Origin of the sequence: Nonomuraea sp. NPDC049504, from assembly GCF_040676845.1 — a bacterium.
Classification (GTDB): domain Bacteria; phylum Actinomycetota; class Actinomycetes; order Streptosporangiales; family Streptosporangiaceae; genus Nonomuraea; species Nonomuraea salmonea.
The window spans coordinates 275251-332479 of the sequence record NZ_JBFAPT010000005.1 but is presented as its reverse complement, the minus strand read 5'-3'; the positions used below and the strand labels follow the sequence as shown (position 1 = coordinate 332479).

Here is a 57229-nt window from a genome sequence, read left to right as displayed (position 1 = left end):
AGCCGGAACTTCGGGGGTCAGTCCTCGGTTTCTCGCATTGCTCGGGCTGCCTCCGGGGCCATCGTGCCGATGATGCGCTCCAGGTCGTCGATCGTGGCGAACTCCACGACGATGCGGCCCTTTCGCCGTCCCAGGTCCACCTTCACCTTGGTTTCGAAGTGGTCCGAGAGGCGGTCGGCGAGGTGGGTGAGGCCGGGGGCGGTGGGCTTGACGGGCTGGCGTTCGCGGGGTGCCTTCTTGGCCGCCTTGGCGCTGCCCATGGCGACGATCTCTTCCACCGCTCGTACCGACAGCAGTTCGGCCACGATCCGCTTGGCGAGCTGGATCTGCTCCTCTGCGTTGTCGAGGCCGAGGAGCGCCCGCGCGTGTCCGGCGCTGATCGTCCCGGCGGCGACCTTCAGCTGGACGTCAGGAGGGAGGTTCAGCAGACGCAGGGTGTTGGTGATGTGGGAGCGGGAGCGACCGACCTTCTGTGCCAGCTGTTCGTGCGTCGCCTGGAAGTCGTCAAGAAGTTGCTGGTACGCCGCCGCTTCTTCAAGGGCGTTCAGCTGTTCACGCTGGAGGTTCTCGATCAGCGCGTCCCGCAAAAGGTCGGTGTCCTGGGTGTTGCGCACGATGGCGGGCACCGGGTCCAGGCCGACCTGCTTGCACGCCCGCCAGCGCCGCTCCCCCATGATCAGCTCATACTGGCCACCGCCGATCGAGCGCACCACGATCGGTTGCAGCAACCCGACCTCACGGATGGACGCCGCCAGCTCCTCCAGGCGCTCCTCATCGAAGATCTCACGCGGCTGCCGGGGGTTGGGGACGATCGCCTTGAGCGCGACCTCCTTGAAGTACGCTCCGGCGATCGGCTTGGGACCCATCTCCTCCGTTGACCCGTTGGCCGGGGCCGGCGCCGCCCCCGTGCCGTCAACGATGGGACCGGTCGGGATGAGCGCCCCGAGTCCCTTGCCCAATCCCCGCCGCTGCTGGCTCACTGCGTCTCCTCATCCACCCGGTCGATTCCGGTCACTCCAGGAGAGGTTACCGTTGCGGGCCCGACCGAGTGCCCCCTCGCCACACACCGTCCGGTTGGATTTACACCGACACGGTCACAAACCTGCCCAACCCGTGACTGGACCCCACCCCACCCCTGTTTCGCCCTCCCCCCACCCACCTCCGTTCGGCCTGCGAGGGCGTCGCCACCAAAACCCCCTTGCCCAAGAGCCAGAACGCGCCGCAACGGCGTCACGGAAAACGACCGAAAAAGCGCCGTCGGAAGGCAGGAACATCGGGAGGTGAGGAGGCGGGCCAAGGAAGTTGGAGGACGCGCCCAGAGGACGCAATCCGGCCGTCCGGTCCCGGGCACACGAACCTGGGGCACGCTTCAAAGGCCACGACCTCAGAGGCGCGATCCCGGGAGCGCGGCTCCAGGGACGCGGTCCCGGGGGCACGATCCCGGGGGCGTGCTCCCCGGGGACGCGGTCCTGGGGCACGATCCCGAGGGCACGGTCCTGGGGCACGACCCCGAGGGCACGACCCCGAGGGCACGGTCCTGGGGGCACAGTCCTGGGGGCACGATCCCGGGGGCGTGCTCCCCCGGGGCGCGGTCCGGGCGCGCGGTCCTGGGGGCGCGATCCCGGGGGCACGGACTTGGGGATCCGATTCTGAGGGTGCGGCACGGTCTGGAACGGCGCTCCGGAGACGCGCCTTGCCGGCTCACTCAAGCGGACTGCATTGGGGCTCGGCTCGGGGCATGCCTTGTGTGGCGTGGCGTGGCGTCCGGTTCAACCGTGTCGTCCAGTCGAAACTGGGCGTGCGGATGAGTGACAGTGGCACTGGGCGGCCAGCCGCAACCGCTGTCACAGAATGCGCCTGGGGTACCGCCACGCGGCGCGCAAGCCGCCCTCACGCGATGGCCAGTGCGGGCAGATGCACGTTGGGCAGGAAGTTGACTGGCGCGGTCCGCGGCCAGGCGGGCGGGCGGGCGTTGGTGGTTACGCGGCTGTTGGTGGCTAGCGGTCGTCCGTGGTCAGCCGACTGCGGGCGGCCAGGCGGAGGTTGGTGGCTAGGCGGTCATCAGTAGTCAGCTGGCCGTAGGCGGCCCCGCGATCATCGGTAGGCAGGCGGCTGTCTGTGACCGGGCAGCTGTTGGTGCCTAGGCGTCCGGTGAGTGGCTAGCCGGCCGTGGACGATCAGGCGTCCGGTGAGTGGCTAGCCAGCCGGGGACGGCTAGGCGTCCGGTGAGTGGCTAGCCGGCCGTAGACGGCCAGGCAGCCGGTCAGTAGTTGGCCGGCCGGGGCGGCCAGACGGCCGTCCGTGGCCGAGCAGCCGGTGGCGCCCAGGCGGCTGCCAGTGGCTGACCGACCGTAGGCGGCTAGGTGGCCGTCAGCGGCTAGCCGACCCTAAGCGGGCGGCCGTCGGTGGTTGGCCGGCCCTAAGCGGCCGAGCGGCCGTCGGTGGCTGGCCGACTATCAGTGGCCGGCTGGCTGTTGGTGGCCGGGTGACCTTCGGTGGTTAACCAGCCGTCGGTCGCCGGGCGGCCGTCGGTAGTTGCGGTGGTTGGCCGACCGTTGGTAGCCGAGCGACCGTTGATGGCCGGTGGCCGGATGGCCGTTGGTGGTTAGTCGACCGATAGTGGCCGGGTGATCGTTGGTGGTCAGGAGACTGTGGCGCGGTGGGCTATCTCGCGGGCTGCGTCCATGTACGCCATCGCGCCGCTCGACCCCGGGTCGTACGTCATCACCGACTGCCCATAGCTGGGCGCCTCCGACAGGCGCACGCTGCGCGGGATGACCGTGTTCAGCACCGTGTCGCCGAAGTGCGCACGCACCTCATCGGCCACCTGGGACGCGAGGCGGGTGCGGCCGTCGTACATGGTGAGCACGATCGTCGAGAGTCGTAGCGTCGGGTTCAGGTGGGCCTTGATCAGGTCGACGTTGCGGAGCAGCTGCCCGAGCCCTTCCAGCGCGTAGTACTCACACTGGATCGGGATCATCACCTCGTCGGCCGCCACGAGCGCGTTGACGGTGAGCAGGCCGAGCGACGGCGGGCAGTCGATGACGATGTAGTCGAAGTTCACCGCCTCGTACGCCGCCAACGCCCGCCGCAACCGCGCCTCCCTGGCCACCAGGGACACCAGCTCGATCTCCGCACCGGCCAGGTCGATGGTGGCGGGAGCGCAATAGAGGTTGGGCATGTCGGGCACCTGCTTGACGATGTCAGCCATCGGCAGGTCGTCCACGAGCACCTGGTAAACGTCAGGCACATCGCCGCGATGCTCGGTCGCCAGCGCGGTGGACGCGTTGCCCTGCGGGTCAAGGTCGACCACGAGGACGCGCTGGCCGTGCATCGACAGCGCGGCGGCGATGTTGACCGACGTGGTCGTCTTGCCAACGCCGCCCTTCTGGTTCGCCACGGCGATCACTCGGGTCTGGGACGGGCGCGGCCAGGTGCCGTCGCCGTCGCCGGAGGTCTCGCCGGTCTGGGCGGCCGTCTGGGTTGCAGATGTTTCACGTGAAACCACTGAGCTGAGCGCCTCTCGTACCAACGGCGAATCACCGGGGTTCAGGGGGGTCTGGGTCACGATGGCCATCCTTTCAACCAGTGGTGTGCCGGTGCCGGGAATTTGCTGTCGCGACACGCCCATTTCGGGCCAGCCAACCCCGGTTGGACTCTCGGACGAACGGCTGTCCGGCCAGCCAAGACCACTTGACGCGACTGGCACAACCGTCACCTCCTTCGTCGCCGCCTGGCTCGCTCCGGCGCGCGACCCGCTACCACCCGAACCAATGTTGCAGGCGGCTCGACCTTACCGCGCCCGACGGTGACAAGCTCGGCCGTTCGGGCCCCGCTGGCGCGCAATTGCTCCTGCGCCTCGGCCAGCTCGCCCGCCGCCCGCTCCCCCTTCATGGCAATGAGCTCGCCGCCCTCGCGCAGCAGCGGCATGGCCCAGGTCAGCAGCCGGTCGAGCGGCGCCACCGCGCGGGCGCTGGCCACGTCGAACTCGCGCTTGCCCGCCAGCTCCTCCGCCCGGCCGCGCAGCACCTCGACGTTGTCGAGCTTGAGCGCCTGCACGCACTCCTCAAGGAATACGGTACGGCGCAGCAACGGCTCCAGCAGCGTCACCGTGATGTCCTGCCGGACGATGGCGAGCACCAGCCCGGGCAGGCCGGCGCCGGAGCCGATGTCGACCAGCCGCACGTCCGGCGGCACGGCCTCGGCCACGACAGCGCAGTTGAGCAGGTGGCGATCCCAGATCCTGGGCACCTCCCGCGGGCCCAGCAGCCCGCGGACGACACCGGGACCCGCCAGCAGGTCCGCGAACGTGTTGGCGCGATCCCAGGCCTCCCCCGCGAAGACGTCCCGCGCTATCTCCGGCGGCTCCGGAAGCTCATCGCTCACTGGTTGGTGGCCTTTCTGGGGCTCGTGGCCCGCGTGATCGGGGTGATGGTCGCCGGGCGCGATCAGGCTGCGGCGACAGGGTCCGGTCTCCACCCAAGGCTACGGGGTGAGATCACAAGGGAAGCCTAGCGGGCCTTGGTGAAGGTGGCCTGTGAGCACGCCGTCAGTGCAACGTTGCGTGGGCAAGTAAAGCGTGACATGTCGGTATACGGGGTCGATCCATGTGGGTGACTGGTCGCCGTACAGGCCGTACAGGCCATACAGGAGGAAGGGGTGAATGTGCACCGGCCGTCCCTCGCGCAGGACGGAGGGCACTGGCCGGGCGCGTCCGCTGCGAGCGAGCCTCGATCGGGCCGCTCGGAGAAGGTCCCAACAGCCGGCCGATCCGACAGTTTCCGGAGCAGGCACAAAGGCCGGCCCGAAAGGACCGGCCGGGGCGCAAAAGCCAGGGCGCAACGGCTCAGTCCTGAAGGACCGGCCGGATGGATGTCGGCCCCTCGGAGAAGTCCCGCCGTCCAGGTCGAAAGAGACTGGACGGCCGGTTCGACGACTCAGAAGAGGGCGGTGCGGAAGGACCGGCCGGATGGATGTCGGCGCCTCGGAGAAGTCCCGCCGACCGGTTGGAAGAGACCTGGTTGGCCGGTCCTCCGGCTACCGGAGCAGCGGCCGGGACCACGAAGGCCGGTCCCGAAGGACCGGCCGGATGGATGTCGGCGGGCCGGAGAGGTCCGGCCGGCCGACCGGGAGAGACCTGGACGGCCGGTCCGACATGGTCGGTACGGCCGGTGAGACGGGGACATGTCGCCCGGCCACAGCGCCGCCGGCGCCCGGCAGCGAGGGTCTCAGGCGGGGAGGACCACCACGTAGCGGTTGGGCTCCTCGCCCTCCGACTCGCTGCGCAGCCCCGCGGCCGCTACCGCGTCGTGCACGATCTTGCGCTCGAACGGCGTCATCGGCTGCAGCGACTTCGGCTCGCCCCGATCCTTGACCTGGTCGGCGATCTCGGTGCCGAGCTTGGTCAGCTCGGCCCGCCGCCGCTCGCGGTAGCCGGCGACGTCGAGCATCAGCCGCGAGCGCTCGCCCGTCTGCCGGTGCACGGCGAGGCGGGTCAGTTCCTGGAGCGCCTCGAGCACCTCTCCCTCGGGCCCCACCAGCTCGGTGCTCTTGAGCCCGACGACGGAGACGAGCGCGCGGTCGCCCTCGACGTCCATGTCGATGTCGCCGTCGATGTCGGCGATGTCGAGAAGGCCCTCGACGTAGTCGGCAGCGATCTCGCCCTCCTGCTCCAGCGCAGTGAGATCAGGAGCCTTCTCCTGCTCGGCCTCGGTCATGGCCGGCCTCTCCTTCGTGTTCAAGACTTCTTGCTGCCGGTGCGCTTGCTGCGGGGTTGCCTGCTGGGCTGCTGCCTGATGATCTTAGGCTCCGGAGGGGGCGGAGGGGCCTGTTCTTCCGGAGTGGTCTTGCGGAGTTTCGCGATCAGGCCGGGCTTGGGCTGCACCGGGACGGGGTTGCCCTTGGCGTCGTACTCCGGCATGGGGTGCCGGCTGTAGAACCAGTGCTGCTGACCGAGGGTCCACACGTTGGTGGTGACCCAGTAGAGGATCAGACCGAGCGGGAAGTTCAGGCTGAAGAAGGCGAACAGCGGCGAGATGTACATCAGGATCTTCTGCTGCTGCGCCATGGGGTTGTCCGGCATCTGGGCCATGGAGCGGGTGACGCTCTGCCGGACGGTGAGGAACGTGGTCAGCGAGCTGACCGCGACGAAGAAGCCGATGACGATCTTCTCGCTGATGGCGGGCGCCTCGAAGAACGTCGCCGGCAGCGGCGCGCCGATGATGAGGGCCTGCTTGGCGCTGTCGACCAGCTCCTGCGTCATGCCGAACTTGGCCTCGTCGGCCGCGATCGCGCGGAGCACGGTGAACATGGAGATGAAGATGGGGAACTGCGCCACGATCGGCAGACAGCCGCCCAGGGGGTTGGCCCCCGCCCCCTGGTAGAGCGCCATGACCTCCTGGTTCATGCGCTGCTTGTCGTTCTTGTAGCGCTTGCGGAGCTCCTGGACTTTCGGCGCCAGCTCCTGCATCTTTCGCGACGATCGCATCTGCTTGAGGAACAGCGGGAAGATCAGGATCCTCATGAAGATGGTCAGCGTGATGATGGTCAGCGCCCAGGTCAGACCGCTGTTGGGATCGAGAACCGTGCTGTACGCGGTATGGATCCAGGTGATGACTTGGGCGACGGCTGTATACAGCCAATTGAGCCAGGACAGCTCCACCGAGCTATCTCCCTTGCGTTTCGTGGGACGGGACCGGGCGTGGGGGCACCGGGTCTATACCTCCGGGATGAAATGGATGGCACCGCCCGATGCGCCGGACAGTCAGCCATATGCCGCGCAGTGCTCCATGTACGGCAATCGCTTCGAGCCCGTATGCGCTGCACGAGGGGTAGAACCGGCAGCGTGGACCGAGCAGTGGGCTGATGAACGCCCGATAGAACCGGATGGGGAGGATCAGCGCCCGAGCAGCGAGGCTCGGCGCCGCCACTCCTTGCGGTTGCTCCGTCATTTCCGTCCACCCGTCGAGGACTCGCGCCGCCTGAGACAACGTTCCAGCGCGAGGTCGAGTTCGGCGGCCAGTTGCTCGAATCGCGCGGACGCGGCCGGTGGATTGGCGCGTACCACAAGCAGGCTACCTCGCGGCAGCCGGTGGAGTCGGTCCCGCATCAGGTGTCGGAGCCGTCGTTTGACCTTGTTCCGGGTCACCGCGCCACCGACGGCCTTACTCACCACGAAACCCACCAGGGGTGGCTCTTCCCCAGAAGTGGTGAAATGCACCACCAAAGTGGGGCGACCGGCGCGCTTTCCGCGCCTGACCGCCGCCTCGAACTCCTCCCCGCGTCGCATGCGGGATTGACGGGACAGCACCGTATACGTCTAACGCCCGCCGGCGTGATCCGCCGGCGGGCTGTCGTCGCGCGGGACGGTCAGGCCGACAGCTTCTCGCGGCCCTTACGGCGGCGAGCAGCGAGGATGGCGCGACCGGCCCGGGTGCGCATCCGCAGCCGGAAGCCGTGGGTCTTCGCGCGGCGACGGTTGTTCGGCTGGAAAGTACGCTTGCTCACGGGTGGGCTCCAGGCTTGATGGTGCGCCGCAGGGGCGCCTAACACACATGGATGGCCTGCCAAGGAAGCGAGGGCACGCGAAATAGCCGTCGCGTGACAAGCCGACCGTCGTACGTTACGGGTCAACGCACCCACAGGTCAAACCGGACGCGTTATCCACTGATCCACAGGCCACTTTTCCACACCGGCCCCACGTCCACAGTTTGTGCACTCAGGTGCCACTAGGCTGTGGACAACGTCTTGAACACAGCTGTGCACAAAGCTACTGTCAGCCCTTCCGGGCCGCTCAAGCCCTGTGGACAGCCTGTGGATCTCCTGTGGAGGGCGTAGCGGAACGCCCGCAGGCCGCGTGTGGACGAAGGGGTCACCGATCATCGTGAGCGGCCGCGGCATGTGGATATCCGATCGCGGGGGGCCGCGAATGAGAGGAGGGGGAACCGCATCGTGAACGGTGTCGACCTCGGCACGGTATGGGCGAGGGCCTTGGGCAACTTCCTCAACGAGAACGTGCCCATCCAGCAGCGTACGTGGCTGTCCATGGTGCGCCCGATCGCGCTGGCCAACGACACGATCGTGCTCGGCGTCCCCAACGACTTCCTCAAGGACCTCATCGAGGGCAAGCTGCGCCCGCTGGTGGCCCACGCGCTGTCGCAGGAGCTCGGCAGGACCATGCGGCTGGCCGTGATGATCGACACCACGGCGCCGGAACAGCCCGCTGGCGACGCTCATCAACAGCCTGTGACTCAGAGTTATCCCCAGGGTGTGGAGAGTCAGCTGCGTTATGCACAACCCGCGCAGCCGCAGCACAACCAGCCTTCCGAGCCTCCGCAGTTCTATTCTCCACAGCCCGAGCAGCAGCAGATATCCACCGACTATCCACAGCAGGGCTTCGATTTTGAACAGGCGCCGTCGTACACACCGCCTGTGGAGAAGTCGCCCGAGCCGGCCCAGAATCGGTGGGAGGCGAAGAGCAGCAAACCTAGCGAACCGGCCAGGCTCAATCAGAAGTACACATTCGAGACATTCGTCATCGGGGCCAGCAACCGTTTCGCCCACGCCGCGGCAGTGGCGGTCGCCGAGTCCCCCGCGAAGGCGTACAACCCGCTGTTCATCTATGGGGATTCCGGGCTCGGCAAGACGCACCTGCTGCACGCGATCGGCCATTACGCCCAGAGCCTGTACGACGGCGCCCGTGTCAGATACGTGAGCTCCGAGGAGTTCACCAACGACTTCATCAACAGCATCCGCGACCACAAGGCCGACGGGTTCCGCGGCCGCTACCGCGCGATCGACATCCTGCTCGTGGACGACATCCAGTTCCTGGAGGGCAAGGAACAGACGCAGGAGGAGTTCTTCCACACCTTCAACACCCTGCACAACGCCAACAAGCAGATCGTCATCTCCAGCGACCGGGCGCCCAAGCAGCTCATCACGCTGGAGGACCGGCTGCGCAACCGGTTCGAGTGGGGCCTGATCACCGACGTCCAGCCGCCCGAGCTGGAGACGCGCATCGCCATCCTCAGGAAGAAGGCCATCCAGGAGGGCCTGGCCGCGCCGCCCGAGGTGCTCGAGTACATCGCCAGCCGCATCTCCACCAACATCCGTGAGCTGGAGGGCGCGCTGATCAGGGTCACCGCGTTCGCCAGCCTCAACAGGCAGGGTGTGGACCTGCAGCTGGCCGAGGTCGTGCTGAAGGACCTCATCACCTCGGAGTCCGACACCGAGATCACGATCGCGGCGATCATGAATCAGACCGCCCAGTACTTCGGCATCAGCATCGACGACCTGTGCGGCACGTCGCGCAGCCGCGCGCTCGTCAACGCCCGGCAGATCGCCATGTATCTCGCCCGCGAGCTGACCGAGCTGTCGCTGCCGAAGATCGGCCAGCAGTTCGGCGGCCGGGACCACACGACCGTGATGCACGCCGAGCGCAAGATCCGGTCGCTGATCGCCGAGCGCAGGTCGATGTACAACCAGGTCAACGAGCTGACAATGCGGATCAAGCAGACACAGCGCGGATCGTGAAGTCGTACACAGCCTGTGGAAAACACTGTGGACCAGCGGAAACGCAAAATCGGGGCGGTCGTTCGCCCCACAATGCTGGGAAAAATCCGTCCACAACGGCTGGGGACAGTGCTGGGGACATCCTGGGGAGAACTTGGGGACTACCAGTGGACAACGTGTGGACAGACTGTGAACAGTCGATCTGGGGCTCCAGAAGGGCCCCTTTTACCCCGTGGATAACCTGTGGAAACCTCGTGGATAACCCCCGATCTTCCGTGGATGACGGGACCATGATCTGGGGACGGCCTGTGGGCGAAGTTTCGTCATCCCCAGGCGCGCGAGTTCTCCCCAGGCGTCACCCACACCCTCGGTGGATAAAAACAGGGGCGCTGACCAGCAAGGACGCCGGTTGTCCCCAGTTTCCACAGCCCCTAGTGTGATGACCTCTTCTCTCTCTAACTAGAAACTCAAAGACCCATAGAGGGGTTCTCCCGGAGCGCGAGGCCGGGAGGGTGGATCCTTGAGATCCTTGAATCAACGACGAACCCAGGAGGCTGATCACCGTGATGTTCCGAATCGAGCGAGACGTCCTCGCTGAGGCGGTGGCATGGACGGCGCGCAGTCTCCCGGCGCGCCCGTCGGTGCCCGTGCTCGCCGGCATGCGCCTGGAGGTCACGGAGGAACAGCGGCTCAAGCTGTCCGGCTTCGACTACGAGGTCTCGGCGGAGGTCACGCTCGAACTGCACACCGGCGAGCCGGGCGTCGTCCTGGTCTCGGGCAAGCTGCTCGCCGAGATCACCCGCGCGCTTCCCGCACAGCCTGTGGACTTCGTGGTGGACGGTGCCAAGGCCGTCGTCACGTGCGGCAGCGCCCGCTTCACCCTGCTGACCATGCCTGTGGAGGACTACCCGTCGCTCCCCGCCATGCCGCCGGCCGCCGGCCGGGTGGGCAGCGACGTGTTCGCCTCCGCCGTCGGCCAGGTCGCCGTCGCCGCCGGCCGCGACGACACGCTGCCGATGCTCACGGGCGTGCGCATGGAGATCGAGGGCGACACGGTGACCCTCGCCGCGACCGACCGCTACCGCCTCGCCGTCCGCGAGCTGAAGTGGCAGCCTGGCCAGCCCGACTTCTCGGCGATCGCGATGATCCCCGGCAAGACGCTGGCCGACACCGCCAAGGCGCTCGGCGCGACAGGCGCCGAGGTGGAGATCGCGCTCAGCTCCGCCGGAGGCACGGGCGAGGGCATGATCGGGTTCTCCAGCGCCGGCCGCCGTACGACGACGCGCCTGCTCGACCCCGAGTTCCCCAAGTACCGCTCGCTGCTGCCGACCGAGTTCTCCGCCCGCGCGGACTTGTCCACAGGCCCGTTCGTCGAGGCCGTCAAGCGCGTCGCGCTGGTCGCCGAGCGCAACACGCCGGTGCGGCTGGCGTTCAGGAGCGGCGAGGTCGTGCTGGAGGCGGGCAGCGGCGACGAGGCGCAGGCCGTCGAGGCGCTGCCGGTCGATTACGAGGGCGAGGAGATGAACATCGCCTTCAACCACCAGTTCCTGCTGGAGGGCCTGGGCGCCATCGACTCCGACGTGGCGCGGCTGCAGATGACCACGTCCACGAAGCCCGCTATCCTCACCGGTGGCAAGCCTGTGGAGGACGGCGCCGTCACGGACTACCGTTACTTGATCATGCCTATCCGGCTGTCAGGCTGAATCGGCCGTCAGGGATGATGGAAGCCTGACAAGGGGGTAGACAACATGCAGATCGGCATGGTCGGACTGGGCAAGATGGGCGGCAACATGGCCGAGCGGCTGCGCCGCGGCGGTCATGACGTGATCGGCTACGACCGCGACCCGGCGATCAGCGACGTGGCCAGCCTCAAGGAGCTGGTCGAGCGCCTGGAGGCGCCGCGCGCCGTGTGGGTCATGGTGCCCGCGGGCAAGCCCACCCAGACCACCGTCGACGACCTCGGTGAGCTGCTCGACGTGGGTGACATCGTCGTCGACGGCGGCAACAGCCACTACGTCGACGACCAGAAGCACGCGCGCGAGCTGTCGACCAAGGGCATCGGCTTCGTCGACTGCGGCGTCAGCGGCGGCGTGTGGGGCCTGCAGAACGGCTACGCGCTGATGTGCGGCGGCGACAAGGCCCACGTCGACCGGCTGATGCCGATCTTCGAAGCGCTCAAGCCCGAGGGCGAGGACGGCTTCGTGCACGCCGGCGACGTCGGCGCGGGCCACTTCGCGAAGATGGTCCACAACGGCATCGAATACGGCATGATGCAGGCCTTCGCGGAGGGCTGGGAGCTGCTGGAGGCATCCGACGTCGTCAAGGACGTCAAGGGCTCCTTCGCCAGCTGGCGCACCGGCACGGTCATCCGTTCCTGGCTGCTCGACCTGCTGGTGCGCGCGCTCGACGACGACGAGCACCTCGAGCAGCTGCGCGGTTATGCACAGGACTCCGGCGAGGGCCGGTGGACGGTGCAGGCGGCCGTCGACCACGCCGTCCCGATGCCGGTCATCACCGCCGCGCTCTACGCCAGGTTCGCCTCGCGCCAGGACGACTCGCCCGCGATGAAGGTCGTGGCGGCGCTGCGCAACCAGTTCGGCGGCCACGCGATCACCTCGGCCGAGGGCAGCACCGGCAAGGGGGCCGACTCCCCCGGCGCCGACGTCACGCCGCCGCGCGAGAGCGATCGCTAACGGTTTTCCACAGGCTGCATGCCGGTGACCCTGGTGGCGGGCGAGGCGCACTAACCTTCGTGGGGTGCATGTCGCCCACCTCTCGCTGACCGACTTCCGGTCCTACGCGTCCGTGGAGCTCGGCCTGGAGCCGGGCGTCACGGCGTTCGTCGGGCCCAACGGCCAGGGCAAGACCAACCTGGTCGAGGCGCTCGGCTACGTCGCGACGCACTCCAGCCACCGGGTGGCGAGCGACGCGCCGCTCGTCCGCAAGGGCGCCACGCGGGCGATCGTGCGCTGCGCGATCCAGCGTGACGACCGGCGGGCGCTGATCGAGCTGGAGATCAACCCCGGGCGGGCCAACCGCGCGCGGCTCAACCGCTCGCCCGTCTCCAGGGCCCGCGACGTCGTGGGCCTGCTGCGCACGGTGCTGTTCGCGCCTGAGGACCTCGCGCTGTCCAAGGGCGACCCGTCAGAGCGCCGCCGCTTCCTCGACGACCTGCTGGTGGCCAGGGCCCCCAGGTTCGCGGGCGTGCGCGCCGACTACGACCGGGTGCTGAAGCAGCGCGGCGCGCTGCTGCGCACCGCCGCGCAGGCCCGCAGAGGCTCCAGGAGCGCCCGGCGGCAGGAGAGTGACGCCGGGTTCTCAGCGGCGGGCGCCGGCGACGTCCTGAGCACTCTGGAGGTCTGGGACGCCCATCTGGCGCGGCACGGGGCGGAGCTGTTGCGGGCGCGGCTGGAGCTGATCGAGGCGCTGCGGCCGCTGGTGGCGAACGCGTACGCGACGCTGGCGCCGTCGAGCGCTCCCGCGACGCTCGCCTACCGCAGCACGTTGTCCACAGGTGGGGACGAAGAAGGGGCTCCCGGTGACCCGGAAGCCCCCGCTGAGCGGGGATCTTTCGATACACAGACGTTATCCACAGACTTGGGGAAAACCCTTGAAGAACGTCTGCGCGAGCGGCTATTGGAGGTCCGCCAGTCCGAGCTCGAACGCGGTGTCACGCTCGTCGGTCCCCACCGCGACGACCTGATACTCGGGCTCGGCGACCTGCCCGCGCGCGGTTACGCCAGCCACGGCGAGTCGTGGTCGTTCGCGCTGGCGCTCAGGCTCGCGGCGTACGACCTGCTGCGGGCCGACGGCGGCGACCCTGTGCTGATCCTCGACGACGTCTTCGCCGAGCTCGACAGCCAGCGCAGGCGCCGCCTGGCCGAGATCGTGGCGCCGGCCGAGCAGGTGCTCATCACCGCGGCGGTGCCGGACGACGTGCCGTCCGAGCTGTCCGGCGGCCGATACGACGTCGCAGAGGGGAGTGTCACCCGTGTCCGCTGACGAGAGTCGCGGCGAGAACGCCACGGCCAGGGGCGTGGCGATGGCCCGCGAGAAGCTCGCCCAGGCCAAGGCCGACGCGGCCAAGCGCGGCCAGCTCCCCCGGCGCGAGCCCAGGCGCAAGGCGAAGGGCCCGCGCAGGGAGGCCGGCGATCCGCAGCTTTTCGGACGCGCGATCGCCGACCTGCTCGCCGACCGCGGCTGGGAGCGCCCCGCCGCGGTCGGGGCGGTGTTCGGCCGCTGGCCCGAGATCGTGGGCCCTGACCTGGCCGCTCACACCAAGCCGGAGTCGTTCGACGACGGCGAGGTGCTCATCCTGGCCGACTCCACGGCCTGGGCGACGCAGGTGCGGCTGCTCGCGCGCACGCTCGTACGCAGGCTCAACGAGGAGCTGGGCGACGGCACGGTCACGAAGGTCAAGGTCAGAGGCCCGCAGAACGCCCCTCGTCCATCAGGTGGATTGCGGGTGACCGGAAGCAGGGGTCCGGGCGACACCTATGGCTGAGCCCGCCGTCGGGCGCGCGTTCTCCCCTTCGCCGTACGTCGCCGGGAGCGGCCAGAAAGCCACAGACGCGATAAGCCCCCTTTCCGGAGGGGGGATGCTTGCCTGGGGGCAAAACGAGCTAGCGGGCATCACAGGCGCGTTCATTGCCACCTTGGCCCTCCGGAAGCGGTAGAATGAAAAAGGATTCCGGACACGTCCGCTTGCGTGTCACCCCGGCAGCAAGCCGACTCCCCTGGGTGACCGCGCATCGGGGCACTCACGACGGTGACGGGCACGGCAGGGGCAGCTTCACGAGATGACGGCCTCCCCCGCCGCGTGTCCGCGGCAGGAGGATTTCGCAGTTGTCCTACGACGCTAGCTCAATCACCGTACTCGAGGGGCTTGAGGCGGTCCGCAAGCGCCCGGGTATGTATATCGGCTCCACCGGTGAGCGCGGCCTCCACCACCTCGTCCAAGAGATCGTGGACAACGCGGTGGACGAGGCCCTGGCAGGTTACGCCACCAGGATCGACATCACGCTGCTCGCCGACAACGGCGTCCGCGTGGTCGACGACGGGCGCGGCATCCCCACGGGCATCCACCCGGTGGAGAAGATCTCCGCGGTCGAGCTCGTGCTGACCACGCTGCACGCGGGCGGCAAGTTCGACAGCCAGTCGTACGCGGTCTCCGGCGGCCTCCACGGCGTCGGCTCGGCCGTCGTCAACGCGCTGTCCAGCGCCATGGAGGTGGAGGTCAAGCAGAACGGCCACTACTGGCGCCAGCGCTACGAGATGTCCAAGCCCACGGCCCCCCTGGCCAAGGGCGAGGAGACCGACGAGACCGGCACCACGATCACGTTCTGGCCCGACCCCGACGTCTTCGAGACCACCACCTGGAACTACGAGACGCTCTCGCGGCGCTTCCAGGAGATGGCCTTCCTCAACAAGGGCCTGCGGATCACCTTCACCGACGAGCGGCCCGACCACGTCAACGGCGAGCCGAAGACGGTCGAATACCACTACGAGGGCGGCCTGGCCGACTTCGTCAAGCACCTCAACACCAAGAAGGAGCCGGCGCACGCGTCGATCATCTCCTTCGAGGAGGAGAGCGACGGCCTCGCGGTCGAGATCGCGATGCAGTGGAACAACTCCTACTCGGAGTCGGTCTACAGCTTCGCCAACGTCATCAACACCGCTGAGGGCGGCACCCACGAAGAGGGCTTCCGCGCGGCGCTGACGTCCATCGTCAACCGCTACGCGCGCGAGCAGAAGTTCCTCAAGGAGGGCAAGGACGACAACCTCTCCGGCGAGGACGTCCGCGAGGGGCTGACCGCGATCATCTCGGTCAAGCTGTCCGACCCGCAGTTCGAGGGCCAGACCAAGACCAAGCTCGGCAACACCGAGGCGAAGTCGTTCGTCCAGAAGGCCTGCAACGACCACCTGCGCGACTGGTTCGAGCGCAACCCGGGCGAGGCCAAGGACATCATCAACAAGTCCCTGCAGGCCTCGCGCGCCCGCATCGCCGCCCGCCAGGCACGCGACCTGACCAGGCGCAAGTCGCTGCTGGAGTCGGGCAGCGGGCTGCCCGGCAAGCTGGCCGACTGCCAGTGGAACGACCCGGAGAAGTGCGAGCTGTTCATCGTCGAGGGCGACTCGGCGGGCGGCTCGGCCAAGGGCGGCCGCGACTCGCGTTACCAGGCGATCCTGCCCATCCGCGGCAAGATCCTCAACGTCGAGAAGGCGCGGATCGACAAGGTCCTGAAGAACAACGAGGTCCAGGCGCTGATCACGGCTCTGGGCACCGGTGTGCACGACGAGTTCGACATCAGCAAGCTGCGCTACCACAAGGTCATCCTCATGGCCGACGCCGACGTCGACGGCCAGCACATCAACACGCTGCTGCTGACGCTGCTGTTCCGGTTCATGCGGCCGCTGATCGAGGCCGGCCACGTCTACCTGTCGTGCCCGCCGCTCTACAAGATCAAGTGGGACCGCAAGGGCGAGGACGCCTCCTACGCCTACTCCGACCCGGAGCGCGACGCGGTCATCGCCGAGGGCATCGCCAACGGCAAGCCCGACCCGCGGCCGCGTGACAACGTCCAGCGCTTCAAGGGCCTCGGCGAGATGAACGCCAGCCAGCTCTGGGAGACCACGATGAACCCGGAGACCCGGCTGCTGCGGCTCGTCACCCTCGACGACGCGGCCCAGGCCGACGACCTGTTCAGCGTGCTGATGGGCGAGGACGTCGAAGCGCGGCGCGACTTCATCATCCGCAACGCGCGCGACGTCCGCTTCCTCGATGTTTAGTCAGAAGGACCTTTACCTGTGACGGACGTGAACACCACTCCCCCGGCTGAGCGCATCGAGCCGGTGGACATCCAGTCCGAGATGCAGCGCAGCTACATGGACTACGCGATGTCGGTCATCGTGTCCAGGGCGCTGCCGGACGTGCGAGACGGCCTCAAGCCCGTGCACCGCCGGGTGCTCTACGCGATGTACGACGGTGGCTACCGTCCCGACCGCGGCTACTTCAAGTGCGCCCGCGTCGTCGGCGACGTGATGGGCACCTACCACCCGCACGGCGACACCTCGATCTACGACGCCCTGGTGCGGCTGGCGCAGCCGTGGTCGCTGCGCTACCCGCTGGTCGACGGGCAGGGCAACTTCGGCTCGCCGGGCAACGACCCGGCGGCGGCGATGCGCTACACCGAGTGCAAGCTCGCGCCCATCGCCATGGAGATGCTGCGGGACATCGACAAGGAGACCGTCGACTTCCGCCCCAACTACGACGGCAAGTCGCAGGAGCCCGACGTCCTGCCGGCCCGCTTCCCGCAGCTGCTGGTCAACGGCTCGGGCGGCATCGCGGTCGGCATGGCGACCAACATCCCGCCCCACAACCTGCGCGAGGTCGCCTCGGCGGTCAAGTGGGCGCTGGAGAACCCTGAGGCCACCGACGAAGAGCTGCTCGAGGCGTCGATCAGGCTCGTCAAGGGCCCCGACTTCCCCACCAAGGCGCTCATCGTGGGCCGCCGGGGCATCGAGGACGCCTACCGCACCGGCCGCGGCTCGATCACCATGCGGGCCGTGGTCGAGGTCGAGGAGGACAAGGGGCGGCAGGCGCTGGTCGTCACCGAGCTGCCGTACCAGGTCAACCCCGACAACCTGGCGCTGAAGATCGCCGAGCTGGTGCGCGAGGGCAAGCTGACCGGCATCGCCGACGTACGCGACGAGAGCTCGTCGCGGGTCGGCCAGCGGCTGGTCATCGTGCTCAAGCGCGACGCGGTCGCCAAGGTCGTGCTCAACAACCTGTACAAGCACACCCAGCTCCAGGACACCTTCGGCGCCAACATGCTGGCGCTGGTCGACGGCGTGCCCCGCACGCTGCGCCTCGACCAGTTCATCCGGCACTACGTCGCCCACCAGATCGAGGTCATCGTCCGCCGGACGCGCTACCTCCTGCGCAAGGCCGAGGAGCGGGCCCACATCCTGCGCGGCCTGCTCAAGGCGCTCAGCCGGCTCGACGACGTCATCGCCCTCATCCGGGCCTCCGAGTCCGCCTCCGCCGCCCAGCAGGGCCTCATGGGGCTGCTGGACATCGACGAGGTGCAGGCGCAGGCCATCCTCGACATGCAACTGCGCAAGCTGGCCGCCCTGGAGCGGCAGGCCATCCAGGACGAGTACGACTCCCTGATGACGCAGATCGCCGAGTACAACTCGATCCTGGCCAGCGAGAGCCGGCAGCGCGAGATCATCAACGAGGAGCTGGCCGAGCTGGTCGGCCGCTACGGCGACGACCGGCAGACGGAGATCATCGCCTACGACGGTGACATGTCCATCGAGGACCTCATCGCCGAAGAGGAGATCGTCGTCACGATCACCAGGGGCGGCTACGCCAAGCGCACCCGTACCGACCTCTACCGGGCGCAGAAGCGCGGCGGCAAGGGCGTGCGCGGTGCCCAGCTGCGCCAGGACGACATCGTCGACCACTTCTTCGTCACGACCACCCACCACTGGCTGCTGTTCTTCACGAACAAGGGCCGGGTCTACCGGGTCAAGGCGTACGAGCTGCCCGACGCCGGTCGCGACGCGCGCGGCATGCACCTGGCGAACCTGCTCGCCATGCAGCCGGACGAGACCGTCATGGAGGTCCTCGACCTGCGCGACTACAACGTCGCGCCCTACCTCGTCCTCGCCACCCGCAGCGGCCTGGTCAAGAAGACCCGCCTGGCCGAGTACGACTCCCCCAGGTCGGGCGGTCTGATCGCGATCAACCTGCGCGAGGACGACGAGGTCATCGGCGCCCGGCTGGTCTCCGAGGCCGACGACCTGCTGCTCGTCTCCAAGGGCGCGCAGTCCATCCGGTTCACCGCATCAGACGACGCGCTGCGGCCCATGGGCCGCGCGACCAGCGGCGTCATCGGCATGAGGTTCCTCGAAGGTGACGAACTTCTCGCCATGAATCGGATCGCCGACGGTCAAGACGTGCTTATCGCCACCGAGGGCGGGTACGCGAAACGGACGCCAGTTGAGCAGTATCCGGTCCAAGGACGTGGCGGTAGAGGCGTGCTTACTGCGAAGATTGTGACTTCTCGTGGCAAGCTGGTCGGAGCCGCCATGGTCAACCCAGAGGACGAGGTCTTCGCGATCACGTCCGCAGGCGGCGTGATCCGGACGAGTGCCGGTGAGATCAAGCAGTCCGGCCGCCAGACCATGGGAGTTCGATTGATGAATCTCGCTGAAGGCGACAGCGTGGTGGCCCTCGCCCGGAACGCGGAGTCATTGGAGACTTCGGTGGAGAGTGAGGAAGACGGGGGAGGAGAGTAACCCATGAGCGCCCAGGGTGGCACCGCCAGGACCACGGCGGCTTCGGGTAACGGACAGCAGCCGAAGAAGCCCACAGAAACCGAGATCTTCAACGCGGTGGACGACGGCAAGGACACCTCGCCCGCACAGGGCAGGCCCAGGCCGGGCCAGGAGGACAACAAGCCCTCCCAGCCGCAACAGTCACACCAGGCGGGCCCGATGAGCCCGCCCGCGTCTGCCGGCCCTCAGGGCGGGCAGACGGAGAACAACGACACCGTGCGCCTGCGCCCGTCGCTGGCCACGGAGGCCCCACCGGCCGTCGAGCTGCCCAAGAAGAAGTCGTCGTCCAACTCGTCGGGAGGTCGGCTCCCCCGCAAGGCCCACCTGGTCCTGCGCCGCGTCGAGCCGTGGTCGGCCATGAAGTTCAGCTTCGTGGTCTCCCTGGTCTGCTTCGTGGTGCTGTTCGTGGCGGTCGCCGTGCTGTACGGCGTGCTGTCGGCCCTGGGCGTGTTCGACTCGATCGTCGACCTGGTCAACCAGCTCGGCAAGGGCGAGCAGGGCCAGAGCTCCATCCCGATTGACATCGCCTCCTGGTTCGAGCCCGTACGCATCCTCGGCTACACGGCTCTGATCGGGGCGGTCAACGTCGTCCTGATCACGGCGCTGGCCACCCTGGGTGCGGTCATCTACAACATCGCCTCCGATCTGGTGGGCGGCGTCGAGGTGACGTTCAGCGAGGCCGAGTAGGGTTTTTGCTCGCGTCGTGCGCCCACGTACGGCGCGAGCAGCCCGCCGGACACGGTAAGCTTTACCTCGTCCCGAACAACCGGTTCGCCTCTGTGCGGCGGATGCGATAACGTTCGGGGTGCGAGCGGGGCTATAGCTCAGACGGTTAGAGCGCTTCCCTGATAAGGAAGAGGTCCCAGGTTCAAGTCCTGGTAGCCCCACCCAGATGACCAGCCAAGAAGAGTCGCTTTCTAACTAGGAAGCGGCTCTTTTTCGCATCGTGGGAGAATTTGGGAGACGACCTCGGACGCGGTGCCCTCCCGCCACTTCGCCAGTTCCCGGTCGAGCAGCGGGATCGCGCTGTACCGCGCGCCGGCTTGGGCCCGTACGCCGCGATTGCCAGTACTCCAGTGACACTTCACGATCATGGCTGGTTCCGTCCTGGCAGTGGCGGCTACCCCGCGTACCGACGACAGACCACGCCCATACCGCTGCTCCCTAAGCTCACGGTCCATGGGTCAGCCCCGGTGGCCACAAGCGTGGCGCCGGGTGCCGCGACACCCATGCTGCCCAGCGGAAGGATTCGCCGCGCAGAGTGTGGCAGTTGCACTTGCGTGGCCTCGGAGAAAGGTGTTCGGTGAGACGAGTTCTGGCGGTAGCCGCACTGGTAGCGGCAACCAGCATGACGCTTTTTGCCAGCGCGACCCCGGCGAGCGCGAATACGAGGGTGGCCTTCTACTCCTCGTGGGACGCTTGCAAGAGTGCCGAGAAGGTTTTGCAAGTGGTATTCGTCTGGAGGGACTACTACTGCGCCTTCGCCCCGAAGGGATATGAGTTGTGGTGGCGGTAAGTCTTTGGGTCCGTCGGGTGCTCGATTGATGGTGTGAGCTCACGAGACGCCATCACCAACGCTCCGCCATCCGATTTCCGGAGAGCGGCCATTCTGCTGTATGCGTGCTTATCCGCGTGACGGTCGCCACTCTCGCCTGAGCAAGCCGTACACCCATGAGTCGGACACATCGCCGTTCACGATGCAGTTCTCGCGCAACGTCCCTTCGCGTGCGAATCCGATCTTCTCCAGGACGCGGGCGGACGCTTCGTTGCGCGTGTCGGTCTCGGCCTGCACCCGGTTGAGATCCAGGGTGTCGAAGGCCCATCCCAGCAAGGCGTGGGCGGCCTCTGTCGCGTAGCCGTGGCCCCACATCTTCTCGTCGAGGCAGTAGCCCAGCGACGCGCTGCGGAAGTCCGGGTCCCAGTCGATCAGGCCGCACCAGCCGACGAAGGCCCCGTCAGAAGTACGGTCGATGGCCACCCGGGCGTCGGTGCCTGAGTCCGCCCTCTTGCGGCACAACTCGATGAAGCGCTTGGCGCGGGCCCTGTCGGTCCACGGCGGGGCGTCCCAGTAGCGCATGACGTAGGCGCTGCTGTGCATCGCGAAGAGGGGCTCGGCGTCGGCGTCAGAGAAGGGGCGCAGTCGCAGGCGGGCGGTGTCCAGGGTGGGGATGGCCAAGGTCATGCGTACATCCTGGCGTTTTGAGGGCGTCCGGGAAACCGAATTTCCGGGGGCCCCGCCCGGTCGAAAGTGCTGGTCCTGGACGGCACTTTCGACCGATGCCGCTCTTGGGGTGTGGTCCCGCAGACTTGGGGCTCATGTCAGAGAGAAGACGGCGTATCGACGCGCTTGATGTGATCCGCGGGTTCGCGCTCTGCGGGATCCTGCTGGCCAATGTGGGACCGATCTCCAACATCAGCGGCAAGGTCGAGCCGGCCGGTCCTGGCGACTGGACGGGGTACGTCGTTGATCACCGGTTCTTCCCCATCTTCGCCGTTCTGTTCGGGATGGGGTTCGCGCTGCTGCTGGAGTCGGCCGAGGGTCGTACGGCGAGTCCGCGGCTGCTCCTGGTGCGCCGACTGGTCGTGTTGCTCGTGATCGGCCTTCTGCACATGTTCCTGGTCTGGCCGGGGGACGTGCTCGCCATCTACGCGGCCTCCGGGCTGGTGTTCCTGCTGCCGTCGACCTGGCTGCCGCGGTGGACGGTCGCGGGCCTCGCCGCTGTGATCCTCGTGGCGTCCCTGTCCGTCACCGACGGCTACCTGCTCGCCCCGGGCCTGCTGCTGGCGGGCGCCGCACTGGTCAGGTTCGGCGTGATCGACCGGATCGAGCGGTCCGTGAAGGGGACGGCCATCACGGGCGCGCTGCTCGCGGCGGCCGCGGCACCGGTGCTGGCGGCGCAGGTCGTCATGCCAACGAACGGTCCCGTCGGCCGGGCCGGCGGTGTCGTGACGGCGGTCGCCGGCATGCTGATCGGCGGGGTGTACGTGTGCGTGCTGCTGCTCCTGCTCAGGACGCCGCTGCGGGCGGCGCTGCACGCGCTCTTCGCGCCGCTGGGGAAGATGGCGCTGACGAACTATCTCACCGCCTCGATCCTGGTGCTGGCCGTGGCGCACCTGCACGGTCGTCCGCAGGACTGGACGCAGCCCGTGCTCCTGGCGGTCGCGATCGGGGTGCTGGCCGCGCAGTGGGTGTTCTCCACATTCTGGCTGCGGCATTACCGGTACGGGCCGCTCGAATGGTTGTGGCGCTGGGCCACGTGGGGGCGCCGTCCGGCCATTGGACGTTCGCACAATTCTGGACGGACCATCACCGCAGGCCCCGGCTCAGGCGGGGTCGACTCGATCCACATCAAGAAGTAACGACGCCACCGCGCGGCCGGCGTTCCGGGTACGTCGGCCGTACGTATCCCCCGAGATGGCGATCATGGTTCAGGATGGCTCCTGTGACTGAGCGCGATTTATTCGCCTATGCGTTGGTGGCCGGGGGCGTCTCGCTGGCCGTGGCCGTCCTCGCGGTGGTCTTCGGGGGGACGGCGTTCGCGAGCGCGTGTGCTCTGATAGGCATCGGGTTCATGGTCGGGGCGCTGGCCCTGGCCGTCTATGAGCAGCGCGACAAGGGGGCCTGACGGGGTGGTCATCAGGGATGCCGTGAGCCAGGACTGGGACGGGATCTATCCGTTCTATGCGGCGATCATGGCGGAAGGGCGGACATTTCCGTTTCCTGAGCGGCAGAGCCTCGAAGAGGCGCGGCCGTGGTGGATGGAGCAGCCGCCCGGCAAGACCGTCGTCGCGGTCGATGACGACGGCGTGATCGTGGGGTCGGCCAAGATGGGGCCCAACCGGCCTGGGCGGGGGTCGCATGTGGCCACGGCGTCGTTCATCGTGGATCCGGCGCATCAGGGCAAGGGGATCGGGCGGGCGCTGGGGGAGTATGTGATCGACTGGTGCCTCAGCCGGAGATTTCGTGGCATCCAGTTCAATGCGGTGGTTGAGAGTAATCGGGCGGCTGTCCAGCTCTATCGGTCGCTGGGGTTCGAGGTCATCGGCACCGTGCCCGAGGCGTTCGATCATCCGGATGAGGGGCTCGTCGGGCTGCATGTGATGTATCTGCGGCTGAACCCCGCCGCAGGCTCGTACGTCTGAAGGGCATGCGATGTCTTGCCCTTCTCGGTCTCGTCGTGCTGACCGCCTGCGGGAGCACAACGGCTTTCAGCGAGCCGGCCACGTACGCGGCCGGGTCCGTCACCGTGCTGGAGAGTCCCGAGCACGGGCCGCAGCTGTGCGACGTGGTGGCCGAGTCGCTGCCGCCCCAGTGCACGGGGCCGGACGTCGTGGGCTGGGACTGGGCGAAGGTGGAGCACGAGAGCGCCGGCGGGACGAGGTGGGGCCGCTACAAGGTGACCGGCACCTGGGACGGCTCCCGGCTGACCCTGACCGAGGCGCCAGGAAAAGCGGTCGAGGTCAAGGCCGAGGAGCCGCGGTTCGACAGCCCCTGTCCGGCTCCTACGGGTGGCTGGCGGCCGGTCGATCCCGCCAAGGCGACGCAGGCCGCGCTGGAGAAGACCCAGCAGCGGCTGCAGAACGAGGAGGCCGTGGGCGGGGTGTGGCTGGACCAGAGCTACCTGGAGTCGATTCCGGGCTACGACGACAGCAAGCGCGAGTGGTCAGAGAAGTACGCCAACGACCCCACGCGGCTGGTGCTGAACGTGAAATTCACCGGCGACCTGGCCGGCCGGGAGGCGTGGGTGCGGGAGAGTTGGGGCGGCGCGCTCTGCGTCAGCCAGGCTCGGCGCAGCGAGGAGTCGTTGCGGCAGGTCCAGGAGGGCCTCGGTGAGGATCTCGGCCAGGCGTTCCTGTCGTCCTCGGTCGATGTGATGAAGGAGCAGGTCCTCGTCGGCGTCTGGGTGGCCGACGAGGACGTGCAGGAGCGACTGGACGACAAGTACGGGGCGGGCGTCGTACGGCTGGATGGGGTGTTGCAGCCGGTCGGCTAACGGCAGGCAGCCGGGCGACCCGGTCGGCCGACTTCCCCGATGCCTAGTCGGGCCAGGTCATGTTGATCGAGCGTTCGAAGTTGACGTAACCGGCCCTTGCGAACGCCTGCGCCATCGGGGTGTTGCCGAGGTCGGTGGCGGCGCGGATGCGGGGGACGTGCTCCGCGGCGAGGATGCGGGTGCCCTCGGCGAGGAGGTCGTCGATGTAACCGTTGCCGCGGTGTGCGGGCAGGACGGCGATGTAGCCGATGATCGCGTTGTAGTCGTTGCGGCCGGGGGTGACGAAACCGACCGGTTCGCCGCCGGGCAGCGTCGCGACCCGCCACCACGCTCGGGGGCTGGTGTAGCGGGCGATCTCGTCCTCGTAGTGCCTGATGGCGGCCTCGCGGGGGGACATGTGGGTCAGATCGTCCCTGCCGTGGGCGTCGAGCGTGCCGTCGAGCACCTCGGTCATCAGGTCGAGCAGCTCGTTCTCGTCGCGGACCGGCCGGAAGCTCAGGCGCCCCGACGGCTCAGGGATCGGCGTGCCTGGCCGCCAATCGAGGCGCAGGCGTTCGACGAACAGGCGGGCGCCGGTGCTCTCCAGCACGGCCATGCGGTCCTCGACGGCACGTCTGTCGGTCTCGCGCCAGTCGGGTGGGACGAAGCGGAGGTATTCCGGTGGTTTGCCGCCTGCGGGGAGCGTCTCGGCCATGGCGGTGCGCAGCAGGCGTACGGCGACGTCGACGGCGCCTTCTTCGAGGTCGAGGATGTCGAGCAGGAAGGGGTCGTCGTCCTTGTCGCGGCCCCACCAGGCGAGCCTGGCGAGCAGGCGGTCGCCGCGCAGCGCCATCCACATCCAGCTCGGATGGCGGCGGCCGGCGGCGAGGTCGTCGGCCAGCTCGTGGTTGAGGGTGTAGGGGTGCCGGTTGAAGAGGTCGAGCTCTTCCAAGCCGGTGATCGGGCGAATGGTCAGGTCTTGCACGGTCTAGGCACTCTCCGGTGGAAGGCGCCTGGCCGCTCCGGGGCTCAGCGGTGGTCGGAGCCCCGGGAGGGCACAAGCGCGATGAACGTGGGCTTCATGGGCTTATCCCTCCTCTCTGTGTCGTCTGGGTGGTTTCTATCGGGCTCGCCGGTGGGACCGCAAACGGTTTTCGGTCAGCACGTGTTCGGCTGCCGGGTGGTGCCGGGCGGTGCGGTGGAGCCGAACAGGCTCGTCGAGCCCCATGCCCTGATGAGCTCGGCGGGTACGGGCGCGGCGCAGACGCGGGCGTCGAAGCGGCCTCGGTAGGTCCAGGGGGAGTCGCCGCGGGCCGTCCAGTAGTGCTGGCCGTCGCGGAGGGCGACGGCGTGGAACTCGTCCTCCTGCGGGGTCTCGCCGAAGATCATGCCCAGGTAGACGATGGCGTCGTCCACAGGGACGCCGGTGGTGGCGAGCTGGGTGCGGGTCGCCGGGGAGAGGGTCAGCGGGATGGCGGAGCCGGCGGGGAGGCGGTCGTCCAGCGAGTCGTCGTACTCGGCGTTCTCCGGGTCCACGGTCTGCGCCGGGGTGGTCTGCGCCGGGGTGGTCTGCGCCGGGATGGTCTGTGCTGGAGTGGTCTGTGCTGGGGTGGGTGTCGCCTGTGGGGGCTGCAGGAGCACCGTGAAGGTGGCGGCCACGGCGGCGACGAAGGTGCTGAGCAGGCCCAGGACCAGTAACAGGGCGCTGCGTGGCCTTGATCGGTCGCTCACTGACGCTTTGTACCACGGTTCTAGGATTTTTGATCTGAATCCCGGCTATGGGAGCTGTGGGTAACGTGCCGGCGGTGAGGAAACAGAGGAGAAGCGCGCGGTCCGTCGCCGTCGTGGGGGCGGCGGCGGCCGTGATGCTCGGCGGGATGGCGGCGCCCGCGCAGGCGGCCGAGAACTATGGGCAGTACTCCCGGTTCGGCGAGCGCAGCGCCGGTCAGCACTGGGCGGACGGGCAGGTCGCGGGGCAGTGGACGTGGAAGCCGCTGTCGTCCACGACGTCCGAGATCAGCTGGGGTGACCCGAAGAAGTGGCCGCCGGCGTACGGGGAGAAGTTCGTCCACAGCGGTGACTGGCTGATGCTGGACGGGTGGCGGGACAACGGGACGTACTACACCCTGCGCGTCACCAAGGAGCAGATCGGCGACGCCACATGTGGAAATCTGCGGACTCTCGCCACGTCCGGGCGTCAGCACTACGTCAAGTGGGGCATCTCCTCCCAGGGCTACTGCTTGAAGGCGTGGGGGACGATCACCGAGAAGTCGTCGGGGAAGGTGGTCGACTTCGGGCACACCCAGATCTGGTCGCCGCCCGCGCCCTGCTCGAACCGCTACCTGGGCAATCAGACCTGCATCAAGCAGTGGGAGTCCTGGTGGGACAACAACGGCAGCCCGGGCAAGCCGATCGCGCGGAAGCTCGAACGGGATCAGTACATCGCCCGCGGTAAGGGGATGGCTTTCAAGATCCACCAGTATTTCCCGAAGGAGTGGAAGTCGGAGGCCAAGTCGTACTGGACCTGGTGACGGGGGGCTGTGGACGGCGGGTGGGGGCCGGCTTCTCGGGGCCGGGACCTGCCCGCCGTCTTTTGGGTTCCGGGGGTGGTCGGGGCGGTGTTCATCCACAGGTTGAGGGGCGCGGTGGATGACGGCCTGGTCCGACTGTCAGAGGTGGGGACGGGGGGTAATTTGCGGCGTTATGTACTAGTGACTTTTCCGGTGTGGTATGGCCGGTCCTGGGGTGTTGGGCAGCGGCTGGGCGATGGTCGGCCCGGCCGGTTGATGGCGGCTCTGAGCTGGGAAAACGTGGATCTCCGCTGGTCGGCGCGGGGGTGGCTGCTCAGGGGGTGCGGAAGGCTCCCCTGGAGGCTGTGGGCGGGGTCCGCGCGCGGGGGTTCTGCGGGCTGTGGATAACCGTCCTCGGCGAGGTCGCTCGGACGGGTTATCCACAGGGGGCATTGGTTATCCACAGATTGTGGGTCGGCGGCTTTCCGGCGTCGCGCAGCGGCCATGATGCCCGTCAGGAGGTGCGGCGACGATGTTGCTGAGCGAGGACGGCGGAGTCGCCGGGAAGGTCACGGGCGGCCAGGCCGGCGGCCACCCGGTCGCGGAGGTCAGCGGGCTTGTGGTCGTCATATTTGAACTTCGCGCGTACGCCGGTCACGCGCAGTCGCAGGCCGCGCACGGCGGACAACTGCTTGTGGTACGGGCCCGCGTCGGGCGCGATCTCCCCGTGGTCGCCGGCGGGCTGGTGGTGGGCGAGCTGGCGGCGCAGGATGTCGGCCTTGCCCTCCTTGTCGTCCACGATCTCGGCCTGGCAGATGAGCTGGACGGAGGCGTAATAGCTGGTGGGCACGCCGGTCTCGGGGGAGTCGGAGCGCCAGCCGGTCGGGATGTAGGCGTAGTCGTCATAGACGCTGACCACCGCCGCCGGGTTGGCCTCCAGGGCCTGCCAGATCGGGTTGGGGCGGGCCAGGTGGAGCAGCACGTGGTCGTGGCCGTCGTACAGGAAGTGGGTGGGCACGACGACCGGGGGATCGCCGTCCACGCCGTTGACGGCGATCTGGCCGAAATCTCGGGCGCTGAGCCAGGTGCGCCATTCGTCGTCGGTTCTCGCGGCGTCCCAGGGGTGAATCAACATGCCCGCCTCTTTGTATTAGTACATAATAGGCATTGTGTCAGAAACATACCTGATCGGCGGTACGACGGCCAGCGAGATCGCGGCGGGGGTCGAGGTGGCGGTGTCCGAGGGGCGGCTGCCTCCTGGGGCGACGCTGCCACCGGTGCGCGAGGTGGCCGCCATGGCAGGAGTCAGCCCTGGCACGGCGGCGGCCGCGTACCGGCTGCTGCGCGAGCGCGGCGTCATCGAGACGGCCGGGCGGCGCGGCACGCGGGTCAGGGCGCGGCCGGCGACCATGCTCAGGGAGGAGATCCGGGTCGAGGTGCCGCCGGGGGTGCGCGATCTGTCCCAGGGCAACCCCGATGCCCGTCTCCTGCCGCCGCTGCACGACGCCCTGGCCGCCGCCGCGCGGGCGCACGAGGAGCGGCCCGCCATGTACGGCACCGGCGACGACGACGAGCTGCTGGCGCTGGCGGGTGCGGGCTTGCGGGCCGATGGGGTGCCTTCCGGGCCGCTGGCCGTCACCTCGGGCACTCTCGACGCCGTCGAACGCGTGCTCGCCGGGCACCTGCGGCCTGGCGACGCCATCGCGGTCGAGGACCCGGGGTGGACGGCGCTGCTCGACCTCGTCGCCGTGCTGGGGTTGCGTCCTGTGCCGGTGCGGGTGGATGACGATGGGCCCGTCCCTGACGAGTTGGGGCGAGCGTTGCGTGGCGGCGTGCGGGCGGTGGTGGTCACTGCTCGGGCGCAGAATCCGACCGGTGCCGCCGTGACCTCCGCGCGGGCGGTGGAGTTGCGTGCGGTGCTGGGCTCTTATCCGGAGGTGTTGCTGATCGAGGACGACCATGGGGCCGGGTTCGTGGACGTGCCGCTGCATCCGCTGGCCGGGGCCACGGCTCGGTGGGTGCTGCTGCGGTCCACGGCCAAGGCGTTCGGGCCCGACCTGCGGCTCGCGCTGGTCACCGGCGACCCTGTCACGCTGGGGCGGCTGCGGGGGCGGCAGCGGTTGGCCGCCGGGTGGGTGAGTCACCTGCTGCAACGTACGGTCGCGTACCTGTGGCGTACGCATGCGGTGGATCCTACGGCGGTGGCGGCGTCTTATGGGCGGCGGCGGGACGGGCTGGTCGGCGCGCTCGGGCGGCGTGGCATCGCGGCGCACGGGCGGAGCGGGCTGAACGTGTGGATTCCCGTCGCCGACGAGTCCACCGCCATCACCCGGTTGCTTGCTCGGGGGTGGGCTTGTGCGCCTGGGGCTCGCAATCGCGTCGCTGCTCCGCCGGCGTTGCGGCTCACTGTCTCGACGTTGGAGGTGGAGGAGCTTGAGCCGCTCGCCGACGCCTTGGCGGCTGCCCTGATGCCGGTCGGGGGTGGGCGGTACGGGTGAGTGCGGTACAGGTGAGTGCGGGCGCGAGTTGAGGTGGAAAGGGGCCTGATTCGTCCACAGTGGGGTGGAAGGGAGCCGAGTTTGTCCACAGGGTGTGAGAACATGCGTCGCCCTGAGGCGTGAGGGCCCTCGCTTTTGCGGCGAGGGCCCTCACGGTGGTCAGGTCAGGAGCGGCTCGCCGATCCAGGTGCCGGGGGTGCAGCCTGGTGGGATGGCGAAGACTGCCGACCCGATCGTGGTGATCCACTCGTTGAGCAGGTCGCCTTCGGCCAGCATCCGCTGGATCGGGACGAACTGCTGGTCGATGTCCGCCTGGTACGACGCGAACAGCAGCCCCGAGTCCGGCTTGCCCTCAGGGGTCAGGCCGTCGTCGTAGTTGTACGGACGCCGCAGCAGCCGCAGCGCCGGGTCGGCCACGTGAGCGCGCCTGATGTGGGCGTACTCCGAGATGACCGGGAAGCCGAGCCGGTTCTTCCGGGCGTAGTCAGGTTCGTCCCGTTCGGTGGTGCCGGTGAGCGGGGCGCCGGTGTCGAGCCTGCGGCCGATGGTGAACTCCCTGGCCGTACGGTCGACGGCGTCCCACGTCTCCAGCGCCATCCGGATCCTGCGCAGCACCAGCGTGGTGCCGCCGGTCAGCGGGCCCTGGCTGATCCAGACGGCTTCGTCCAGGTCAGTGGCGTTGCCGGTGCCCTCGATCTGGCCCATCAGGTTGCGCCGGGTCGCGGAACGGAAGCCGCGTTGCGCCCACCGTACGCGGGCGAACGACCGTGCGTCCTTCACGAGCATCCGTACGGCGTGCGCGACCGTCACGTTGTCGTCCGCGCACACCTGCACCAGCAGGTCTCCCCCGCTCCACCGCTCGTCCAGGCGATCGGTGGTGAAGCGGGGCAGCGGTGACACCGGCGGTTCCGTCCCGGCCGCCTTGAACAGCCCTGGCCCGAAGCCGAAGGTGCAGGTCAGGCGGGCTGGGTTCGCGGCCAGTTCGGGTTCGGTGTCGGCGAGCGCCGGACGTCCCTGGGTGAGGCGGACGGCGTCGTCGGTGAGGAGCTTGAGCAGGCGTACGAGGGCCTCCTTGCGGGTGTCCGGCAGCAGGTCGAAGCCGAGGAAGACGGCGTGCGCCTGCGGCTCCGTCGCCACGCCTGCCTGGTGGGGGCCGTGGAAGGGCTCGGTACGTGACGCTGTCGTCCCGGCCGCAACGCCCTGGGCGGGCGTACCGGCCCGATCGATGCCGGTCGCGACCGTGCCCGCGCGGGTGGACGTGCCGGCGGACGGTGCGGACTGCGGGGCGGCGGGCGTACCGGGCTGATCGGTGGCTGGGGCGCAGCCCACCAGGGCGCCGGCCGCTGTGACGGCGCCTCCGGTGAGCAGGCCGCGGCGGCTGATCACTTGTGCCCCGGCTGGTAGTCCTCCTCGCCGCCGGCGAAGTCCTTGCCGACGGCCGTGAACTCCAGCGGCTGCCCGCCCTGCACCTGCAGCGTGAACGGGATCTGCGCGCCGGGCAGGACCTCCTTGGTGACGTCCATCAGCATGATGTGGTCGCCGCCCGGCTCGAGGAGGTGGGTGCCGCGGGCGGGCACCACGAACCCGCCCTCCTTGGGACGCATGACCATCTTGCCGTCGTTCTCCACCACCTCGTGCAGCTCGATCGCCGAGGAGAGGGATGAGGTGCCGGAGACGATGGTGATCGGCTGGTCGGTGTCGTTGACCAGCGTCCCGAATGCGGCGGTCATCCCCTTCTTGGTGGTCTTCACCCAGGGGTCGGTGATGCTCAGCCCACCGGTCGCGGCGACGGCGGACGTGGACGTGGCCGGTGAGGCGGCCGGAGCGGTCGGTTCCGCGGTGGGGGAGCCGCAGGCGGTCAGCGCCACGACGGTGGCCGCGAGCACGAGGACATGACGAGAGAACATGGGAAGGCCTTTCTCCGCCCGGCATGCCGAAGCAGACCCTGCCGGGCGTGGTGGGTCGTCAGATGAAGGGGACGTACGTCGTGCCCGACCGGCAGGTCAGGCGGTGACGACGCGCGGCGGGCCCCTTCGGCTGACGACGTACCGCAGGACGGCCGAGCGCAGGATGAGCGGCTCGGTCGTGGCCGGCGGCGTGAAGAAAGGCGTGACGAGCAGGGGCAGCCACAGGACCAGCAGCCGTATGGCCAGCCGGCGCAGCAACCCCCAGAGCGCGGCCTCACCGCGCGCCAGCCACAACGCGGTCAGCCCGACGGCCCAGCCGTGGGTGATCAGCATGCCGAGACTCGGTACGAGCCCAGAGTGCAGGTGGTCGGCCAGGTGGTGCGGGTCAGCGGGGCCATCCGGTGGGAGGACGGCGTGGGAGAGCGAGAACATCAGGTGCAGCAGCACCTGCAGGCCGGCCAGGAGCGGCAGGATCACCGCCAGCGACCGCTCGCGTCCGGCCAGCGGGTACGCCGCCGCGAACGCCAACGCGAACGCCCCCACTCCGGCCTCCGCCGGCACGGTGGCACCGCCGAGCATGTGCGCCGCCGCGCCCAGCCCCAGACACACTGCGGCGAACACCGCGGTGCGGGCCAGACGGAACGGCGTCATGCGCCTAGCATTCCACGCCATGCGGGCGGTCCGGACCCCGATCCCGCTTCACGTGAAACCACCATCTTTCCCGCCGATGCGGGCGGTCTGGGGGGCGATCCGGGTTCACGTGAAACCACTGTCTCTCCCGCCGATGCGGGCGCTCTGGGGGATCCCGCTTTACGTGACACCACCGTCTCTCCTGCCGATGCGGGCGGTGTGGGGGTGATCAGGGTTCACGTGAAACCACCGCCTCCCTTCTCCATGTGCGGTGAATGGTCTGGTTTGGGTGGAGTGGATGCGGAGGGGTGGGGGGCGGTTGATAATCGGGGGCGATGCCGAAATTTCAGGAGTTGTCGGCGTTCGCGGAGGCGATCGCGCCTGTCATCAATGCCGCCAACGTCAATGTGCACGCCTCCGCCGTTCGAGCCGTCGCCGACCTCAGCACCGCCTCCGGGCTGACGCCGGGGCTCCTGTCGGATCTGCGGTTCAGCCTTCCGTTGCGTCCGCTGACCCGGCGCGGGCTGGAGGTGTTGTTTCGGTACGGCGAGGTCGCGGGTGATCTGCTTGAGCATCTGCGGCAGGGTGCGCTGGTCGAGGAACCTGATGGCGTGCTGCGGTTGACGGATGGCGGGCGGGACTTCATCCACAGCCTGTACGAGGTGCATGCCGCCGCCGTCGAGCGTGTCTGGGCGGGCAGTGACCTGGGGGAGGCGGCCGAGCTGGTGGGGCGGGCGGTCGATGCGGCCGAACGGCTGCCAGGGGGTGCCTTCGAGCTTGTGTCACCGCCGTACGAGCCGGAGGGGGCGTCGCCGGGGTTGCTGTTGTTCAACCGGCTGGCGGTGCTGCGGTATTACCGCGCCGATGCGCATGCCGCCGCCTGGCAGGCGGCCGGGCTGTCGGCGGCTGAGATCGTCGGGCTGGCGGACGGCCCGCTGCGCGCCGGCATCGAGGCGGACACGAACCGGCGCGCCGGCCAGGCCTACCGTACGTTGTCGGAGCGCGAGCGGGACACCTTGTACGAGACCCTCCTCAAGCTCATCTAAAGGGCGGTCAGGAGGCGGCCTGCCTCGGTGCGGTCGTTGACGCCCAGCTTGTCGTAGGCCGCCTGGAGATGGTTCGCCGCCGTACGGGTGGACAGGGTGAGGCGGTCGGCGATCTGGCGGTTGGTCAGCCCGGTCGCCGCCAGCTGGACGATCTCGCGCTGCCGGGGTGTGAGCTCCGGGGTGGCGAGCCGCACCAGCGCCGGTGTGGAGACCCCGGTGCAGCGGCGGGCCAGCGCGCACGCCCTGGTCTGCGCGCCCCTCGCCAGGGTGCCGCGCCCCGACTCGCGGTAGGCGGCGGCCTCCTGCGCGGTGGCCTCCGCGGCGTACAGGAGCATGCCGCGCCGCTCGAACTCACCCGCGACCGCGCGCAACGCGTCGGGATCGCCCTGAGCACGGGCGTGCCGCGCGAACAACACCGCCAACTCCCCCTCGACCCCACCGAACCGCCCCGCCCGAGGACTCGCAGGCCCGTCGGCCGCGCCCGCCCCGGGGCCCGCGAGCGAACCGGCCGAGCCGGCCAGACCCGAGCCGAGGCGAAGGAGGTCATGGTGGGTGAACAGGAGGTGGCCGTACAGTTCGTGGCGTTCTGCGTGCTCCGCCGCCACGTGGCAGCGGCGTACGGCCTCCGCCACGTCCCCGCCGGCCGCCGCCACCCACACGGCGGCGTGCAGCGCGTGCTGGCGGGTGAAGGCCCAGCGGGCGGTCAGGCGGTGGGCTTCGGCGAGGGAGTGCTCGGCCTCGTCGAGCCGCCCGAGCAGGGCCAGCGCGTGTGCCTGCTCGGCGAGGCAGCGCCCCAGGTAGGGCTCGCGCGCGGGCAGCCGCCCGATGTCCTCGCGGCAGTGCCGCAGCGCCTCGGCGGCGTCGCCGCGCAGCCGGGCGGCCATCGCCCGGTACGCGCCGAACCCGGTCATCGACAGCTCGACCGCGGGCAGCTCCATCCCGCCCGATGCGATGCGGTCAAGCTCCGCCGGCCGCCCGGTGAACGTCTGGGCGGCGCACAGCGCGTCCAGGAGGGTGGGCAGCGCGTGCGGCGCCTCGTCCCGCCACTCGTCGAGCGTCTCCATGGCGGGCCCGGCCACGACCAGAGCCTGCTCGCCGCGCCCGGCGTACGCGTGGATCCACGCCTCCAGCGCGACCCCGTGCACGCGCCCGCGTACGGTGCCGGGCCGGCACGACCTGGCCAGGTCGAGCGCCCGGGAAGCGGCGCTGAGCCGCCCGGCGAAGCAGTCGGCCACGGCCCGATAGACGTGGGCCTCCTGCCGCCACCGGGGGTCGGTCAGGGTGGCGGCGGCGACGTCGAGCACGTGGCACGCCTCGGCGTCCGCGCCGGCCCACGCCAGGCTCACGCCGAGGCTGTGGGCGTGCTGGGCGCGCTCGCTCTCGGTGACGGCGTCGCGGGCGGCCCGCCGTAAAGCGGTGACGGCGGACCCCGCCTCGCCCAGCACCATGAGCACCTCGCCGAGCACGGCCACCGCCGCCACCCCGGCGCCCGCTTCGATGGCGGCTCTGGCCAGGCGTTCGGCGAGGCGCGGGTCCTGCCGGCCCCAGGCCAGCCGGGCGGCGGAGGTGAGCATGCCGGGGTCGGTGACCGAGCCGCTGTCGAGGCGCCAGACGGCGGCGCGCAGCTCGTCCTCGCGCCGCCGCAGCCCGGTGGCCTCCAGCGCCTCGGCCAGCGTGCGCAGCCGGCGCCTGGCCCGCAAGGTGCCGCAGTCGCCGCGGACCACCTCGCCGTAGAGCGGGTGGCCGAGCCGCAGCTGCTCGCGCCTGCCCTCGTCCACGGTGGCGATGAGTCCGCGGGCCTCGACGCGTTCGACCGCGCCGGACGAGGTCAGCCCGGCCAGCAGGTCGAGGCCCAGCGGCTCGCCGAACGCGACCAGTTCGAGCACCTCACGCTCGTCCTGGTCGAGGTGGCCGATGCGGTCGCCGACCAGCTCGCACAGGCGCGGCGTCATGGACAGCTCGCCCTGCCAGCGCCACTCGCCGTCCTGCTCGGTCAGGCAGCCGGACGTACGCCCGGCGTGCACCAGCTCGCGCAGGTAGAGCACGTTGCCCTCGCTGACGCGGGCCAGCCGCCGTACGGTCGCCGGCGCCAGCTCCCCGCCCAGCGCCCCGGCGAGCACCTGCCCGACCTCGGCCGGCGTCAGCGGCGTCAGCTCGATGCGTTCGAGCAGCTCGTCCTTCCACAGCGCGGTCACCGGATCGGGCTGCGGCTCCCCCGACCTGACGGTCACCAGCAGCCTGGCCTCGCCGCTGCCGGCGAGGTAGTGCACCAGCGCCGCCGACGCAGGGTCGAGCCGGTGCGCGTCGTCCACGCTGACCAGCAGCCCGCCGCGTCCTGCCTGGTCGCGCAGGAGGCGGGCGGCCCAGCGCAGCAGGTTCTCGCCGCCGCGCGGCGGCCCGGTCAGGACGTGCGCGAACGCCCCGAACGGGATCATCGACGCGGTCTCCGTGCCCTGCGCCCGCACGACCCCGTAGCCCCGCAGTCCGTGCAGTGCCTGTGCGGCCAGCCTGCTCTTGCCCACCCCGGCCGAGCCGGCGATCATCATCCCCGTGCCGGACCGCAGCGCGTCGCGTACGGCCCTCAGTGATCCCCCTCGCCCGACGAACGGCCATCCGCTCCCCTGCTCGCTCATCGTGCCTCCTCTCACCACTGATGGTGATGAGCGAGGTTCGCGGCAGGTTCAGGCCGGATCGCGGGTCAGCCCTGCGGCGCCCATCAGCAGCTCGATGACGGCGTCCGCGCCGCTGAACGGCACCGGCTCGCCCCCCACCTCTTCGAGCAGCCCGCGGAGCTGGCCGCCGGACTGCTCCGGCTCGACCAGCCGGACGATGACCGTTCTCATGCGAGCACGATCTCGCCGCCAGGTTCAGGTCTGGTTCAGGTCGTCAGGCCGGGTAGGGCGCGGGCTCGACCTCCAGCTCGCGCATCAGCTCGGCGTAGAGGCGGTAGCGGCGGCGGGCGTCGCCGCGGCGGCCCGCCCGGTCGAGGACGCGGACCAGGCCGAGGTGGGCGCGCTCGTCGTAGCGGTCGCGTTCGAGCAGCCGCAGCCAGTAGCGGGCGGCCTCGTCGTGGCGGTGCTCGGCGGCGCGCGCCTTGGCGAGCCTGGCGGCGGCCTGCACGTACGCGAGCCGCGCCTGCTCGCGCAGCCCGACGGCCCAGTCGGCGTAGGGGTCCTCCTCGCAGAAGTCCCCGCCGTACGCGGTCTCGGCCGCCGCCCAGCGTTCGAGGGCCTCGCTCGTACGTCCGGCCTGGTCGAGCCGAACGGCCTGCCCCACCAGATCCAGAAATTTCTCGACATCGACGTCGACGTGGGCCGACTCCAGCCGCAACGCGCCCTCGTCCGAGACCACGATCTCGTCGGGCGGCCACTCCCGCCCAGGATCGAGCACCGACCGCAGCGTGGACACCATGACGTTCAGCCGCCGCAGCCCGACCGCCTCGCCCTCCTGCCCGGGCCACAGGATCTCGACCAGCCGCTCCCTGCTGACGCCGCTCCCCCTGCGGCTGACCAGGATCTTCAGCAGGTCACGCGCCTTGCGCGACTGCCACGCCGTACGCGGGATCGGCGCCGCCCCGCGCAGCACGCGGAACGTTCCCATCGTCTCGATGACGATCTTGGCGGCGCGCGGGGGAGCGGCGCGGGTGACCAGCGCGTCGATGCGGTCGTCGAGTGCCCGGCAGCCGATGGCGTGCATGCGCTCGCGTACCGCGACGGCCACCTCTGCCCCGGTCGCGGGGTCGGCGAGCGCGGCCCTGACCAGCTCGGCCCTGGCCAGGCCGACGGGGTCGCCCAGCGCCGACCAGCGCAGCACCGCCGCCTCGGCCTGCGCGAGGTCGGCGTCCAGCTCGGCGCGCAGCTCGGCGATCGCGGCGTGCGCGGCGTGGTCGCGGCGCTCGACGGCGATCGGCTCGGACGCGTCGAGCAGCGCCCTGACGTCCTCGCGCCGCCCGCCGGACAGCGCCACCCGGGCGGCGGCGATCCGCGCGGGCACGCCCGCGATGCCGTGGGCGTGTTCCAGCGCCCGCGCGGCCACCCGGCGAGCCTCGTCGGGATCGTCGTCGGCGAGCAGCTCGGCCAGGCCGTTGAGCGCCTGCGAGAGCGCCTGCACCTCGCCCGACGGCTCGGACTCGGCGATGACTCGCCGGTAGAGCGCGATCGCCGCGGTCCTGTCGCCGCGCAGCGCGTGCACGGCGGCGAGCTGGGTCAGGCCGGCGCCGGTCAGCGTCGAGCCCATCGCCTCCCAGCGGGCGACCGCGTCGGCGGCCTCGGTGGCGGCCTCCTCCAGGCGGCCGAGGCCGATGAGGGCCTTGGCGCGGTTGGAGACGTTGAGGGCGGCGAAGGGGGCGAAGGCCACCAGGTCTGACAGCCGGCCGGCGATCTCCGTCTCGGCCAGCGCCTCCGCGTACGCCGCCTCGTCCAGGTGCCGGGAAGCCCGGTTGGCGTGGATGCGGATGAGCTGCACCATGTCGCCGGCGTCGCCGGCCCGCTCGGCGTAGGCCAGCGCCCGCAGGTAATAGGCGTCGTTGGCGCGGCGGTCGCCGTCGAGCGCGGCGAGCATGGCCAGCACCGTGTTGGCCATCGCCAGCGCGGCCGCGTCGCCGGCGCTCCTGGCCTGTTCGAGTGCCTTGTCGGCGAGCTCGGCGCAGGCCGCGCGGTCGCCCTTCAGCCAGTGCACCGACGCCATGGAGGCGGCGCACATGGCGGCGTCGGCGGGCGGGCGGCCGTGGGCGTGGCCGCGCTCGTACATGGCGAGTGCGGAGTCGAGCGCGCCGCGCATGTGGTCGATGAAGGCCAGCCGCCTGGCCACGTGCGCGTCGAACGCGGGGCCCGCGGCGGCCCGCGCGAGCAGCTCGCGGGCGCGCGTCCAGTGGCCGCGGTTCTGCTCGGCGAGGCCGGCCAGCTTGAGCATCGGGGGAGCGTCGCGCGCCGACCCGGGCAGCAACTCAAGTGCGGCCGGTACGTCACCGCGCTCGGCCAGCCGCGGCCCGTGCGCGTCGAGCAGCGCGGCGGCCAGCTCGGCGTGCGCGGTCGCGACGGCGGCGCGCAGGGCCAGCTCGGGACGGTCGTGCTCGACGTACCAGCGGGCGGCCACGGCGGCCACGTCGTGGGCCTCGTGCCGGTCGAGCGGGGCGTGCTTGGCCAGCACGTGGCCGCCGGTCGAGGTGAGCCGGTGGCCGTCCTGGGCGGTCTCGAGGAACAGGCCGCGCCCGGCCAGCGCGCCCAGCGTGTCGGGCGGGGCGCCGAGCGTCGCGGCCAGGCCGTCGGTCAGCATCGGCAGCACGGTCGCGGCCCGCAGCAGCTCGCGCATGGCCGCGGGCAGGTCCTCGTACGCGGCCAGCGTGAGCCGTTCGAGCGTGGCGGAGTTGGCGGCGAGCCCGGCCACCGTGGAGCGCCAGGCGGAGCCGTCGGTCCTGGCCAGCGTGTCGAGCGCGGCCCGCACGGCGGCCGGCCAGCCGCCGCAGGTGCGGTGCAGCTCGGCGGCGACCTCCCCGCCCGGCTCCCCCAGCACGGCCCGCGCCCACGCCTCGGTCTCCTCCGGGGTCAGCGCCAGGTCGGTCGCGTCGAGGTCGAGCACCTCGTGGTCCTGCCGGAGCCGCGCGGTGGGGAACGGCAGCGGCGCCCGCGCGGCCATCACCAGGTGCAGGTGCCGGGGCGCGGCCCTGACGAGCGTCTCGACGTACCGTACGGGGCCGGGCGCGCCAGCGATCGCCTCCACCCCGTCGAGCACCACGACCAGCCCCCGCCGCAGCCGTCCGGCCAGCGCCTCGGCCAGCGCGCCCGCCAGCGCGGCGGCCCTCGATGTCTCGTCCGCTCCGGGACCGAGCGGCGCGCCCGCCGCGGTCACCAGGTCGGCGGGCAGCTCGGGAACGCGCCGCGACACCTCGGCGGCGACGGCTCCCGCCAGGGCGGGCAGCTCGCGGTCGGCCGGACCGAGCCGGTGCAGCACGGCGCCCACGGCCTGGCTCCAGCCCGCCAGCGCGGTGGACTTGCCGTAGCCCGCGGTCGCGACGAGCGCGGTCAGCCGGTGTGTGAGGGCCCCGTCGAGCCGCTGGTCGAGCGCGGGGCGCGGGTGTACCCACCCTCGTTCCACCCCCGCATGCTACGCCCGCTTTCACCGGGGACTCCAGAGTTCCCAAAGTGCCACCTCCCGGTAACCGGTGGGTAGGCGCACTATGGTCGTACTTCGACAGGAGGCACCGTGGAACAGGAACTGCCCGGCGGTGCGCGGCTGATCGTGGGAGTCGACGAGTCCCCGGCCGCGCGTTGGGCTCTGGCCTGGGCCATCGGGGCGGCCAGGCTGCACCGGATGGCTCTGGTGGCCGTGCACGTCAGCCGCGCGCCCGTCCATCCCTTCCCCGAGGCGCTGCCCGTGCAGCACGCGGTGCGTCAGGGTGAGGAGGCGCGCTGCTCCGAGGTGATCACGGCCGTGTTCGAGGAGGTCGCGGGCGGCGTACCGGACGATCTCACGATCGCGACGGTCGGACGGGTCGGCGACCCCGGCTACCATCTCGTCGACCTGGCCCGCGAGGGTGACCTGCTGGTGCTCGGGCGGGGGCGGCGGGGCCTGCTCAGCCGCATCTTCCTGCCCTCGACCAGCATGTACTGCGCCCGTCACGCGCGGACGACGGTGGTGATCGTGCAGCAGCCCGCGCCGCCCGACGACCCGGAGATGTCAGGAGAGCGCCACCGCCGCTGGACCCGCCGACATCCGTGACCTGAGCAGCCGCAGGCCGGCGACCACGGCGTCGGTCCTGATCGCGCCGTAGCCGAGCACCAGGCCGCGCTGCGCGGGGCGCTCCCCGCAGTACGCCTCCAGCGACTCCACCGCCAGCCCGTCCCCGTGCTCGATGGTCACGCCGGGGGCCAGGCGGGCACACAGGTGCAGCCCCGCGGTGGACGGCACCGGCAGCAGCCGCTCGTCCGCGCCGAGGGCCTCGGCGATCATGGCGTGCCTGGCGGCGTACTCGCGGGTGGCCTTTCTGATGTGCCGCGACAGCAGGCCCTCGTCGATGAAGCGGGCCAGCGCGGCCTGCGTGGGCAGCGCGCCGTGCCAGTCCGTGAGCTGCCTGGCCGCGCGCAGCGCCGGCGCGAGCGAGGCGGGCGCGACGAGGAAACCGAGCCTGAGCATGGGCAGCAGGGTCTTGGAGAACGAGCCCACGTAGATGACCCGGCCGGCCCTGTCGAGGCTCTGGAGGGGTTCGAGCGGGCGGTCGCCGAAGCGGAACTCGCTGTCGTAGTCGTCCTCGATGATCACCGCGCGGCGGCGCTCCGCCCAGGCCAGCAGGGCGGCGCGGCGGGCCAGCGACATGGGGGTGCCGAGCGGGAACTGGTGCGACGGGGTGACGTAGACGATGCGGGCCTGGTGCGGGAGGGCGGTGACGTCGATGCCCTCGCCGTCCACGGGGATGCCGGCCACCCTGGCGCCGAGCGTGCGGAACAGCAGGCGGGCCGGCGGGTAGCCGGGCTCCTCGACGGCCACGACGGTGCCCGGCTCGATGAGGACCCGGCCGATGAGGTCGAGTGCCTGCTGGGCGCCGTTCGTGACGAGCACGTCCTCGGGGCCCGCGTGGACGCTGCGGCTGAGGCCGATGTGCCGGGAGACGGCCGCGCGCAGCGGCTCGTGCCCCGCCGGGTCGGCGTAGCCGGCGGCGCTCACCCGCAGCTCGCGGGCCACCAGGCGGCGCCAGGTCTCCATGGGGAACAGGCGGGCGTCGGGGACGCCGACGCGGAAGTCGTAGCGGGCGGCGGGGGACGGAGCCGGGGGGAGCGGCAGGTCCTGCCAGGCCGTACGCGGACGGACGACGCCCTTGGGCGCGGCCCGCCCCCTGACCTGCTCCGCCGACACGAACGTGCCCGCGCCCGCCCTGCCTACCAGGAACCCGTCCGCGACCAGCCGGTCGTAGGCGAGGGCGACGGTGTTCCTGGAGATCTCCAGGCGTCTGGCCAGCTCCCTGGTCGGGGGGAGGCGTTCGCCGGATCTGAGCCGGCCGTCGAGTATGGCGTCGAGGAGCTGCCGGTAGACCTGTGCGGCCAGGTCACGGCGGCCGTCGAGGCTGATGTGCACGTCCAACTTGGCCCCATCAGATTGCCGGAAATTGGAGCTTATCTCGGGACAAGTCGGGATCGAAGATGGAGGCATCGTTCAGAGGGGCGTACATCATGAAATATCGGCGGATCCTGGCACATGCGCAGCTGGCGAACTCCATCGGTGACGGCGTCTACCTCGTCACCTCGGTGTTCTACTTCTCCACCGTCGTCGGGCTCTCGGCGACCGAGATCGGCCTCGGCCTGACCCTCGGCTGGGCGGTCGGCATGGTGGCCGGCGTACCGCTCGGACACCTGGCCGACCGGCGCGGCCCGCGCGGCGTCGCCGTGCTGCTCGCCTTCACGACCGCCGTGGCCGTCGCGTCGTTCCTGCTCGTACGCACGTTCCCGCTGTTCGTGCTGGCCGCCTGCCTGTACGGCACCGCGCAGACCGGGCTGTCGGCGGCCCGCCAGGCGCTGCTCGCGGCCCTGATCCCGCCCGCCGAACGGACCGTCGTCCGCGCCACCCTGCAGGCCACGCTCAACGGCGGCCTGGCGCTCGGCGCCGCCATCGGCGGCCTCGCCCTGCACGCCGGCACCCGCGAGGGCTATCTCGTGGTGCTCGGGCTCGACGCCGTGACCTTCCTGCTCGCCGCCGCCCTGCTGCTCCGCCTGCCGTCCGTACGGCCCGCGCCCGCCCCGGCCGGCCCCCGCCTGGCCGTGCTCAGAGACCGGCCCTACGCGCTCGTCACGCTGATCAACGCCGTGATGCTCTTCTACATGCCGCTGCTCAGCGTGGTCGTGCCGCTGTGGATCGCCGCCCGTACCGACGCACCCACCTGGGTCGTCTCGGTCCTGCTGCTGATCAACACCGGCGGCGTGCTGCTCTGCCAGGTCAGGGTGGCCCGCCGGGTCAAGGGGCTGCGCGACGCGTCAGGGGCGGTGCGGCGGGCGGGGCTGACGATGTTCGCGGCCTGCGCGGTGTTCGCGCTCAGCCCGTCGTGGTGGGCGTTCCTGCTCGTGGCGGCCGTCCTGCAGCTCGTCGCCGAGCTGTGGCTGGCGGCCGGCTCCTGGGAGATCGGCTTCGGGCTCGCCCCCGACGACCGGCAGGGCCAGTACCAGGCGTTCTTCGGCACCGGCGTGGCCGTGGCCCGCATGCTCGGGCCCGTCGTGCTCACCACGCTGGTGATCGGCGGCGGCACCCTCGGCTGGCTGCTGGTCGGCGCCGCATTCGTGACGGCCGGCACCGCTATGGCGCCGGCCGTCAGATGGTCGCTGTCACGAGAAGCGGCGCAGCCGCAGGCTGTTGCTGACCACGAAGACGCTGGAGAACGCCATGGCCGCACCCGCGATCATCGGGTTGAGCAGGCCCAGCGCGGCCAGCGGCAGGGCGGCCACGTTGTAGGCGAAGGCCCAGAACAGGTTGCCCTTGATCGTTGCTAGCGTCCGCCTGGCCAGCCTGATGGCGTCGGGCGCCACCCGCAGGTCGCCGCGTACGAGCGTCAGGTCACCGGCCTCGATCGCGGCGTCCGTGCCCGTGCCCATGGCCAGCCCCAGGTCGGCCTGGGCCAGCGCGGCGGCGTCGTTGACGCCGTCGCCCGCCATCGCCACGACCTTGCCCTCGGACTGCAGCCGCTTGACCACGTCCACCTTGCCCGCGGGCAGCACGCCGGCGATGACCTCGTCGATGCCCACCTCGGCCGCGACCGTGCGCGCCACGGCCTCGTTGTCGCCGGTCAGCAGCACCGGGGTCAGCCCCAGCGCCTTGAGCTGGACGATGGCCTCCTTGCTCGTCGGCTTGATCACGTCGGCCACGACCAGCACAGCGCGGGCCTTGCCGTCCCAGCCGACCGCCACCGCCGTACGGCCCTTGGCCTGCTCGTCCTCCATGGCCTCGACCAGGCTCTCCGGCAGGTGCTGCGACCACTCCTCCAGCAGCCGCGGCCGGCCCACCAGCACGGCGTGCCCGTCCACGACACCCTGGACGCCGAGGCCCTCGACGTTCGTGAAGTCCTTGACCGTCGCCGTGGAGGCGGCCTCGCGGGCGATGGCCCGCGCGATCGGGTGCTCGGAGGCGTGCTCAAGCGCTCCCGCCAGCCGCAGGACCTCGTCGCGGTTCTCGCCCTCGGCCAGGTGGACCGCGGTCAGCGTCATCTTGCCCTCGGTGACCGTGCCGGTCTTGTCGAGGACGATCGTGTCGATCCCGCGCGTCGACTCCAGCACCTCGGGGCCCTTGATCAGGATGCCCAGCTGGGCGCCCCGACCCGTACCGACCAGCAGCGCCGTCGGCGTGGCCAGCCCCAGCGCGCAGGGGCAGGCGATGATCAGCACCGCCACCGCCGCCGTGAACGCCGCCGCCGCGCCCTCACCCGTGCCCAGCCAGTAGCCGAGCGTGCCGACCGCGAGCGCGATCACCACCGGGACGAAGACGCCCGAGATGCGGTCGGCCAGCCGCTGCACCTGCGCCTTGCCGGTCTGCGCCTCCTCCACCAGCTTGGCCATCTGCGCGAGCTGCGTGTCCGCGCCCACCCGCGTGGCCCTGACGACCAGCCGGCCGCCCGCGTTGACCGTCGCCCCCGTCACCGGGTCGCCCGGCCTGACCTCGACCGGCACCGACTCGCCCGTCAGCATCGAGGCGTCCACGGCCGAGGTGCCCTCCTCGACCACGCCGTCCGTCGCGATCTTCTCCCCCGGCCTGACCACGAACGTGTCGCCGGCCTTCAGCTGCTCGACCGGCACGCGACGCCCGTCCACCAGCTCGACGTCCTTGGCGCCCAGCTCCATCAACGCCCGCAGCGCGGCGCCCGCCCGCCGCTTCGAGCGCGCCTCGAAGAAGCGACCGGCCAGGATGAACGCGGTCACCGCCGCCGCCGTCTCCAGGTAGATGTTGCCCGAGCCGTCCGTACGGCCGATCGTCAGCTCGAACGGGTGCGTCATGCCGGGTACGCCCGCCGTGCCGAAGAACAGCGCCCACACCGACCAGCCCAGCGCCGCCAGCGTGCCGAGAGAGACCAGCGTGTCCATGGTGGCCGCGCCGTGGCGCAGGTTCGTCCAGGCGGCCTTGTGGAACGGCCAGCCCGCGTACACCACCACCGGCGCCGCCAGCGTCAGCGACAACCACTGCCAGTACTGGAACTGCAGCGCCGGGACCATCGCCATCGCGACCACCGGGACCGAGAGCACGATCGCCGTGACCAGCCGGTCGCGGAGCGGGTCGCGCTCCTTCTTCCCGGGCTTCTCCTCCTGCACCGGGGTGGGCGGAGGCGGCAGCTCGGCCGTGTAGCCCGCCTTCTCCACCTCGGCGATCAGCAGCTGCGGGTCCACGCCGGTGGGAAAGGTGACCTTCGCCTTCTCCGTCGCGTAGTTGACCGTCGCCGTCACGCCGTCCAGCTTGTTGAGCTTGCGCTCGATGCGGTTGGCGCAGGACGCGCACGTCATGCCACCGATCGTGAGCTCGACGGCCTTGCCTTCGGTGAGGGAAGAGCCTTCGGTGAGGGAAGACATCGTCGTCACCTCTCCTTCCTCGCGTCCGTCAGTGCGTGTGGTCGGCTGCGTGGGCGTCCGGGTCGGCCTGTGCCGTGAAGCTCGCCGTACGGACCTCGCCCTTGTGCTTGAAGTCCAGGAACAGACGGTAGTCGCCCCGGCTGGGAGCTTCGGCGTAGAACGTGATGCCGGGGCCCGCCGTGTCGCTCTTCTCCGGGTGCACGTGGAGGTAGGCGAGGTCGCCCGCGCGCAGCGCCACCAGATGACCGTACGCGCCCAGGTAGGGCTCCAGGTCGTCGACCGGCTTGCCGTCCTTGCTGACCGTCAGCGTGAGCTTGGTCGTCTCGCCCGGCGCCAAGTTGCCGTCCAGGCTGACCGTGTAGCCGTCGACCTCCGCCGTACGGCTCACCTCAGGCAGTGGGTCGGGGCGGTAGTCGCCGCCGGCCATCAGGTCCGCGCCCAGCGTCAGCTTCTCGCCGCCCGTGGGGACGAAGTCGGCGAACGCGCGGTACGGGCCCGGCTTCGGGGCCTTGAGGCGTACCGACCAGGTGCCGTCGGGGGACAGCTCGGGGTGGAGGTGCTGGAAGCTCGTCAGGTCGCGGGAGGCGACGATGAAGTGCAGCTTCTTGTCGTGCTCCACCTCATAGTCCTTGACGGGGGAGCCGTCGGGACCGATGACCGTGAACGTGAAGTCCTCGGCGGACTCGGTGGAGACGGAGTCGATGAGGTTGAGTGTGTAGCCGTCCTGCGACACTTGGAGCCCCCCGGGGGTATCGGTGGCCGTCTGCTGCTGGGGGGTGGTGTGATCGTCGGCGTGCTCTTGCTCTTGGGCCGGCTGCTCGTCGCTTAACTGCTCAGGTCCGGTGGCCTTGTCGGACGCGTGCCCATGACCGGCGCTTTCGCCGCTCGTCCGGCCTTGGCCCGCGCTTCTTTGATCGTCGGCCGTTTTCGCGGCGGCCGACGTGGGGTCGGGGGCCGTCAGCTTGCCCGCGCCCAGGGCGCCGCCGAAGACGACGGCCAGCCCCAGCGCGTACGAGCCCAGCTTGGCTGCGGTGTTCATGAGCGATCGACCAGCTCGTAGCCGGCGTCCTTCACGGCGGAGGCGATCAGGTCACGCCCGACGGGCTCGTCACTGGTGACCGTCAGCAGGCCCGTGGCCAGGTCGACCTCGACGCCGGCCACGCCCGGGACCTCGCCGACCTCCTCCTTGACGGAGCTCACGCAGTGGCCGCAGGTCATGCCGTTGACGGTGTAGGTGGCGGTGCTCATGGCGTGGTCTCCTTCGTATCGCATCGTGCTCTTCTTCGAGTCTAACACCGTACCCCCCTAGGGTATGCCCGAGGGGGCATTCGGGACGTGTTAGTGCGTCTCGGCCTGAAGGTAATGTACCCCCTAGGGGTATGTCAACTCTCCACTGGGCCGCGCACCTGGGCCGCCGATTTGGCATGATCGAGCTGTTGCCCGTTTGGGGGACGAACAGGGATGACTCCGGGGGATGAACAGGGATGACGACGACAGACGGGACGTATGGAGTGACACTCCAGCGCCCCGGTCACCGTCCCCGGCTACGCCCTCGGCGGATATGCCGTACACAGGAGGGCGGGTATAGCGGTCCCACCAGGGATTGAACGCCCGTCCTTCGCACAATCCACCCATCTGGTCCGTGCACAACACAGGGACCGCAGCCATAGCTTGCTAGGCTGCTTGTCAACCGTTGGGTCTCACCCCGGCAGGTGAGGCCGTCGAAGAAGTGGGGTCACACCGTGAAGAAGCTGCTCGTTCTGGCGCTGATCGCCCTTGGGGGGTTGCTGATCTGGCGTAAGGTGCAGGCCGACCGCGCAGAGCTCGATCTCTGGACCGAGGCGACCGGCAGCGAGAACTAACCGACCGGCGAGGCGATGAGTGACATCGTCCCCATCAAGCTGGTGTGCCTGGACCTTGCAGGCACCACAGTCGGTGACATCGCCATGGTCGAGCGCGCCTTCGCAGAGGCGATCGCGACTCAGGGCATAGTGCCCGGGACCGGTGCGTACGCGCGAGCCATGGTTCACGTACACCGGTCCCGGGGCTGCCCGAAGATCGACGTGTTCCGCGGCATCTTCCCCGGCAACGAGGCGCAGGCCCAGGCGGCGAACCTGACGTTCGAACGCTCCTACGAGGGTGCGATCGAGCGGGCGGGTCTCGAACCCATGCCCGGAGTCCTCGAGGTCCTCGACAAGCTCCGCGGCAACGGCATCAAGCTCGCCCTCATCACCGGCTTCAGCCGCACCACGCTCGGCCGCATCCTCGGCATCCTGGGCTGGCACGACAAGATCGACCTCGCCATCTCCCCGGAAGACGCCGGCGGCCGCGGCCGCCCCTGGCCCGACATGGTCCTGCACGCGGTGCTCCGGCTGGGCGTCGACGACGTCCGCCAGGTCGCGGTCCTGGGCGACTCGGAGAGCGACATGCTCTGCGCCAAGCGCGCCGGCGCCTCGATCGTCGCCGGCGTGATGACCGGCGTCCACAGCCGCGAACGCCTCCTCAAGGGCGGCGCCACCCACATCCTCGACTCCATCCAGGACTTCCCCGGGTTGGTGCTGAGCGATGACCTCGGCACGACGCAGGTGGCTTCCTCGGCCCGGTAAGCTATCTTCGTCGTAAGGGGCCTTAGCTCAGTTGGCAGAGCGCCTGCTTTGCAAGCAGGAAGTCAGGAGTTCGAATCTCCTAGGCTCCACCAGCTAAAACACCCCGTCATTGATCATGGGACGGGGTGTTCGTGCCATTAACGTGCCATTAGCTTGCGGGCACCAGCGCTCCCGCCGCCCCGTCTTCGCTGTCATCCTTCTTCGCCTTCTTCCGCTCCGCCTCCACACGGGCGCTGAGCGCGTCGGCGATCTCCTGGTCGGCGTCGCGGGTCGCGTGCTGGTAGATGAGTGCGGCCCGGTCGCTGTCGTGCCCCATCCGCGCCTTCAGGTCGGCGAGGCTCGCGCCTGACTGTGCGGCGAGGGTGTTGCCGGTGTGCCTCAGGTCGTGAAAGTGCAGCCCTTGTACGCCCATCTCCTTGAGCGCGTCAGCCCACTTGGACTCACGGCGGAAGTTGCTTCCTCGAAGGAACGCCCCGCGCTTGCCGAGATACACGAAGGCGTCTTCGGCCTGGTCAACGTACGTCGCCAGGTGCTCGTCAAGCGGCGGCGCGGCGCGCCGCCGTACCCCCGGCCCTCCGCCCGCCCGCCGTCCGGGCGTGCGGCCTGGGGGCCGGTCCCGGACTGCGGCGGGACACCGGGCCGGGCACCGCACGCCGGCCCCGCCGTACCAACCGAACGCACCGACCGGGGTTGCCGCGCCGCCGCACACATGCAGCCCTACGATCGCCACTGCATGGCTGGACCCCGTACGTGCTTGGGGGCGATCGACGATCCAGGGTTCGTTCCTCACCCTGGCTCACCGAGCAGCGTGGTTGATCAGCGTTCATCGCTCTCGCCGACGCGATGATCTGCTGGCGACGCCTCGTCTCCTGCTCTTCCTTTATGACCTCACTCTGGGATGGGGCCCGAGAACACCAGATAGGGATGTTCCACATCCAGCCACTGGCGGTCGAGCCGCACCCCTGTGGCCAGCTCGATGGCCGTCAGGAAACCTGCCCTCCAGTCCCAGTTGTCGTCTCTCCCCATGAAGTCTTCGTCTACGTAGTCGAGGAAGAACTCGCTCATCGCCGTCAGTTCAGGCCACGACGACAGGTTCGGGTGATCCTCAGGACGTCCCGGGAACAGGCCGTTGATTGAGACAAGGACTTCACCGTTCACGGTGAGGGACAGGCAGTTGACGGAGTTGACGTTCCACCAGGCGCTGTAGACCCGGGCATTCGACGCCAGCCGCCGGAGCGCTCCGCTCGAGTACCCGAGATGGTCGAGCCCGTACAAGACGACCGCTGCACCGGATCGGTCCACGACCGCGCATGGGCCCTGGCGGCGCAAGGGGAGGTTGACGAAGTGTGGCTTCACCACTTCGCTCAGCTCATAGCTGGTTCCTCCGCCCAGCCGCGCGCTCACCTCAGGCAAGGGGAGAGAGCCCAGGCTGTCGTCGGGAACCACGACCGCCCAGCAGGCCGCCACATCCAACTCTGGCTCCGCGACCAGCCGTTGATAGTGTCCGAACACCTCGTCGGTCGAGGGGCGTCGGATATCCACGTAATGGTCCTCTCGATCATTGATGAGAGTGGATGATGATCCTTGCATGAGTGCGCGACCCTCGAGCACCGCAGCGGGCCATATGCTCATGTCCAACCGGGGATCCCTCATTGTGGCGGGATCTTAGGCCCAAAACTGGATCTTGAAGAGCTCGATCCGAGCGACTGCGTTGGGGAAGCCGGGCTCTTGATCGGTTCGTAGGATCTTGGTGGCCACCTGTATGGACCAGGTGTTACCGCCTTGGCCCAGGTCGAACTCCATGTGGTGCGGATAGCCAGCCGCCCAAGCTTCGACACCGATCAGTTCGGATCTCAGTGAGAGCTGGCCAGTCCACAGCTCTTCCCAGTCATCCACAGGTGGCGGCCCGTCCCACCGCTCGAACCGGTTGTGGACCGTATGCACATACCCGTCGGAGTATGCCGTCTGGATGATCAGCCCATCGTGGCCTGCTGCGATCCTGTCGTCCGGCGGATCCATCTCCCCATCGACCGCCGAGCCCACTAACTGACCGTCGACAACGCTAGCGACGGCGAAGAGTCGGTATTCGGGTCTTACCTCGTCAGTGAGTGAGCGAAGAAGGCCGCTCATAGTCTCTTCCTTCCCCAGTGCATGCCGTCGGAGCCAAGCCGATGGCCATGATCGTCGTGCCATTAGCGTGCCATTACGGGCGGCTACCAGCGGTCAATCACGGTCACGCGCGGATCATGCTCTGCGCAGGTCGAGACTGCTGTCCTCGAAGATCAGACCGATTTGCAAGCAGGAAGTCAGGAGTTCGAATCTCCTAGGCTCCACTGCACTTCGAAGGCCACCTCCCATGATCGGGAGGTGGCCTTTCCATCTTGCAGAGCTGCCACAAGGCCCCTGCGGAATTCACTGGGGGCGAGTGACCGGAACTACCGTAATCAGGTGGTCCAGACCCTTGAAATCCTTGGGGTTGCAGGTGTAGAGGGGGAGCCGGTTCGCGATCGCCACACAGGCAATCATCAGATCTGCAGTGCGGGGGCGTGGTTTGCGTCCTGAGGCGATGACGGCCGTCCACAACTGGCCGTACTCGCGGGCTGCGGTGTCGTCGAAAGGGAGGGGATCGAATTCGGCTTCGGCGGTCTGCAGGATTTTCATTCGCTGGGCGAGTTCCTGCGGCCCTGTCGCCACCAAGACTCCGACCGAGAGCTCTGCGGTGGTGATGGCACTGATCATCATCTCATCAGGGAGCTCGTCGGCATCGATGCCGGCGCGCAGGATGAGGATGTTGGTGTCGAGCAGCCCTAGGGAGTGGGTCATCCCTAGTCCTCTGCGGATTCGCGTCTGCCGTATGCGCGATCGTAAGGATCGTAGAGATCGTCGTTGACGTGGCGGTCCATGTCCTCGCGATATTTACGGTCGTCCAGTCGTGGCATGCCACGCGACACGGCGGCGAACTCGGCACGCGAAACGGCCCGGCGCCGGCGGCGGAGCGGGACCAGATCGCCGATGTGATGGCCATTACGGGTAACGGCGTATCGCTCCCCACGTTCCAGTCCATCCATGATCTCGGCTGACCGATTGCGCAGGTCGCGCTGAGAGATCTCATGGGAGCGGTCAGACGCAGGAGTGCTCACGTCTGAAGTCTACAGTGTTGTGCCATTCAGTGCTATCTAGTAGCACGCCTGGATAATCATCAAGCCTGAAGGGGCCGTGGCGGGTGGGAGAGACCGGGCGCGAGGGCGAGATCGCTTCCCGGGTTCACCCGGAGGTCTCTGTACAGCAGAGAAGTACAGCAACCGGGCCGCACTGCGGCTCACCCTGACATCCTCCAGCACATGCCTGAGTAGGACCGAAGCCTCTCCGCTGCGTGACCGGCTCCCGTTGGCAAGCAGCACGTCGGCGCTGACCTCAGGAAGTCTTCTGAGGCCATCTTGCGGACGTGGTGGACCAGAACATTGTCAAACGCCGCGGCAAGCTCCGGGCCCTCGTCACGGTCGCCCGCTCGCTGCTGGTCATCATCTGGCATCTCCTCGCGGGAACGTGCGACCTGCCACGACCTGGGATGGGACTACCACCTCAACCGGCTGAACACCGGCAAGAAGATCCGCAACCACGTCCGCCGGCTCGAAGCTCTCGGACTCACCGTCATCTTGACCCAAGCCGCTGACCATACCGATCGCACCAACCCCGACTCGCCGTCCTACGTCGGGGTCCGCTGCCCCGCGCTGGCTCAGGTGGCTATTTTCCGGTCAGAGCGCCGGAGATGCGATGACTTTTCTCAGCGCGACGTGCCGACCGGAAGCAGTGAACCCTTTCAGGCTCCTTGGCAATCGCCCTGGTCACAGCGTAAGTGCGATGTCGATGTTCGGTCCGGTGATATGGAGTGCGACGGTTTTCGTCAAAGTAAGCTTAGACATAATCTGTCGTGGTCGGCATGTGGGAGGTCGGATGAGGAAGAGCCCGCTCGGCAAGCCGGACGACGTGGTCGACCGGGGCCGGGAGTGGAGTCTGCTGGCGGACTTTCTTACCGATCCGGATCCCGCGATGCGGCTCGGCATCGTGTCGGGGCGTCGACGGCACGGGAAGTCCTACCTTTTGCAGGCGCTGTCCGAGCAGGTCGGCGGCTTGTATGTGACGGCGGTCCGGGAGGAGGGACGGCTGCCGGCGATCCGACGGTTCAGCGATGCGGTCGCCATCCATGCTGGTCTGCGCCCGGGGAGTCTGCGTCTGACCGACTGGCGTGATGTTCTATCCAACGCGCTTGATGTGACGGCTCGTTCGCCGCATCCGCTTCTGGTGATCGATGAGTTGCCGTATCTGCTTCAGCACTCGCCTGAGATCCCAGGGCTGCTTCAGCAGCTCTACGACGAGCGCCAACGCGGTGCACGGACGGACGCCGGCCCCGGACCGCGGCTGATCCTGTGCGGTTCCGCGATGAGCGTTATGCACGAACTGCTCTCGGGTACCAAGCCGCTGCGCGGCCGTGCCGTGGTCGATCTGCGTCTAGGGGCCTTCGACTACCGAGACAGCCGGGCTTTCTGGCAGATCGAGGACCTGTTGACCGCACTGAAGGTCCACGCGGTTCTCGGCGGGGCTCCCGGGTACCGGCCGGTGGCGGCCCGGCCGCACCCGGACGACGGCTTCGACATCTGGCTCACCCGCACCCTGCTTGACCCGGGCCGGGCAGTTTACTCGCGGACCGAGACCGAGTACCTGCTGCGTGAGGATCCGCGGATCACGCAGCACACCCTGTACTACGACATCCTCACCGCGATCGCCCAGGGTGCCACCACTCCCAGCAAGATCGGCGCGGCCCTCGAACGCCCGCGCAACGCCGTCGCCCACCCGCTGGGCGTCCTGGAGTCCACCGGCTACGTCCGGCGCGAGCAGGACGTCCTGCGCGTCCGGCACCCGGTCATCACGCTCGCTGACCCAGTCATCCGCTTCAACCAGCTGATCACCATGCCACAGGCCACCGCAGTGGAGCAGGGATTCGCCGAGCAGGTGTGGCAGCAGGCCTCCCCGACCTTCAACTCCAAGATCCTCGGTCCGCACTTCGAAGATCTCGCCCGTGACTTCACCCGCCGCTACGCCCACATTCTGCTTCCCGGCGGGCTCCTGGGTCCGGTCGGCACCACCGAGGTCGCCGACCCCGCAGCCCGTACGAAGCACGAGATCGATGTCATCGCCCTGGCTGCGGGCGAGCGCCCGCAGGCCCCACGGGCGAGGATTGCGCTCCTGGGTGAGGCCAAGGCAACCGTCGCCCGCCAGGGGACCGGCGACCTGGAGCGCCTGGAGCGAATCCGCGGCCTCCTCACCGATCAGGGGTACGACACCATGGGTACCACACTGGCCCTGTACTCCCTGCACGGCTTCTACCCCGACCTGACCGAGCAGGCCGCCCGCCGCGACGACCTTCTTCTGGTCGACCTGCCTACCCTCTACGGGAGCTGATGGGGGTCACCAAGGGCCGTCCGGGGGGGGGCTATGTACAGCAACGCCGTCTCACATGAGCACATGTCATCAGCCTGCGCCTGCCGCCTGACCAGGTCAGGGGCCTTTCTACAGGGTGACCGTTTCCCGTTTGCAAGCAGGAAGTCAGGAGTTCGAATCTCCTAGGCTCCACCATCCAAGGCTTCGGGTAGGTGTGCCATCGCGCGCCCACCCGTTGCCAGACGTCATGGTTGCCTTCTGGGACCCCGCCCCGAGCGGTCCTCGCTCCGCTCGGGCTGCCTTGCTGGTGCGCGCCTCCGGCACGCAAGGTCATCGCGATTGGGCGCTTCGCGCACGGGGCTCAGCCGCTGCTTCCAGTCGAGCCAAGGCTCGATCCCTTGTCGGCCTTCGCTCCGCTCAGACGTCCTTCTTGAAAGGTGCAGGCTGCGCCTACGCCCTGGGTGGGCCGGTCGCAATGCGCGGAGCGGTGCGGTTCGGCTCTTGCGTGAGCTCATTGCTCGGAACCAGGGGTACAGAGGTCTCGCGCTGTCGTAGGTCTTGTCGCGTGGTCAGCGGCCACGGCTGTGGTCGGACCTGTGCGGCGCGCCGACGCATCTCCGGTCCGCCGCCCGTCCACCGTCCGGGCATTGGGCCGGGGGCCGGTCCCGGACAGCGGCGGGTACAGGCGATCGGGAAAGCGAGAGTGTGACCAGGGTGGCGTCGTCGTGGGTCTTGCCGCGCGGCCATCGGGATCCTGCGGGGTCGCTGTGTTCGGCTGCGCGTACACGGCTGATCAGGGCTTCCGGTCCTTCTCGGTCGAGCAGGTCGAGGGTCTGCCGCCAGGTGGCGAGGTGGAAGCGATCGACGAGACGGGATGCCCCGTCGCTGAGGAGGACCGCCGTGCGTACGGACTCCTGCGGGACGGTCCCGGTGAGGGCCTGGTCGGCGGCGAGGGGGTCGGTGGCGGCCACCCAGAAGCCGCCGTCGCGGTTGCGGTGGGCGCGCAGGGTCTCGACGTACTTGTGGTGGGCCTGCTGGTGTTCGGGGGTGCCGGAGTCGAGGGCGAGTAGCGCTCCATCCCGAGATGTGGTTGACATGAGCGCATCGCGAGCGATAGATGCATCGCTGGTGTCGTCGAAAATCTCCGTGCCTGCCTTATGCGCTCTGGCGATCCTGATGCCGTTGGCACCCGCGGTCATGGTGCCCAAGCCCGCGAACGTCGTCGTCGGTGCGGTCGTGGCCGCGCTGCTGGTGGTGCCCGTCGTGGTGCTGCGCCGCAGGCGGTGGGTGCTGCGGCTGGGCGCTGCGCTGTTGGCTCTGCTCGCCGTGGCCGCCGCTCTGCCGCCGTTCACCGGGTTCGGTGGGCCGAGCGAGGAGGAGATCCAGCAATATCTCACGACCCAGGCCGCTGTCGGCGGACCGGTCGACTTCAGGTCCGGTACCTATGGCGGCGCATTGCGGTTCCTGCCCTGGGACGCCAACGACCTGCTGCTCCTCGCCGTGGCCTGCTTCGCCACGGCCGTTCTGGTGACGGTGCTCGGCCGCGTCGTCCATCAGAAGGGACGGCGTGAGCTTCTTCCGCTGCGCTGGCGGTGGCCGTTGGTCTTGTGGGGCGCCGCCCTGGTGCTGGTGAGCATTCCGCAAGCGATGGTGTGGAGCTCACTCACCGATGGGTCAGCCGAGCACTCGATCATGATGATGGACGGCAGCTGCTTCGGCAGTATGGAGGAGATCTTGCTAGGGCCCGCGGCAGCCGTTCTGATTCTGATCCCGCAGCCGATCGTGCTGGGGCTGGGCCTCGGGCTCTGGGCGCTGCTGGCACTCACCGGGCACCGCCCGCTGGGCCGAGTGGTGGGCTGGCTGACGTTGGTGCCCCTGGTGGTTCGTGACCTGATGATGAACTGGATGCCCGTACTTGGGTGCGCACGGTCTGCGGACGAGGCGACCGATCCCGTCACGATCACATGGGTCCTGGTCACGCTCCTCCCCATCGTCCTGGTTCTGCTGGCGGTACGGGTGCGCCGAGCAGTAGTTTCGAAAGAGGAACAACCCGTATGAGGACGCGCACGCTTGCGGGCCCACTTCGAGGCGTTAGGCCGGAAAGTCGGCGTCCCAGGGGTAGGTGAACCGTTCGGGCGCTACACCCCGACCTCGGAGCAGGGCGAGGAGGTCAGCCTCGCCGGTGGCGACGATGCGGTTGATTTCGTTGCTTCCGATGTCGTAGTCCCAGCCGTCGAGGCGCTCGATGATGTATTCGCAGTGTGTCAGCCAGAATCTGCTGAACACCTCCGGTCAAGGGCGCGTGCGTCGTCGCTTTGCGATCAGCTTCGCTGATCCTTGACTCGGCGGGCCCGTCCTGGGACCGGCAGCTACAAGGAGGACGGGGGCGGACCAGGAGGTAGGCCGTCGGCACCGTCGCGTGCATGGTGGCCGGGCCATTAGCGTGCCATAAGGGCGGCGACGAGGGGTCGACCACGGTCACTCACGTCCGGCCTCAGCTCCAGGTCAACGCGTCTACGAGCCAAGATCCCTGCAGTTCCCAAGCTGACAGCGCGGGTTCGATTCCCGTCACCCGCTCCACGTGCGAAGGCCCAGGTCGGGATACTGATCCAGAGTCGCACCTTGGTCGTTTTGGAATTATGTCCATGTCCCGTCGCGAGCGTTCTAACAGGCCGCGCATACTGGTGGAGATGAAGTCAACCAGCGGCGCGCCCCGTCGCCACCTGTCCACAAGTCCCTTCAAGCCCCCGCCCCCCGCCTCGCCTGTCGAGCAGTTCAGCATGAACGATCAAGTGACCCATGATCGGTATGGTCTCGGCGTCGTCATCGCTGTAGAAGACGAGATCGCTGTGTTCGTCGATTTCGGATCGCGGCAGGAACGAATCACTACACCGTTCAACAAGCTGTACAAACTCTGAGACCGCTATCACACGGGGAAAACACACAGCGCGAGCACATCAACGCCAGCGTCCAGCTCGGCCGAGCCGACGTCCACAGGACCGTGTGGAGACGTTCTTTCCTCGGCCCGGCCATACGAGCATAGGTATACCGCGAGGAAGCAGAAGCCGTGCCGAACGTGCGGTGATCGTAGTGAGAGAGACCGACGGATCTGGGTTCCTCGCGGCTGGAGGACGAACGTCTCCGGCCCGCATCGCCGGATGACGGTGAGCGCTGCGGCCCGATAAGGGAGGCAACCGCCATCCGGTGAAGACTTGACGTGGTGTTCCGCCACCAAGATTGACGACGTCCTGGCTGCTTATGGCATCTCATCCGAGAGCACTCAGCCGGCGCGCTTCAACGCTGATGACATCGACATGTTCATCGGGCGCCTCGGCAGGGCGCCGTCATCATGGACTACCGCATCGATTCTGTCACCGAGGGACCCGATCTGTGGCGGGGGCGACGTCGGGTCTGATATCCGGCAACCCTGGGGAAGCGGTGGGAGCGGTGAGCGGTGCAAGGTGGGAGGAAGGAGGCTGGCCGGTGGTCGTCGTTCGGCTGAACTGTGGTGGGCTGTGGGATTTCCTGTCATGATCATGGCGAAATTTCCCCCAGCCGAAATGAGGTCGTCCATGAAGAGAACGACGGTGCGCAGGGTCGGAGCCGTGGCGCTGGCCCTGAGCAGCCTGATGGGAGTGGGCGCCACCGCGGCTCAGGCCGATGCTCAGCGGCTCGCCAGCTCCTGCCTGTCCAGCTTCTGCCTGTACGAGCATGACGACTACGCGGGCGCCGAGCAGGAGTTCCTCTTCACCTCCAACAACACCTGCGCCAACGTGACCTCGCTGAACAACAAGGCCAGCTCCATGAGGAACCCGTCGGCCGGCCGGATCCAGTTCTACGACAGCGCGAACTGCTCGGGTTCGTACGGCTACGCGGCCGCCCCGGGGTCGTCCGACAGCGACCTGACGAACAACGGCTTCGACAACAGGACGAGCTCCGTGAAGCGGGTCAGCCCGTAGCGTGCTCGGGCAGGTGCCCGCGGGCGTGGTCCTGCTCGTCACGGTGACGGCCTGTTCGGGGGCGGGAGCTTCGGCGCCCGTCCCGGTGCCGGAGCACGGGGTGGAGGCGCGCGAGCTGTCCGTGCCCTTCGACCGGTAGAACCTCTCCCCGGCGGACCTCTCGGTCCTCGCCACCGCCGGGGACCTCCTCGTCCGCGACTGCATGCGGGGCGAGGGCTTGACCTGGGAGACGTTGCCGCCAGTGGTGGAAGGCGACCCGGAACCGCCCTATCGCCGTCGTTACGGTGTCGCCGAGCCGGAGATAGCGCGTCTGTACGGGTACCACGTCGCTCCCGACCGTCCCTCCGTTGCCCGGCGAGCCGCGGCGGGTCACGCCCGCGCCGCACGCCTGTCGGACGAGGAGCGGCGGGCCGCGTACGACGAGACCGGCGGCTGTCTGCGGCAGGCGCGGGAGCGCATCGAGCAGGGAGCGCCGCAGGTCGACGCGACGCTGTTCAACAAGCTCGTTTCGCAGACCTTCGGTGAGGCCCAGCGGGATGCGAAGGTCGTCCAGGTCTTCAAGGACTGGAGTGTGTGCATGCGGGCCGAGGGGCTGCGTTATGCCGACCCGCTCGCCGCCATCTTGCCCGCGCGATCATCGCCGGAGCCCGGTGACTACCCCGGTGCGACGCTTCCCTGCTGGAACGAGTGCGCTTCCAGCCCGTTCGCATGCCGAACGCGGTGAACGCGGTGAACGCGGTGAACGCGACATCAAGACAACAGATCTGGCTTATATAAGCGGGAGCTGATAGACTTCCGGCTCGTGCACGCGTTCGACGTCCTGAGTGATCCTCGACAGCGGCGCATTCCGGAGGTGCTCGCCGACGGCGAGCAGACCGCTGGCGCGATCACGGACGCGGTCCGGCCCGAGCTCGGGCCCTCGCAGGCCGCCGCGTCACAGCGGGTTCGTGTCGGTACGGGCTGAGGGCGCTCGCGCGGTTCTACACCGTCGACCCAGCGCGGCTGGGCCGGTTGTGCGACAACGCCTCGATGCTCTGGAAACCTCAGCGAAGGAAGCCTGACGTGAAAGACGTACTGGATGAACTGGCCGCCGCGCAGCGGGCGATGGGCAAGGGCAGCGTGCCCGCCGGTGACGCGTACACCATCGAGCTGCGGCGTCGGTACGATGCGCCGATCGACGACGTCTGGGACGCTCTGACCAACCCCGAGCGGCTGCAGCGCTGGTTGCAGCCGGTCACTGGAGACCTGCGGCTCGGCGGGACGTTCGAGCTGGAC

55 protein-coding genes, 2 tRNA genes and 1 pseudogene (1 of these 58 cut by a window edge) are annotated in these 57229 nt (G+C 69.2%); 29 read left to right on the top strand and 29 right to left on the bottom strand.

All coding sequences use genetic code 11. The features are described 5' to 3' along the window. Positions 1-17: 17 nt before the first annotated feature. The 8 genes from AB0K28_RS13020 to rpmH form a co-directional block, all read right to left on the bottom strand. Positions 18-980 carry a ParB/RepB/Spo0J family partition protein gene (locus AB0K28_RS13020; RefSeq protein ID WP_364368713.1) on the bottom strand — a complete coding sequence of 321 codons (963 nt, stop codon included), beginning with the start codon at positions 978-980 and terminating at the stop codon, positions 18-20. Positions 981-2641: 1661 nt separating this feature from the next. Continuing rightward, the gene (locus tag AB0K28_RS13015; RefSeq protein WP_364368710.1) at positions 2642-3568 is read right to left on the bottom strand and encodes a ParA family protein; all 927 of its coding nucleotides are present in this window, start codon (positions 3566-3568) and stop codon (positions 2642-2644) included. A gap of 146 nt (positions 3569-3714) precedes the next feature. Next, positions 3715-4386 (bottom strand): 16S rRNA (guanine(527)-N(7))-methyltransferase RsmG, encoded by a 672-nt coding sequence (gene rsmG / locus AB0K28_RS13010; protein WP_345393151.1) that lies wholly within the window; start codon positions 4384-4386, stop codon positions 3715-3717. A gap of 842 nt (positions 4387-5228) precedes the next feature. Next, positions 5229-5717, bottom strand: coding sequence for a R3H domain-containing nucleic acid-binding protein (locus AB0K28_RS13005; protein WP_364368706.1), 489 nt, complete (start codon positions 5715-5717; stop codon positions 5229-5231). A 20-nt stretch (positions 5718-5737) separates the two neighbouring features. Continuing rightward, a complete protein-coding gene (yidC, locus tag AB0K28_RS13000; RefSeq protein ID WP_364368703.1) occupies positions 5738-6661 on the bottom strand; it encodes a membrane protein insertase YidC in 924 nt (307 codons plus the stop codon). Between the two features lie 4 nt (positions 6662-6665). Next, complete coding sequence (gene yidD, locus AB0K28_RS12995; RefSeq protein WP_355417625.1) at positions 6666-6950, bottom strand: membrane protein insertion efficiency factor YidD; 285 nt, start codon at positions 6948-6950, stop codon at positions 6666-6668. Then, a complete protein-coding gene (gene rnpA / locus AB0K28_RS12990; RefSeq protein ID WP_345393154.1) occupies positions 6947-7309 on the bottom strand; it encodes a ribonuclease P protein component in 363 nt (120 codons plus the stop codon). Before rnpA ends, yidD begins: the two co-directional genes overlap by 4 nt. 59 nt (positions 7310-7368) lie before the next feature. Further along, complete coding sequence (gene rpmH / locus AB0K28_RS12985) at positions 7369-7506, bottom strand: 50S ribosomal protein L34 (protein WP_043614899.1); 138 nt, start codon at positions 7504-7506, stop codon at positions 7369-7371. Between the two features lie 441 nt (positions 7507-7947). Here rpmH and dnaA point away from each other — a divergent pair, with 441 nt between their 5' ends. From dnaA to AB0K28_RS12940, 9 genes are all read left to right on the top strand, one after another. Further along, a complete protein-coding gene (dnaA, locus tag AB0K28_RS12980; RefSeq protein WP_364368947.1) occupies positions 7948-9531 on the top strand; it encodes a chromosomal replication initiator protein DnaA in 1584 nt (527 codons plus the stop codon). 542 nt (positions 9532-10073) lie between these two features. Next, positions 10074-11213, top strand: coding sequence for a DNA polymerase III subunit beta (dnaN, locus tag AB0K28_RS12975; protein WP_364368698.1), 1140 nt, complete (start codon positions 10074-10076; stop codon positions 11211-11213). Between the two features lie 45 nt (positions 11214-11258). Continuing rightward, positions 11259-12203 (top strand): phosphogluconate dehydrogenase (NAD(+)-dependent, decarboxylating), encoded by a 945-nt coding sequence (gene gnd / locus AB0K28_RS12970; protein ID WP_345393160.1) that lies wholly within the window; start codon positions 11259-11261, stop codon positions 12201-12203. A gap of 64 nt (positions 12204-12267) precedes the next feature. Then, entirely contained in the window at positions 12268-13512 is a 1245-nt protein-coding gene (recF, locus tag AB0K28_RS12965; RefSeq protein ID WP_364368695.1) for a DNA replication/repair protein RecF, read from the top strand. After that, positions 13502-14014: a DciA family protein gene (locus tag AB0K28_RS12960; protein WP_364368692.1), complete on the top strand. Its 513-nt coding sequence runs from the start codon at positions 13502-13504 to the stop codon at positions 14012-14014. The genes recF and AB0K28_RS12960 overlap by 11 nt, the downstream gene beginning before the upstream one ends. Before the next feature lie 341 nt (positions 14015-14355). Further along, a complete protein-coding gene (gyrB, locus tag AB0K28_RS12955; RefSeq protein WP_345393163.1) occupies positions 14356-16299 on the top strand; it encodes a DNA topoisomerase (ATP-hydrolyzing) subunit B in 1944 nt (647 codons plus the stop codon). A gap of 18 nt (positions 16300-16317) precedes the next feature. After that, on the top strand, positions 16318-18816 hold the full coding sequence (gene gyrA, locus AB0K28_RS12950; RefSeq protein ID WP_364368689.1) for a DNA gyrase subunit A: 2499 nt from the start codon (positions 16318-16320) through the stop codon (positions 18814-18816). A 3-nt stretch (positions 18817-18819) separates the two neighbouring features. Further along, entirely contained in the window at positions 18820-19542 is a 723-nt protein-coding gene (locus tag AB0K28_RS12945; protein WP_345393166.1) for a DUF3566 domain-containing protein, read from the top strand. A 126-nt stretch (positions 19543-19668) separates the two neighbouring features. Further along, positions 19669-19742, top strand: a tRNA-Ile gene (locus AB0K28_RS12940). Positions 19743-20479: 737 nt separating this feature from the next. On the opposite strand, the gene AB0K28_RS12935 is transcribed toward AB0K28_RS12940, so the two are convergent. Next, complete coding sequence (locus AB0K28_RS12935) at positions 20480-21037, bottom strand: GNAT family protein (protein ID WP_345393169.1); 558 nt, start codon at positions 21035-21037, stop codon at positions 20480-20482. 134 nt (positions 21038-21171) lie between these two features. Between AB0K28_RS12935 and AB0K28_RS12930 the strand changes: the two genes are divergently transcribed. The 4 genes from AB0K28_RS12930 to AB0K28_RS12915 all read left to right on the top strand — a co-directional run bounded on the left by AB0K28_RS12930 (position 21172) and on the right by AB0K28_RS12915 (position 23849). Continuing rightward, on the top strand, positions 21172-22215 hold the full coding sequence (locus AB0K28_RS12930; protein ID WP_364368685.1) for a DUF418 domain-containing protein: 1044 nt from the start codon (positions 21172-21174) through the stop codon (positions 22213-22215). A gap of 83 nt (positions 22216-22298) precedes the next feature. Beyond that, a complete protein-coding gene (locus tag AB0K28_RS12925) occupies positions 22299-22481 on the top strand; it encodes a hypothetical protein (RefSeq protein WP_364368682.1) in 183 nt (60 codons plus the stop codon). Further along, positions 22456-22998: a GNAT family N-acetyltransferase gene (locus AB0K28_RS12920; RefSeq protein ID WP_364368679.1), complete on the top strand. Its 543-nt coding sequence runs from the start codon at positions 22456-22458 to the stop codon at positions 22996-22998. The genes AB0K28_RS12925 and AB0K28_RS12920 overlap by 26 nt, the downstream gene beginning before the upstream one ends. A gap of 5 nt (positions 22999-23003) precedes the next feature. Then, positions 23004-23849: a hypothetical protein gene (locus tag AB0K28_RS12915; protein ID WP_364368676.1), complete on the top strand. Its 846-nt coding sequence runs from the start codon at positions 23004-23006 to the stop codon at positions 23847-23849. 43 nt (positions 23850-23892) lie between these two features. Here the strand turns inward: AB0K28_RS12915 and AB0K28_RS12910 are convergent, their stop codons facing one another. Further along, on the bottom strand, positions 23893-24813 hold the full coding sequence (locus AB0K28_RS12910; RefSeq protein WP_364368673.1) for a GNAT family N-acetyltransferase: 921 nt from the start codon (positions 24811-24813) through the stop codon (positions 23893-23895). A gap of 173 nt (positions 24814-24986) precedes the next feature. Beyond that, positions 24987-25559 (bottom strand): hypothetical protein, encoded by a 573-nt coding sequence (locus AB0K28_RS12905; RefSeq protein WP_364368670.1) that lies wholly within the window; start codon positions 25557-25559, stop codon positions 24987-24989. A 74-nt stretch (positions 25560-25633) separates the two neighbouring features. Between AB0K28_RS12905 and AB0K28_RS12900 the strand changes: the two genes are divergently transcribed. Next, a complete protein-coding gene (locus AB0K28_RS12900; RefSeq protein WP_364368667.1) occupies positions 25634-26359 on the top strand; it encodes a hypothetical protein in 726 nt (241 codons plus the stop codon). Positions 26360-26852: 493 nt separating this feature from the next. Here AB0K28_RS12900 and AB0K28_RS12895 read toward each other — a convergent pair whose 3' ends face one another. After that, the gene (locus AB0K28_RS12895; protein WP_345393190.1) at positions 26853-27473 is read right to left on the bottom strand and encodes an FMN-binding negative transcriptional regulator; all 621 of its coding nucleotides are present in this window, start codon (positions 27471-27473) and stop codon (positions 26853-26855) included. 34 nt (positions 27474-27507) lie between these two features. Between AB0K28_RS12895 and AB0K28_RS12890 the strand changes: the two genes are divergently transcribed. Further along, complete coding sequence (locus AB0K28_RS12890) at positions 27508-28836, top strand: aminotransferase class I/II-fold pyridoxal phosphate-dependent enzyme (RefSeq protein ID WP_364368664.1); 1329 nt, start codon at positions 27508-27510, stop codon at positions 28834-28836. Positions 28837-28995: 159 nt separating this feature from the next. Here the strand turns inward: AB0K28_RS12890 and AB0K28_RS12885 are convergent, their stop codons facing one another. The 3 genes from AB0K28_RS12885 to AB0K28_RS12875 form a co-directional block, all read right to left on the bottom strand. Further along, positions 28996-30222 carry a Dyp-type peroxidase gene (locus AB0K28_RS12885; RefSeq protein WP_364368661.1) on the bottom strand — a complete coding sequence of 409 codons (1227 nt, stop codon included), beginning with the start codon at positions 30220-30222 and terminating at the stop codon, positions 28996-28998. Next, the gene (locus AB0K28_RS12880) at positions 30219-30743 is read right to left on the bottom strand and encodes a copper chaperone PCu(A)C (protein ID WP_345393196.1); all 525 of its coding nucleotides are present in this window, start codon (positions 30741-30743) and stop codon (positions 30219-30221) included. Before AB0K28_RS12880 ends, AB0K28_RS12885 begins: the two co-directional genes overlap by 4 nt. Positions 30744-30839: 96 nt before the next feature. Beyond that, positions 30840-31394 (bottom strand): MFS transporter, encoded by a 555-nt coding sequence (locus AB0K28_RS12875; RefSeq protein WP_364368658.1) that lies wholly within the window; start codon positions 31392-31394, stop codon positions 30840-30842. A 332-nt stretch (positions 31395-31726) separates the two neighbouring features. Here AB0K28_RS12875 and AB0K28_RS12870 point away from each other — a divergent pair, with 332 nt between their 5' ends. Continuing rightward, the gene (locus tag AB0K28_RS12870) at positions 31727-32419 is read left to right on the top strand and encodes a hypothetical protein (RefSeq protein ID WP_364368655.1); all 693 of its coding nucleotides are present in this window, start codon (positions 31727-31729) and stop codon (positions 32417-32419) included. Here the strand turns inward: AB0K28_RS12870 and AB0K28_RS12865 are convergent. Genes AB0K28_RS12865 through AB0K28_RS12855 form a run of 3 tightly spaced genes read right to left on the bottom strand, consistent with a single transcriptional unit; the run spans position 32416 to position 38512 of the window. Continuing rightward, the gene (locus tag AB0K28_RS12865; RefSeq protein WP_364368652.1) at positions 32416-35052 is read right to left on the bottom strand and encodes a LuxR C-terminal-related transcriptional regulator; all 2637 of its coding nucleotides are present in this window, start codon (positions 35050-35052) and stop codon (positions 32416-32418) included. The two genes, AB0K28_RS12870 and AB0K28_RS12865, sit on opposite strands and share 4 nt — an antisense overlap. A 48-nt stretch (positions 35053-35100) precedes the next feature. Beyond that, positions 35101-35262 carry a hypothetical protein gene (locus AB0K28_RS12860; RefSeq protein ID WP_345393211.1) on the bottom strand — a complete coding sequence of 54 codons (162 nt, stop codon included), beginning with the start codon at positions 35260-35262 and terminating at the stop codon, positions 35101-35103. A 43-nt stretch (positions 35263-35305) separates the two neighbouring features. Continuing rightward, positions 35306-38512 (bottom strand): BTAD domain-containing putative transcriptional regulator, encoded by a 3207-nt coding sequence (locus AB0K28_RS12855; protein ID WP_364368649.1) that lies wholly within the window; start codon positions 38510-38512, stop codon positions 35306-35308. Positions 38513-38620: 108 nt separating this feature from the next. On the opposite strand from AB0K28_RS12855, the gene AB0K28_RS12850 reads away from it, so the two are divergent. Further along, complete coding sequence (locus tag AB0K28_RS12850; protein WP_364368646.1) at positions 38621-39136, top strand: universal stress protein; 516 nt, start codon at positions 38621-38623, stop codon at positions 39134-39136. Here AB0K28_RS12850 and AB0K28_RS12845 read toward each other — a convergent pair. Then, entirely contained in the window at positions 39095-40486 is a 1392-nt protein-coding gene (locus AB0K28_RS12845) for a PLP-dependent aminotransferase family protein (RefSeq protein WP_364368944.1), read from the bottom strand. The genes AB0K28_RS12850 and AB0K28_RS12845 overlap by 42 nt on opposite strands. 65 nt (positions 40487-40551) lie before the next feature. Between AB0K28_RS12845 and AB0K28_RS12840 the strand changes: the two are divergent. Further along, positions 40552-41313: pseudogene (locus tag AB0K28_RS12840) on the top strand (MFS transporter); the annotation flags it as partial. A gap of 411 nt (positions 41314-41724) precedes the next feature. On the opposite strand, the gene AB0K28_RS12835 reads toward AB0K28_RS12840, so the two are convergent. The 3 genes from AB0K28_RS12835 to AB0K28_RS12825 are packed head-to-tail and all read right to left on the bottom strand — an operon-like array spanning position 41725 to position 45198. Further along, positions 41725-43950 (bottom strand): heavy metal translocating P-type ATPase, encoded by a 2226-nt coding sequence (locus AB0K28_RS12835; protein ID WP_364368643.1) that lies wholly within the window; start codon positions 43948-43950, stop codon positions 41725-41727. 28 nt (positions 43951-43978) lie between these two features. Continuing rightward, positions 43979-44989 (bottom strand): hypothetical protein, encoded by a 1011-nt coding sequence (locus tag AB0K28_RS12830; protein WP_364368640.1) that lies wholly within the window; start codon positions 44987-44989, stop codon positions 43979-43981. After that, the gene (locus AB0K28_RS12825; RefSeq protein ID WP_345393238.1) at positions 44986-45198 is read right to left on the bottom strand and encodes a heavy-metal-associated domain-containing protein; all 213 of its coding nucleotides are present in this window, start codon (positions 45196-45198) and stop codon (positions 44986-44988) included. The genes AB0K28_RS12830 and AB0K28_RS12825 overlap by 4 nt, the downstream gene beginning before the upstream one ends. A 494-nt stretch (positions 45199-45692) precedes the next feature. Here AB0K28_RS12825 and AB0K28_RS12820 point away from each other — a divergent pair, with 494 nt between their 5' ends. The 3 genes from AB0K28_RS12820 to AB0K28_RS12810 all read left to right on the top strand — a co-directional run bounded on the left by AB0K28_RS12820 (position 45693) and on the right by AB0K28_RS12810 (position 46648). Further along, a complete protein-coding gene (locus AB0K28_RS12820) occupies positions 45693-45812 on the top strand; it encodes a DLW-39 family protein (RefSeq protein ID WP_020542320.1) in 120 nt (39 codons plus the stop codon). A 15-nt stretch (positions 45813-45827) separates the two neighbouring features. After that, complete coding sequence (locus AB0K28_RS12815; protein WP_345393242.1) at positions 45828-46556, top strand: HAD-IA family hydrolase; 729 nt, start codon at positions 45828-45830, stop codon at positions 46554-46556. A 16-nt stretch (positions 46557-46572) separates the two neighbouring features. Further along, positions 46573-46648 (top strand) — tRNA-Ala (locus tag AB0K28_RS12810). 56 nt (positions 46649-46704) lie between these two features. On the opposite strand, the gene AB0K28_RS12805 is transcribed toward AB0K28_RS12810, so the two are convergent. The 5 genes from AB0K28_RS12805 to AB0K28_RS12785 form a co-directional block, all read right to left on the bottom strand. Further along, positions 46705-47208 (bottom strand): tyrosine-type recombinase/integrase, encoded by a 504-nt coding sequence (locus tag AB0K28_RS12805; protein WP_364368940.1) that lies wholly within the window; start codon positions 47206-47208, stop codon positions 46705-46707. A 236-nt stretch (positions 47209-47444) separates the two neighbouring features. Next, entirely contained in the window at positions 47445-48098 is a 654-nt protein-coding gene (locus tag AB0K28_RS12800) for a hypothetical protein (protein WP_345393248.1), read from the bottom strand. A 123-nt stretch (positions 48099-48221) separates the two neighbouring features. After that, positions 48222-48686, bottom strand: coding sequence for a hypothetical protein (locus AB0K28_RS12795; protein ID WP_345393251.1), 465 nt, complete (start codon positions 48684-48686; stop codon positions 48222-48224). 282 nt (positions 48687-48968) lie between these two features. Next, complete coding sequence (locus tag AB0K28_RS12790; RefSeq protein ID WP_364368636.1) at positions 48969-49379, bottom strand: type II toxin-antitoxin system VapC family toxin; 411 nt, start codon at positions 49377-49379, stop codon at positions 48969-48971. 2 nt (positions 49380-49381) lie between these two features. Next, complete coding sequence (locus AB0K28_RS12785) at positions 49382-49696, bottom strand: prevent-host-death protein (RefSeq protein WP_364368633.1); 315 nt, start codon at positions 49694-49696, stop codon at positions 49382-49384. 814 nt (positions 49697-50510) lie between these two features. Here AB0K28_RS12785 and AB0K28_RS12780 point away from each other — a divergent pair. After that, the gene (locus AB0K28_RS12780; RefSeq protein WP_364368630.1) at positions 50511-52016 is read left to right on the top strand and encodes an ATP-binding protein; all 1506 of its coding nucleotides are present in this window, start codon (positions 50511-50513) and stop codon (positions 52014-52016) included. 548 nt (positions 52017-52564) lie between these two features. Here the strand turns inward: AB0K28_RS12780 and AB0K28_RS12775 are convergent. Then, positions 52565-53092 (bottom strand): hypothetical protein, encoded by a 528-nt coding sequence (locus tag AB0K28_RS12775; RefSeq protein ID WP_345393262.1) that lies wholly within the window; start codon positions 53090-53092, stop codon positions 52565-52567. Between AB0K28_RS12775 and AB0K28_RS12770 the strand changes: the two genes are divergently transcribed. Beyond that, entirely contained in the window at positions 53091-54053 is a 963-nt protein-coding gene (locus tag AB0K28_RS12770) for a hypothetical protein (RefSeq protein WP_345393265.1), read from the top strand. The genes AB0K28_RS12775 and AB0K28_RS12770 overlap by 2 nt on opposite strands. A 33-nt stretch (positions 54054-54086) precedes the next feature. Here the strand turns inward: AB0K28_RS12770 and AB0K28_RS12765 are convergent, their stop codons facing one another. Then, a complete protein-coding gene (locus tag AB0K28_RS12765) occupies positions 54087-54281 on the bottom strand; it encodes a hypothetical protein (RefSeq protein WP_345393268.1) in 195 nt (64 codons plus the stop codon). Positions 54282-54685: 404 nt separating this feature from the next. Between AB0K28_RS12765 and AB0K28_RS12760 the strand changes: the two genes are divergently transcribed. The 6 genes from AB0K28_RS12760 to AB0K28_RS12735 form a co-directional block, all read left to right on the top strand. Beyond that, the gene (locus AB0K28_RS12760) at positions 54686-54913 is read left to right on the top strand and encodes a hypothetical protein (protein WP_364368625.1); all 228 of its coding nucleotides are present in this window, start codon (positions 54686-54688) and stop codon (positions 54911-54913) included. A 654-nt stretch (positions 54914-55567) separates the two neighbouring features. After that, positions 55568-55954: a peptidase inhibitor family I36 protein gene (locus tag AB0K28_RS12755; RefSeq protein WP_345393274.1), complete on the top strand. Its 387-nt coding sequence runs from the start codon at positions 55568-55570 to the stop codon at positions 55952-55954. A gap of 13 nt (positions 55955-55967) precedes the next feature. Then, complete coding sequence (locus tag AB0K28_RS12750) at positions 55968-56093, top strand: hypothetical protein (protein WP_364368622.1); 126 nt, start codon at positions 55968-55970, stop codon at positions 56091-56093. A 78-nt stretch (positions 56094-56171) separates the two neighbouring features. Beyond that, on the top strand, positions 56172-56678 hold the full coding sequence (locus AB0K28_RS12745; protein WP_364368619.1) for a hypothetical protein: 507 nt from the start codon (positions 56172-56174) through the stop codon (positions 56676-56678). A 78-nt stretch (positions 56679-56756) separates the two neighbouring features. Beyond that, the gene (locus AB0K28_RS12740) at positions 56757-56918 is read left to right on the top strand and encodes a hypothetical protein (RefSeq protein ID WP_364368616.1); all 162 of its coding nucleotides are present in this window, start codon (positions 56757-56759) and stop codon (positions 56916-56918) included. 98 nt (positions 56919-57016) lie between these two features. After that, a protein-coding gene (locus AB0K28_RS12735; protein ID WP_364368613.1) for an SRPBCC domain-containing protein crosses the window boundary here: on the top strand, positions 57017-57229 show its start. 423 nt of this gene lie beyond the right edge of the window; the window shows 213 of its 636 coding nt (coding positions 1-213); its start codon is at positions 57017-57019; the stop codon falls past the right edge of the window.

Coding starts and splice junctions, on each gene's coding strand:
- AB0K28_RS13005 (WP_364368706.1), bottom strand. CDS start 5,717: ATGACCGAGGCCGAGCAGGAGAAGGCTCCTGATCTCACTGCGCTGGAG.
- gnd (WP_345393160.1), top strand. CDS start 11,259: ATGCAGATCGGCATGGTCGGACTGGGCAAGATGGGCGGCAACATGGCC.
- AB0K28_RS12915 (WP_364368676.1), top strand. CDS start 23,004: ATGCGATGTCTTGCCCTTCTCGGTCTCGTCGTGCTGACCGCCTGCGGG.
- yidD (WP_355417625.1), bottom strand. CDS start 6,950: ATGACGGAGCAACCGCAAGGAGTGGCGGCGCCGAGCCTCGCTGCTCGG.
- AB0K28_RS12755 (WP_345393274.1), top strand. CDS start 55,568: ATGAAGAGAACGACGGTGCGCAGGGTCGGAGCCGTGGCGCTGGCCCTG.
- AB0K28_RS12815 (WP_345393242.1), top strand. CDS start 45,828: ATGAGTGACATCGTCCCCATCAAGCTGGTGTGCCTGGACCTTGCAGGC.
- AB0K28_RS12770 (WP_345393265.1), top strand. CDS start 53,091: ATGAGCGCATCGCGAGCGATAGATGCATCGCTGGTGTCGTCGAAAATC.
- AB0K28_RS12795 (WP_345393251.1), bottom strand. CDS start 48,686: ATGAGCGGCCTTCTTCGCTCACTCACTGACGAGGTAAGACCCGAATAC.
- AB0K28_RS12835 (WP_364368643.1), bottom strand. CDS start 43,950: ATGTCTTCCCTCACCGAAGGCTCTTCCCTCACCGAAGGCAAGGCCGTC.
- AB0K28_RS12865 (WP_364368652.1), bottom strand. CDS start 35,052: ATGAGCGAGCAGGGGAGCGGATGGCCGTTCGTCGGGCGAGGGGGATCA.
- AB0K28_RS12780 (WP_364368630.1), top strand. CDS start 50,511: ATGAGGAAGAGCCCGCTCGGCAAGCCGGACGACGTGGTCGACCGGGGC.
- AB0K28_RS12875 (WP_364368658.1), bottom strand. CDS start 31,394: ATGACGCCGTTCCGTCTGGCCCGCACCGCGGTGTTCGCCGCAGTGTGT.
- AB0K28_RS12945 (WP_345393166.1), top strand. CDS start 18,820: ATGAGCGCCCAGGGTGGCACCGCCAGGACCACGGCGGCTTCGGGTAAC.
- AB0K28_RS12935 (WP_345393169.1), bottom strand. CDS start 21,037: ATGACCTTGGCCATCCCCACCCTGGACACCGCCCGCCTGCGACTGCGC.
- AB0K28_RS12825 (WP_345393238.1), bottom strand. CDS start 45,198: ATGAGCACCGCCACCTACACCGTCAACGGCATGACCTGCGGCCACTGC.
- AB0K28_RS12860 (WP_345393211.1), bottom strand. CDS start 35,262: ATGAGAACGGTCATCGTCCGGCTGGTCGAGCCGGAGCAGTCCGGCGGC.
- AB0K28_RS12790 (WP_364368636.1), bottom strand. CDS start 49,379: ATGACCCACTCCCTAGGGCTGCTCGACACCAACATCCTCATCCTGCGC.
- AB0K28_RS12930 (WP_364368685.1), top strand. CDS start 21,172: ATGTCAGAGAGAAGACGGCGTATCGACGCGCTTGATGTGATCCGCGGG.
- AB0K28_RS12775 (WP_345393262.1), bottom strand. CDS start 53,092: ATGTCAACCACATCTCGGGATGGAGCGCTACTCGCCCTCGACTCCGGC.
- AB0K28_RS12895 (WP_345393190.1), bottom strand. CDS start 27,473: ATGTTGATTCACCCCTGGGACGCCGCGAGAACCGACGACGAATGGCGC.
- AB0K28_RS12880 (WP_345393196.1), bottom strand. CDS start 30,743: ATGTTCTCTCGTCATGTCCTCGTGCTCGCGGCCACCGTCGTGGCGCTG.
- AB0K28_RS12920 (WP_364368679.1), top strand. CDS start 22,456: ATGAGCAGCGCGACAAGGGGGCCTGACGGGGTGGTCATCAGGGATGCC.
- AB0K28_RS12830 (WP_364368640.1), bottom strand. CDS start 44,989: ATGAACACCGCAGCCAAGCTGGGCTCGTACGCGCTGGGGCTGGCCGTC.
- AB0K28_RS12760 (WP_364368625.1), top strand. CDS start 54,686: ATGAAGTCAACCAGCGGCGCGCCCCGTCGCCACCTGTCCACAAGTCCC.